Annotated in this window: 49 protein-coding genes, 1 tRNA gene and 2 pseudogenes (2 of these 52 only partly in view); 45 read left to right on the top strand and 7 right to left on the bottom strand. The window is 72.0% G+C overall.

Annotation, left to right across the window (positions count from 1 at the left end; all coding sequences use genetic code 11):
* The 11 genes from ABD954_RS19920 to ABD954_RS19870 form a co-directional block, all read left to right on the top strand.
* Positions 1–373, top strand: the final stretch of a protein-coding gene (locus ABD954_RS19920; RefSeq protein ID WP_345487398.1) for an NAD(P)/FAD-dependent oxidoreductase. 725 nt of this gene lie to the left of the window's left edge; 373 of the gene's 1,098 nt are visible here — the last part of the coding sequence; its start codon lies beyond the left edge, outside the window; the stop codon is at positions 371–373.
* Between the two features lie 241 nt (positions 374–614).
* Positions 615–887 carry an acyl-CoA carboxylase epsilon subunit gene (locus tag ABD954_RS19915; RefSeq protein ID WP_345487397.1) on the top strand — a complete coding sequence of 91 codons (273 nt, stop codon included), beginning with the start codon at positions 615–617 and terminating at the stop codon, positions 885–887.
* Between the two features lie 14 nt (positions 888–901).
* Positions 902–1,060 (top strand): hypothetical protein, encoded by a 159-nt coding sequence (locus ABD954_RS19910; RefSeq protein WP_345487396.1) that lies wholly within the window; start codon positions 902–904, stop codon positions 1,058–1,060.
* 50 nt (positions 1,061–1,110) lie between these two features.
* Positions 1,111–2,040: an alpha/beta hydrolase gene (locus ABD954_RS19905; RefSeq protein WP_345487395.1), complete on the top strand. Its 930-nt coding sequence runs from the start codon at positions 1,111–1,113 to the stop codon at positions 2,038–2,040.
* Positions 2,041–2,116: 76 nt separating this feature from the next.
* The gene (locus ABD954_RS19900) at positions 2,117–2,476 is read left to right on the top strand and encodes a hypothetical protein (protein WP_345487394.1); all 360 of its coding nucleotides are present in this window, start codon (positions 2,117–2,119) and stop codon (positions 2,474–2,476) included.
* A 79-nt stretch (positions 2,477–2,555) separates the two neighbouring features.
* Entirely contained in the window at positions 2,556–3,764 is a 1,209-nt protein-coding gene (gene metK / locus ABD954_RS19895) for a methionine adenosyltransferase (RefSeq protein ID WP_345487393.1), read from the top strand.
* A 134-nt stretch (positions 3,765–3,898) separates the two neighbouring features.
* Positions 3,899–4,945 (top strand): carbohydrate kinase family protein, encoded by a 1,047-nt coding sequence (locus tag ABD954_RS19890; protein WP_345487392.1) that lies wholly within the window; start codon positions 3,899–3,901, stop codon positions 4,943–4,945.
* Positions 4,942–8,397 carry a methionine synthase gene (gene metH, locus ABD954_RS19885; RefSeq protein WP_345487391.1) on the top strand — a complete coding sequence of 1,152 codons (3,456 nt, stop codon included), beginning with the start codon at positions 4,942–4,944 and terminating at the stop codon, positions 8,395–8,397. Before ABD954_RS19890 ends, metH begins: the two co-directional genes overlap by 4 nt.
* Entirely contained in the window at positions 8,394–9,356 is a 963-nt protein-coding gene (gene metF / locus ABD954_RS19880; protein WP_345487390.1) for a methylenetetrahydrofolate reductase [NAD(P)H], read from the top strand. The genes metH and metF overlap by 4 nt, the downstream gene beginning before the upstream one ends.
* Entirely contained in the window at positions 9,334–10,743 is a 1,410-nt protein-coding gene (ahcY, locus tag ABD954_RS19875) for an adenosylhomocysteinase (protein ID WP_345487389.1), read from the top strand. Before metF ends, ahcY begins: the two co-directional genes overlap by 23 nt.
* 116 nt (positions 10,744–10,859) lie before the next feature.
* Positions 10,860–11,843 (top strand): NAD-dependent epimerase/dehydratase family protein, encoded by a 984-nt coding sequence (locus ABD954_RS19870; protein ID WP_345487388.1) that lies wholly within the window; start codon positions 10,860–10,862, stop codon positions 11,841–11,843.
* 205 nt (positions 11,844–12,048) lie between these two features.
* On the opposite strand, the gene ABD954_RS19865 is transcribed toward ABD954_RS19870, so the two are convergent.
* Positions 12,049–13,215 carry an IS701 family transposase gene (locus ABD954_RS19865; RefSeq protein ID WP_345487387.1) on the bottom strand — a complete coding sequence of 389 codons (1,167 nt, stop codon included), beginning with the start codon at positions 13,213–13,215 and terminating at the stop codon, positions 12,049–12,051.
* 174 nt (positions 13,216–13,389) lie between these two features.
* Between ABD954_RS19865 and ABD954_RS19860 the strand changes: the two genes are divergently transcribed.
* Positions 13,390–14,109 (top strand): TetR family transcriptional regulator, encoded by a 720-nt coding sequence (locus tag ABD954_RS19860; RefSeq protein WP_345487386.1) that lies wholly within the window; start codon positions 13,390–13,392, stop codon positions 14,107–14,109.
* A gap of 142 nt (positions 14,110–14,251) precedes the next feature.
* On the opposite strand, the gene ABD954_RS19855 is transcribed toward ABD954_RS19860, so the two are convergent.
* Positions 14,252–14,878, bottom strand: a complete 627-nt coding sequence (locus tag ABD954_RS19855) for a ScbR family autoregulator-binding transcription factor (RefSeq protein ID WP_345487385.1) — start codon at positions 14,876–14,878, stop codon at positions 14,252–14,254.
* Between the two features lie 110 nt (positions 14,879–14,988).
* Here ABD954_RS19855 and ABD954_RS19850 point away from each other — a divergent pair, with 110 nt between their 5' ends.
* The 5 genes from ABD954_RS19850 (at position 14,989) to ABD954_RS19830 (ending at position 20,081) form a co-directional block, all read left to right on the top strand.
* Positions 14,989–15,933 (top strand): ScbA/BarX family gamma-butyrolactone biosynthesis protein, encoded by a 945-nt coding sequence (locus tag ABD954_RS19850; protein ID WP_345487384.1) that lies wholly within the window; start codon positions 14,989–14,991, stop codon positions 15,931–15,933.
* Positions 15,934–16,089: 156 nt separating this feature from the next.
* Entirely contained in the window at positions 16,090–16,758 is a 669-nt protein-coding gene (locus tag ABD954_RS19845; RefSeq protein WP_345487383.1) for a sigma-70 family RNA polymerase sigma factor, read from the top strand.
* 6 nt (positions 16,759–16,764) lie between these two features.
* Complete coding sequence (locus ABD954_RS19840; protein WP_345487382.1) at positions 16,765–17,985, top strand: MFS transporter; 1,221 nt, start codon at positions 16,765–16,767, stop codon at positions 17,983–17,985.
* A 156-nt stretch (positions 17,986–18,141) separates the two neighbouring features.
* Complete coding sequence (locus ABD954_RS19835; protein WP_345487381.1) at positions 18,142–19,404, top strand: IS701 family transposase; 1,263 nt, start codon at positions 18,142–18,144, stop codon at positions 19,402–19,404.
* On the top strand, positions 19,398–20,081 hold the full coding sequence (locus ABD954_RS19830; RefSeq protein ID WP_345487380.1) for a response regulator transcription factor: 684 nt from the start codon (positions 19,398–19,400) through the stop codon (positions 20,079–20,081). The genes ABD954_RS19835 and ABD954_RS19830 overlap by 7 nt, the downstream gene beginning before the upstream one ends.
* A 136-nt stretch (positions 20,082–20,217) precedes the next feature.
* On the opposite strand, the gene ABD954_RS19825 is transcribed toward ABD954_RS19830, so the two are convergent.
* Positions 20,218–20,970 (bottom strand): maleate cis-trans isomerase family protein, encoded by a 753-nt coding sequence (locus ABD954_RS19825; protein ID WP_345487379.1) that lies wholly within the window; start codon positions 20,968–20,970, stop codon positions 20,218–20,220.
* 285 nt (positions 20,971–21,255) lie between these two features.
* Between ABD954_RS19825 and ABD954_RS19820 the strand changes: the two genes are divergently transcribed.
* The 21 genes and pseudogenes from ABD954_RS19820 to ABD954_RS19720 all read left to right on the top strand — a co-directional run bounded on the left by ABD954_RS19820 (position 21,256) and on the right by ABD954_RS19720 (position 46,117).
* The gene (locus tag ABD954_RS19820) at positions 21,256–22,410 is read left to right on the top strand and encodes a LeuA family protein (RefSeq protein WP_345487378.1); all 1,155 of its coding nucleotides are present in this window, start codon (positions 21,256–21,258) and stop codon (positions 22,408–22,410) included.
* Positions 22,411–22,453: 43 nt separating this feature from the next.
* Complete coding sequence (locus ABD954_RS19815) at positions 22,454–22,642, top strand: lysine biosynthesis protein LysW (protein ID WP_345487377.1); 189 nt, start codon at positions 22,454–22,456, stop codon at positions 22,640–22,642.
* 26 nt (positions 22,643–22,668) lie between these two features.
* A complete protein-coding gene (locus tag ABD954_RS19810; RefSeq protein ID WP_345487376.1) occupies positions 22,669–23,520 on the top strand; it encodes an ATP-grasp domain-containing protein in 852 nt (283 codons plus the stop codon).
* A complete protein-coding gene (gene argC, locus ABD954_RS19805) occupies positions 23,517–24,575 on the top strand; it encodes an N-acetyl-gamma-glutamyl-phosphate reductase (RefSeq protein ID WP_345487375.1) in 1,059 nt (352 codons plus the stop codon). The genes ABD954_RS19810 and argC overlap by 4 nt, the downstream gene beginning before the upstream one ends.
* Positions 24,572–25,399, top strand: coding sequence for an amino acid kinase family protein (locus ABD954_RS19800; RefSeq protein WP_345487374.1), 828 nt, complete (start codon positions 24,572–24,574; stop codon positions 25,397–25,399). Before argC ends, ABD954_RS19800 begins: the two co-directional genes overlap by 4 nt.
* 28 nt (positions 25,400–25,427) lie before the next feature.
* The gene (locus ABD954_RS19795) at positions 25,428–25,991 is read left to right on the top strand and encodes a type 1 glutamine amidotransferase (protein WP_345487373.1); all 564 of its coding nucleotides are present in this window, start codon (positions 25,428–25,430) and stop codon (positions 25,989–25,991) included.
* 141 nt (positions 25,992–26,132) lie between these two features.
* On the top strand, positions 26,133–27,269 hold the full coding sequence (locus ABD954_RS19790; protein WP_345487372.1) for a Glu/Leu/Phe/Val dehydrogenase dimerization domain-containing protein: 1,137 nt from the start codon (positions 26,133–26,135) through the stop codon (positions 27,267–27,269).
* Positions 27,266–28,999, top strand: a complete 1,734-nt coding sequence (locus ABD954_RS19785) for an AMP-binding protein (protein WP_345487371.1) — start codon at positions 27,266–27,268, stop codon at positions 28,997–28,999. The genes ABD954_RS19790 and ABD954_RS19785 overlap by 4 nt, the downstream gene beginning before the upstream one ends.
* 5 nt (positions 29,000–29,004) lie before the next feature.
* On the top strand, positions 29,005–30,300 hold the full coding sequence (locus ABD954_RS19780; protein WP_345487370.1) for a pyridoxal phosphate-dependent aminotransferase: 1,296 nt from the start codon (positions 29,005–29,007) through the stop codon (positions 30,298–30,300).
* Between the two features lie 121 nt (positions 30,301–30,421).
* Complete coding sequence (locus ABD954_RS19775; RefSeq protein WP_345487369.1) at positions 30,422–31,342, top strand: fumarylacetoacetate (FAA) hydrolase; 921 nt, start codon at positions 30,422–30,424, stop codon at positions 31,340–31,342.
* Between the two features lie 119 nt (positions 31,343–31,461).
* Positions 31,462–32,448, top strand: a complete 987-nt coding sequence (locus ABD954_RS19770; RefSeq protein ID WP_345487368.1) for a PDR/VanB family oxidoreductase — start codon at positions 31,462–31,464, stop codon at positions 32,446–32,448.
* Between the two features lie 240 nt (positions 32,449–32,688).
* Positions 32,689–34,164 (top strand): acyltransferase family protein, encoded by a 1,476-nt coding sequence (locus ABD954_RS19765; RefSeq protein WP_345487367.1) that lies wholly within the window; start codon positions 32,689–32,691, stop codon positions 34,162–34,164.
* A complete protein-coding gene (gene pdhA / locus ABD954_RS19760) occupies positions 34,161–35,234 on the top strand; it encodes a pyruvate dehydrogenase (acetyl-transferring) E1 component subunit alpha (protein WP_345487366.1) in 1,074 nt (357 codons plus the stop codon). The genes ABD954_RS19765 and pdhA overlap by 4 nt, the downstream gene beginning before the upstream one ends.
* 1 nt (position 35,235) lies before the next feature.
* A complete protein-coding gene (locus tag ABD954_RS19755) occupies positions 35,236–36,258 on the top strand; it encodes an alpha-ketoacid dehydrogenase subunit beta (RefSeq protein ID WP_345487365.1) in 1,023 nt (340 codons plus the stop codon).
* Positions 36,259–36,269: 11 nt separating this feature from the next.
* A complete protein-coding gene (locus tag ABD954_RS19750; RefSeq protein ID WP_345487364.1) occupies positions 36,270–37,724 on the top strand; it encodes a dihydrolipoamide acetyltransferase family protein in 1,455 nt (484 codons plus the stop codon).
* Between the two features lie 56 nt (positions 37,725–37,780).
* A complete protein-coding gene (locus tag ABD954_RS19745) occupies positions 37,781–39,652 on the top strand; it encodes an acetolactate synthase large subunit (RefSeq protein ID WP_345487363.1) in 1,872 nt (623 codons plus the stop codon).
* A 29-nt stretch (positions 39,653–39,681) separates the two neighbouring features.
* Positions 39,682–40,203 (top strand): annotated as a pseudogene (gene ilvN, locus ABD954_RS19740) (acetolactate synthase small subunit); the annotation flags it as partial.
* 62 nt (positions 40,204–40,265) lie between these two features.
* Positions 40,266–41,273 carry a ketol-acid reductoisomerase gene (gene ilvC / locus ABD954_RS19735; RefSeq protein WP_345487362.1) on the top strand — a complete coding sequence of 336 codons (1,008 nt, stop codon included), beginning with the start codon at positions 40,266–40,268 and terminating at the stop codon, positions 41,271–41,273.
* The gene (locus tag ABD954_RS19730) at positions 41,270–43,045 is read left to right on the top strand and encodes an AMP-binding protein (RefSeq protein WP_345487361.1); all 1,776 of its coding nucleotides are present in this window, start codon (positions 41,270–41,272) and stop codon (positions 43,043–43,045) included. The genes ilvC and ABD954_RS19730 overlap by 4 nt, the downstream gene beginning before the upstream one ends.
* 261 nt (positions 43,046–43,306) lie before the next feature.
* Positions 43,307–44,533: a cytochrome P450 gene (locus tag ABD954_RS19725; protein WP_345487360.1), complete on the top strand. Its 1,227-nt coding sequence runs from the start codon at positions 43,307–43,309 to the stop codon at positions 44,531–44,533.
* A 117-nt stretch (positions 44,534–44,650) separates the two neighbouring features.
* On the top strand, positions 44,651–46,117 hold the full coding sequence (locus ABD954_RS19720; protein WP_345487359.1) for an MFS transporter: 1,467 nt from the start codon (positions 44,651–44,653) through the stop codon (positions 46,115–46,117).
* Between the two features lie 154 nt (positions 46,118–46,271).
* On the opposite strand, the gene ABD954_RS19715 is transcribed toward ABD954_RS19720, so the two are convergent.
* Entirely contained in the window at positions 46,272–46,982 is a 711-nt protein-coding gene (locus ABD954_RS19715) for a DsbA family oxidoreductase (RefSeq protein WP_345487357.1), read from the bottom strand.
* A gap of 211 nt (positions 46,983–47,193) precedes the next feature.
* Between ABD954_RS19715 and ABD954_RS19710 the strand changes: the two genes are divergently transcribed.
* The 3 genes and pseudogenes from ABD954_RS19710 (at position 47,194) to ABD954_RS19705 (ending at position 47,842) form a co-directional block, all read left to right on the top strand.
* Positions 47,194–47,269: transfer RNA gene (locus ABD954_RS19710), tRNA-Arg, on the top strand.
* Positions 47,270–47,466: 197 nt separating this feature from the next.
* Positions 47,467–47,578: pseudogene (locus ABD954_RS33645) on the top strand (GntR family transcriptional regulator); the annotation flags it as partial.
* 15 nt (positions 47,579–47,593) lie between these two features.
* Positions 47,594–47,842 carry a hypothetical protein gene (locus ABD954_RS19705; protein WP_345487356.1) on the top strand — a complete coding sequence of 83 codons (249 nt, stop codon included), beginning with the start codon at positions 47,594–47,596 and terminating at the stop codon, positions 47,840–47,842.
* Between the two features lie 157 nt (positions 47,843–47,999).
* Here the strand turns inward: ABD954_RS19705 and ABD954_RS19700 are convergent, their stop codons facing one another.
* Together ABD954_RS19700 and ABD954_RS19695 are read right to left on the bottom strand one after the other, a co-directional pair.
* Positions 48,000–49,817, bottom strand: a complete 1,818-nt coding sequence (locus ABD954_RS19700) for an MFS transporter (RefSeq protein WP_382746024.1) — start codon at positions 49,815–49,817, stop codon at positions 48,000–48,002.
* 163 nt (positions 49,818–49,980) lie between these two features.
* Positions 49,981–52,506, bottom strand: coding sequence for a D-alanyl-D-alanine carboxypeptidase family protein (locus ABD954_RS19695; protein ID WP_345487355.1), 2,526 nt, complete (start codon positions 52,504–52,506; stop codon positions 49,981–49,983).
* 162 nt (positions 52,507–52,668) lie between these two features.
* Between ABD954_RS19695 and ABD954_RS19690 the strand changes: the two genes are divergently transcribed.
* The 4 genes from ABD954_RS19690 to ABD954_RS19675 all read left to right on the top strand — a co-directional run bounded on the left by ABD954_RS19690 (position 52,669) and on the right by ABD954_RS19675 (position 56,796).
* Complete coding sequence (locus tag ABD954_RS19690; protein WP_345487354.1) at positions 52,669–53,373, top strand: GOLPH3/VPS74 family protein; 705 nt, start codon at positions 52,669–52,671, stop codon at positions 53,371–53,373.
* A gap of 304 nt (positions 53,374–53,677) precedes the next feature.
* Entirely contained in the window at positions 53,678–54,541 is an 864-nt protein-coding gene (locus tag ABD954_RS19685) for a helix-turn-helix domain-containing protein (protein ID WP_345487353.1), read from the top strand.
* A gap of 236 nt (positions 54,542–54,777) precedes the next feature.
* The gene (locus ABD954_RS19680; protein WP_345487352.1) at positions 54,778–54,978 is read left to right on the top strand and encodes a DUF397 domain-containing protein; all 201 of its coding nucleotides are present in this window, start codon (positions 54,778–54,780) and stop codon (positions 54,976–54,978) included.
* A 273-nt stretch (positions 54,979–55,251) separates the two neighbouring features.
* Positions 55,252–56,796, top strand: coding sequence for a sodium:solute symporter family protein (locus tag ABD954_RS19675; RefSeq protein ID WP_345487351.1), 1,545 nt, complete (start codon positions 55,252–55,254; stop codon positions 56,794–56,796).
* Between the two features lie 31 nt (positions 56,797–56,827).
* On the opposite strand, the gene ABD954_RS19670 is transcribed toward ABD954_RS19675, so the two are convergent.
* A protein-coding gene (locus ABD954_RS19670) for an ADP-ribosylglycohydrolase family protein (protein ID WP_345487350.1) crosses the window boundary here: on the bottom strand, positions 56,828–57,671 show its 3' portion. 281 nt of this gene lie beyond the right edge of the window; the window shows 844 of its 1,125 coding nt (coding positions 282–1,125); the start codon falls outside the window, past its right edge — the gene reads right to left on this strand; it ends in the stop codon at positions 56,828–56,830.

Genomic DNA, 57,671 nt, shown 5'->3' with positions numbered 1-57,671 from the left:
GCTCACCGCCCTCAACGCGCAGGGCCAGGTCCCCGTCACCGAGAAGCTCAACGTCAAGGGTCACGACCACGTCTACGCGGTCGGCGACATCACCGACGTCGCCGAGGCCAAGATGGCCGGCTACGCGATGCAGCACGCCGAGGTCGTCGCCAAGAACATCATCGCCCAGATCAAGGGCGAGGAGCCGACGGAGACCTACCAGCCGCTGGGCTTCCCGATGATCCTGCTGCCGCTCGGCACCAAGGGCGGCGTCGGCCAGCTCCCCTCGCCCGAGGGCCCGTTCGTCGCCCCGGCCGAGATGGTCTCCCAGTACAAGGGCCAGGACCTCTTCACCGGCCGCTTCGTCGGCACGCTCGGCCCCACGGCCGCCTGACCGCAACGGCGCGACGGAACCGTCACGGCACACCACGGCACCCGCGCCGTGGTGTGCCGTGGCCCGACAACCGCACAACGGCACCACCGCACAACGGCACCACCGCACAACGGCACCACCGCACCACCCGAGCTCGCCGCGCGAGCTCGCCGGTCCTCCTGGATTCCCCCGCCACGGACCGGTGAGCCCGCGCGGCGTTCGCGTTTCCCGATCCGTTCCTACGACCACGGAGACGACGTCCATGCCACCTTCCACGGAGCCGGCCGACACGACGGACACGGCGCACGCCGCGAACACCTTCCTGCGCGTCGAGAAGGGCAACCCCGACGCGGTCGAACTCGCCGCCCTCACCGCCGTGCTGCTCGCCCGCACCGCCGCCCTCGCCGGGACGGCACCGGCCGCGGACGAGCCCGCCGACCACGCCCCCGTCCGCCGCACGGCGCGCTGGCGCCGGCTCGAACGGCGTACCCGCACCGGCACGCCGCGCAGCTGGCGCGACGACGCCCGCCGCTGATGCGGTCGCCCGACGTGAGCGCGCCGCCGGGCGGTGCCCCGGGCGCCTCCGCGTACGACCGGGCCCGCCCGGCGCCGCCGCATCCCGGTGAGCCCGGCGTCCCCGTCCACCACCTGGTGCGCCGCCTGGTGCGCCGCCGTCTCACCTGGTGCCTGGCCACCGTCAGGAAATGAGGGCGGTGACGGCATCCGGAGACCTCCTACCGCCCGGAGTTGTTGATCCCATGTCCCCACAACCGCTGAACGCCGATGCCTCCGGGACCCGCGAGATCACCCTGGACGCCGACGGGATCCCCTTGTCGGGACTGATCGCCGAGCCGTCTTCCGGCCGGCCGAGGGCCGTCGTGGTCGCGGTGCACGGAGGCGGCATGCGGGCGGGCTACTTCGACAGCCGGGCCCGCCCCGGCCTCTCGCTGCTCTCCCTCGGCGCCGACCTCGGCTACACGGTCCTGGCCGTCGACCGCCCCGGCTACGGCAGTTCGGCCACCTGGCTGCCGCGCGGCCAGGCCCTGGCGGAACAGGCGGCCACGCTGCACGACGGCCTGGCCGACTTCGCCGCCCGCCACGACACCGGCGCGGGCCTCTTCGTGGTGGCCCATTCCAACGGCGGCAAGCTCGCCCTGGCCGCCGCCGCCGAGGAACGCGGGCAGGCCCTCCTCGGCCTGGACATTTCCGGCCTCGGCAGCCGCCTCGCCGTCCGCACGGACCAGCTCCCGGGGCAGAACGGGCACGGCGACTGGCGCCGCCACTGGGGCTCGCTGCGGCTCTACCCGCCGGACGCGTTCCGGCAGGGCCGGCACCTGGTCTCGCCCGTGCCGGAACTGGAGGCGCGCGAGGGGCCCTTGTGGCCCGCCATGTACCCGGCGATCGCGCGGCGGGTGCGGATCCCGGTCCGCTTCACCTTCGCCGAGCAGGAGCAGTGGTGGCTGTTCGACGACGACGCGCTGGACGCCCTGCGCCGCCCGCTGGCCGCGCCGAAGACCGTGATCGCCCACCAGCCGGACGCCGGGCACAACCTGAGCCTCGGCTGGGCGGCGCGCACCTACCACCTCAAGGCCCTCGGCTTCCTGGAGGACTGCCTGCTCGCCCGGGACGCGGCACCCGCCCAGCGGCCCGCCGCACGGCCGGTGAGCCCGCCCGTCCCCGTGCCGTGACTCCCGACCGGAGCCACCGCACACGGAAGCCGCCGAAGCCACCGAAGCCACCGAAGCCACCGAGAGACGGGCAGAGATGAGCATCGACACGCTTGAGACGCCACACACCCGCGAGAACACCGAGCACGCCGGGCCGCGGGCCGGCGACGCCGGCGACGGCGCCGGAGCCGAGCACGGCCGGGCCCCGGGCACCGGGGACGCCGGCCTCCCGGGGCACGACCCCGCCCCCGTTCCGGCAGGCGGACACCACCGCGTGCCGTCAGGTGCTTCCCGGGCCGTGGCGTCGTACGGGCACGCGGCCACCCCGGCCGGAGCCGCGCACCCCGTCCCGGCGGCGGACGACCCCGTCCCCGCCCTCGACGTCGTACGGCCCGCGCTGCTCGCCGGGGAGGACCACGAGTCCCCGGACCCGTGCATCTTCCGCGGCACCGACTGAGCCGCGGCCGCACCGCCCGGCTCCCGCGTCCCCCGCGCACCCCACTGATCCGCCGACCCACCCACCTTCCTGGAGAGACATGTCCCGCCGTCTGTTCACCTCGGAGTCCGTGACCGAGGGCCACCCCGACAAGATCGCCGACCAGATCAGCGACACGATCCTGGACGCCCTGCTCGCCCAGGACCCGGCCTCGCGCGTCGCCGTGGAGACCCTGATCACCACCGGTCAGGTCCACATCGCCGGCGAGGTCACCACGGCCGCGTACGCGGACATCGCCACCCTCGTCCGCGAGAAGATCCTCGAGATCGGCTACGACTCCTCGGCGAAGGGCTTCGACGGCGCCTCCTGCGGTGTGTCGGTGTCCATCGGCGCCCAGTCGCCGGACATCGCGCAGGGCGTCGACACCGCGTACGAGTCCCGGGTCGAGGGCGCGGGCGACGAGCTCGCCGCCCAGGGCGCCGGTGACCAGGGCATCATGTTCGGCTACGCCACCGACGAGACGCCCACCCTGATGCCGCTGCCGATCGAGCTCGCGCACCGGCTCTCCCGCCGCCTCACCGAGGTCCGCAAGAACGGCACCGTCCCGTACCTGCGCCCCGACGGCAAGACCCAGGTCACCATCGAGTACCTGGGCAGCCACCCGGTCCGCCTGGACACCGTCGTCGTGTCGTCCCAGCACGCCTCGGGCATCGACCTCGACGGCCTGCTCGTCCCCGACGTCCGCGAGCACGTCGTCGAGCACGTCCTCGCCCAGCTCGCCGAGGACGGCATCAAGCTGGAGACCGAGGGCTACCGCCTGCTCGTGAACCCCACCGGCCGCTTCGAGATCGGCGGCCCGATGGGCGACGCCGGCCTCACCGGCCGCAAGATCATCATCGACACCTACGGCGGTTACGCCCGCCACGGCGGCGGCGCCTTCTCCGGCAAGGACCCGTCGAAGGTCGACCGCTCCGCCGCGTACGCCATGCGCTGGGTGGCCAAGAACGTCGTCGCCGCCGGGCTCGCGAGGCGCTGCGAGGTCCAGGTCGCCTACGCCATCGGCAAGGCCGAGCCGGTCGGCCTCTTCGTCGAGACCTTCGGCACCGGAACCGTCGCCCAGGAACGGATCGAGCAGGCCATCGACCAGGTCTTCGACCTGCGGCCGGCCGCGATCATCCGCGACCTCGACCTCAAGCGCCCCATCTACGCCGCCACCGCCGCCTACGGGCACTTCGGCCGCGAGCTCCCCGACTTCACCTGGGAGCGCACCGACCGCGCCGAAGCCCTCAAGGCCGCCGCGAGCCGCTAGCCGGGCTCCGCCCGCCCGACCGACCGAGGAATCACCCCAGGGTGGCCGGCACCGCCCGGCCGACGCCGTCCGGCCGGTGCCGGCCACCCGACACCGGCCACCCGACACCGGAGTGCAGGAGTTCAGGAGTTCATGTGCGTATCGCGGTGACAGGATCCATTGCCACGGACCATCTGATGGTCTTCCCCGGGCGGTTCGCGGACCAGCTCATCCCCGACCAGCTCGCCCATGTGTCCCTGTCCTTCCTGGTCGACGCGCTGGAGGTGCGCCGGGGCGGGGTCGCGGCCAACATCTCCTTCGGCCTCGGCCGCCTCGGCCTCGACCCGCTGCTCGTGGGCGCGGTCGGCGCCGACTTCGCCGAGTACGAGGTGTGGCTCAAGGAGCACGGCGTGGACACCGGCGCCGTCCACGTCTCCGCCGAGCGCGGCACCGCCCGGTTCATGTGCATCACCGACGAGGACGCCAACCAGATCGCCGCGTTCTACGCCGGTGCCATGCAGGAGGCCCGCGACATCGACCTGGCCGGTGTCCTCTACGGGCGCCCGCGCCCCGACCTCGTCCTGGTCGGCCCGAACGACCCCGAGGCGATGCTCCGCCACACGCGCGAGTGCCGGGACCTCGGCCTGCCCTTCGCCGCCGACCCCTCGCAGCAGCTCGCCCGCCTCGACGGCCCCCAGGTGCGCGACCTGGTGGACGGCGCCCGCTGGCTGTTCACCAACGAGTACGAGGCCGCCCTGCTCCTCGAACGCACCGGCTGGGACCGCGGCGACGTCCTCGCGCGGGTCGGCGCCTGGGTCACCACCCTGGGCGGCGACGGCGTGCGCGTCGAACGCGCCGGTCACGACCCGCTCCACGTCGCCGCCGTCCCCGACGCCACGATCACCGACCCCACCGGGGTGGGCGACGCCTTCCGGGCCGGCTTCCTCGCCGCCCTCAGCCACGGGCTGCCGCTGCCGGCCGCCGCCCGGCTGGGCTGCGTGGTGGCGTCGTCGGCCCTGTCGGCGGTCGGTTCTCAGGCGTACCCGCTCGACCCGCACGAGCTCCTGACGACCGCCGGGCGCGCGTACGGCGCCGCCGCGGCCGACGGCCTCGCCCCGGCGCTGGCCGCCCTGACCGCCCGGGAAGCCCCGGGAGCACCCGACGAGCCCACCTCCCCGAAACCCCTGGACGGCACCTCATGACCGACCTCCGCGAGGCACTCGCCACCCGCGTCGTGGTGGCCGACGGCGCCATGGGCACCATGCTCCAGGCGCAGGACCCCTCCCTGGACGACTTCCAGCAGCTGGAGGGCTGCAACGAGATCCTGAACGTCACCCGCCCGGACATCGTCCGCTCCGTGCACGAGGAGTACTTCTCCGTCGGCGTGGACTGCGTGGAGACCAACACCTTCGGCGCCAACCTCGCCGCCCTCGGCGAGTACGACATCCCGGAGCGGGTCTTCGAACTGTCGGAGGCCGGCGCCCGGATCGCCCGCGAGGTCGCCGACGAGTTCACGCGGAAGACGGGTCAGCAGCGGTGGGTGCTCGGCTCGATGGGCCCCGGCACGAAGCTGCCCACCCTCGGGCACGTCACCTACGAGCCGCTGCGCGACGCCTACCAGCAGAACGCCGAGGGTCTCCTCACCGGTGGCGCCGACGCCCTGCTCGTGGAGACCACCCAGGACCTCCTCCAGACGAAGGCGTCGATCATCGGCGCCCGCCGGGCCCTGGACGCCCTGGGCGTCGACGTCCCCCTCATGTGCTCCGTCACGGTGGAGACGACGGGCACGATGCTGCTCGGTTCGGAGATCGGTGCGGCGCTCACGGCCCTGGAGCCGCTGGGCATCGACATGATCGGTCTGAACTGCGCGACGGGGCCGGCGGAGATGGCCGAGCACCTGCGCTATCTGTCGAAGCACGCGCGGGTCCCGCTGTCGGTGATGCCGAACGCGGGCCTGCCGGTGCTGACGTCCGAGGGCGCGCACTATCCGCTCTCCCCGGCCGAACTGGCCGACGCACAGGAGGCGTTCGTCCGGGACTACGGGCTGTCGTTGGTGGGTGGGTGCTGCGGTACGACGCCGGAGCACCTGCGGCAGGTGGTGGAGCGGGTGCGGGGCCTTGTGCCGCCGGTGCGGGAGCCGCGTCCGGAGCCGGGTGCTGCGTCGTTGTACCAGACGGTGCCGTTCCGGCAGGACACCTCCTACATGGCGATCGGTGAGCGGACGAACGCGAACGGGTCGAAGAAGTTCCGTGAGGCGATGCTGGAGGGCCGCTGGGACGACTGTGTGGAGATGGCCCGGGACCAGATCCGCGAGGGCGCGCACATGCTGGACCTGTGCGTCGATTACGTCGGTCGTGACGGTGTGGCGGACATGGCGGAGCTGGCGGGCCGGTTCGCGACGGCGTCGACGCTGCCGATCGTGCTGGACTCCACCGAGGTCGATGTCATCCAGGCCGGTCTGGAGAAGCTGGGCGGCCGGGCGGTGATCAACTCGGTCAACTACGAGGACGGTGACGGGCCGGAGTCGCGGTTCGCGAAGGTCACCGCGCTGGCCAAGGAGCACGGCGCGGCGCTGATCGCCCTGACGATCGACGAGGAGGGCCAGGCCCGCACGGTCGAGACGAAGGTCGCCATCGCCGAGCGGCTGATCGCCGACCTGACCGGCAACTGGGGCATCAACGAGTCCGACATCCTCATCGACACCCTCACCTTCACCATCTGTACGGGTCAGGAGGAGTCCCGCAGGGACGGCATCGCGACGATCGAGGCGATCCGCGAGCTGAAGCGGCGCCACCCCGACGTGCAGACCACGCTCGGTCTGTCGAACATCTCCTTCGGCCTGAACCCGGCCGCCCGGATCCTGCTGAACTCCGTCTTCCTCGACGAGTGCGTGAAGGCGGGGCTGGACTCGGCGATCGTGCACGCCTCGAAGATCCTGCCGATCGCGCGGTTCGACGAGGAGCAGGTGCAGACCGCGCTGGATCTGATCTACGACCGGCGGCGGGAGGGTTATGACCCGCTGCAGAAGCTGATGGCCCTGTTCGAGGGCGCGACGACGAAGTCGCTGAAGGCCGGCAAGGCCGAGGAGCTGGCCGCGCTGCCGCTGGAGGAGCGGCTGAAGCGGCGGATCATCGACGGCGAGAAGAACGGCCTGGAGGCCGACCTCGACGAGGCCCTGACCACCACGCCCGCCCTCGACATCGTCAACAACACCCTCCTCGACGGGATGAAGGTCGTCGGTGAGCTGTTCGGCTCCGGGCAGATGCAGCTGCCGTTCGTGCTCCAGTCCGCGGAGGTCATGAAGACGGCCGTGGCCTACCTCGAACCCCACATGGAGAAGTCCGACGACGAGGGCAAGGGCACCATCGTCCTCGCCACGGTGCGCGGCGACGTGCACGACATCGGCAAGAACCTCGTCGACATCATCCTCTCCAACAACGGCTACAACGTGGTCAACCTCGGGATCAAGCAGCCCGTCTCCGCGATCCTCGACGCGGCCGAGGGACACCGCGCCGACGTCATCGGCATGTCCGGCCTCCTGGTGAAGTCCACCGTGATCATGAAGGAGAACCTGGAGGAGCTGAACGGCCGGGGGCTTGCGGAGAAGTATCCGGTGATCCTCGGTGGTGCGGCTCTGACCAGGGCGTATGTGGAGCAGGACCTCCACGAGATCTACCAGGGCGAGGTCCGCTACGCCCGCGACGCCTTCGAGGGCCTGCGCCTGATGGACGCGCTGATGGCGGTCAAGCGGGGGGTGCCGGGGGCGAGCCTGCCGGAGCTGAAGCAGCGCCGGGTGCCGAAGCGGGAGACCCCGCTGCTGGAGGTGGTGCGGGAGCCGGAGCCCGGCGGCCGGTCGGATGTGGCGGTGGACAACCCCGTACCCACCCCGCCGTTCCTCGGGACGCGGGTCGTCAAGGGCATCCAGCTGGCGGAGTACGCGTCCTGGCTGGACGAGGGCGCCCTGTTCAAGGGCCAGTGGGGGCTGAAGGACAAGGAGACCATCGAGTCGGAGGGCCGGCCGCGGCTGCGCATGTGGCTGGACCGGCTCCAGACAGGCCACCTCCTGGAAGCGGCCGTGGTCTACGGCTACTTCCCCTGTGTGTCCAAGGGCGAGGATCTGATCGTCCTGGACGAGGACGGAGGCGAGCGGACCCGCTTCACCTTCCCCCGCCAGGAGCGCGGCCGCCGCCTGTGTCTCGCCGACTTCTTCCGCCCCGAGGACTCCGGCGAGACCGATGTCCTGGCCCTGCAGATGGTCACCGTCGGATCCAGGATCGGGGAGGAGACGGCGAAGCTGTTCGCCGCCGACTCCTACCGCGACTACCTCGAACTCCACGGCCTGTCCGTGCAGTTGGCCGAGGCCCTGGCGGAGTACTGGCACGGCCGGGTCCGCGCCGAGTGGGGCATCGCCGGATCCGACCCGTCCGGCATCGAGGGCATGCTGCGCACCGAGTACCAGGGCTGCCGCTACTCCCTCGGCTACCCCGCCTGCCCCGACCTGGAGGACCGCGCCAAGATCGCCGGTCTCCTCAAGCCCGAGCGGATCGGCGTCGTGTTGTCGGAGGAGTACCAGCTGCACCCCGAGCAGTCCACGGACGCCTTCGTCGTCCACCACCCCGAGGCCAGCTACTTCAACGCAGGAGGCCGCCGATGACCACCGTGCGCGACGTCCTCGCGAGCGGGACCCGTTCCTTCTCCTTCGAGTTCTTCCCGCCGAAGACCGACAAGGGCGAACAGACCCTGTGGGACGCGATCCGGCGGATCGAGGCGCTGTCGCCGACGTTCGTCTCGGTGACGTACGGCGCGGGCGGCTCGTCCCGGGACCGTACGGTCGAGGTGACCAAGCGCATCGCGTCCGAGACGACCCTGCGCCCAGTCGCCCACCTCACGGCCGTCGGCCACTCGGTGGCCGAACTGCGCCACATCATCGGCCAGTACGCGGACGCGGGCGTCCGGGACGTGCTCGCCCTGCGCGGTGACCCGCCGGGCGATCCGAACGCCCCCTGGATCCCCCACCCGGAGGGCTTCACCCACGCCCACGAACTGGTGTCCCTGGTCCGTGAGCTGGGCGACTTCGGGATCGGCGTGGCGGCCTTCCCCGAGCGTCATCCCCGCTCCCCCGACTGGGAGAGCGACATCCGGCACTTCATCGCGAAGTGCCGGGCGGGCGCGGACTACGCGATCACGCAGATGTTCTTCGACCCGGAGGACTACCTCCGGCTGCGGGACCGGGTCGACGTGGCCGGCTGCGACACCCCGATCATCCCGGAGATCATGCCCGCCACCGACGTGCGGCAGATCAGCCGGTTCGCCGAACTCAGCGGCGCCAGTTTCCCCGAGGACCTGGCGCACCGGCTGGAAGCGGCCCGCGACAACCCGCGCGACGGGCACCGCATCGGCGTCGAGCACGCCACCCTCATGGCCGAGCGGCTGCTCGCCGAGGGCGCGCCGGGCCTGCACTACATCACGCTCAACAAGTCCCTCGCGACCCTCGAGATCCACCAGAACATCCAGAACGTCCACAGCGCTCTCAGCACGCACAACACCGGCAGCGCCATTCCCACCACCCACAGCACGAGGAGCACCGAGCATGTCCTCTCAGCCGAACGCTGACTTCACCGACTTCAAGGTTGCCGACATCGGTCTGGCGGAGTTCGGCCGTAAGGAGATCACGCTGGCCGAGCACGAGATGCCGGGCCTGATGGCGATCCGCCGCGAGTACGCCGCCTCCCAGCCCCTCGCGGGCGCCCGGATCACCGGCTCCCTCCACATGACCGTCCAGACCGCCGTCCTCATCGAAACCCTCGTCGCCCTGGGCGCACAGGTCCGCTGGGTGTCCTGCAACATCTACTCCACCCAGGACCACGCCGCCGCCGCGATCGCCGCCGCCGGCATCCCCGTCTTCGCCTGGAAAGGCGAAACCCTGGAGGAATACTGGTGGTGCACCGAACAGGCCCTGACCTGGCCCGGCGCCGACGGACCCAACATGATCCTCGACGACGGCGGCGACGCCACCCTCCTCGTCCACAAAGGCGTCGAACACCAGAAGACCGGCGCCCTGCCCGAAGCCGCCAACGAGGAACTCGCCGTCGTCCGCTCCCTCCTCGAAACCACCACCCTGGACTGGACAGCCCTGGCCGCCGGCATCCGCGGCGTCACCGAGGAGACCACCACCGGCGTCCACCGCCTCTACGAAATGCACCGCGACGGCGCACTCCTCTTCCCCGCCATCAACGTCAACGACGCCGTCACCAAGTCCAAGTTCGACAACAAATACGGCTGCCGCCACTCCCTCATCGACGGCATCAACCGCGCCACCGACACCCTCATCGGCGGCAAGACCGCCGTCGTCTGCGGCTACGGCGACGTCGGCAAGGGCTGCGCCGAATCACTGCGCGGCCAGGGCGCCCGCGTCATCGTCACCGAGATCGACCCCATCTGCGCCCTCCAGGCAGCCATGGACGGCTACCAGGTCACCACCCTCGACGAAGTCGTCGAGACCGCCGACATCTTCATCACCACCACCGGCAACAAGGACATCATCATGGCCGCCGACATCGCCAGGATGAAGCACCAGGCCATCGTCGGGAACATCGGCCACTTCGACAACGAGATCGACATGGCCGGCCTCGCCGCCGTCCCCGGCATCGTCAAGGACGAGGTCAAACCCCAGGTCCACACCTGGACCTTCCCCGACGGCAAGACCGTCATCGTCCTGTCCGAAGGCCGCCTGCTCAACCTCGGCAACGCCACCGGCCACCCGTCCTTCGTCATGTCGAACTCCTTCGCCGACCAGACCCTGGCCCAGATCGAGCTCTACACCAAGACCGACCAGTACCCCATCGGCGTCCACACCCTCCCCAAGCACCTCGACGAAAAGGTCGCCCGCCTCCACCTCGACGCCCTCGGCGTCACCCTCACCACCCTCCGCCCCGAACAAGCCGCCTACATCGGCGTCCCCGTCGACGGCCCCTACAAGCCCGACCACTACCGCTACTGAGCGGTCCCCGTTGCGCCCCACCTCATGGTGGGGCGCTTTCGGCGTTTCCGCCTGTCGGTCCAGAGGGCCTTGTAAAATAAGGTCGTTCGTTTTTTTCTGAGAGATCGGGGCGCCCCATGAGACCGAGACGCGTCGCACTGACGGGCGCCACGGGCTTCATCGGCTCGGCGGTACTGCGTGCGCTGGCGCGCGACCGTGACGCGGCGCCGCGCCAGGAGCGTTGCGTGATCCGCGTGCTGGGGCGGCGCCTGCCGGACGAGACCGCGGCGCTCGCCGACGAATGGGTCTCGGCGGACCTCTCGGAGCCGGGCACGCTGGACGGCGCCTGCCGTGACGTCGACGTGCTGCTGCACATGGCCGCCGCGCTCGGGCCCGACGAGGCGCGGTGCGCCCGGGTCAACATCGGGGGAACCGCGGCGCTGGCCGAGGAAGCCGTACGGGGGGGCGTCGGGCGGATCGTCCACCTGTCCACCTCCGCGGTCTACGGCCCGGGGCCCCACCGGGGGATCGCGGTGAACGAGGTGGTGCCCGCCCCCACGTCGGCGGCCAGCCGCACCCGCCTCGCCGCCGAGGAGCACGCCCTCGCGGCCGGCGCGGTGGTGCTCCGGCCCGGCCTGGTGACGGGTGCCGGCGACCGGTGGGTGGTGCCGGCCCTGGCCCGGCTCGTCGAGGTGGCCCCCGCGGTGTGGGAAGGCGGTCGCGGGCTGCTCTCGGTCGTCGACGTGGCCGACCTGGCCCGGCTCGTCGTCCGCCTCGCGCATTCCCCCCGGCCCGCCGGCGGGACCGTCTGGCACGCGAGCCATCCCGAGCCCGTCCGCACCGGTGACCTCCTGGCCTCGCTCGCCGCCGTCGGCGTGCTGCCCGCGGTGGAGGGCCACATGCCCTGGGAGGAGTGCCGTCGGCTGCTGCGGGAGTCGGCGTGCGGCCTGAACGAGCGCCAGTTCGCGCTCTTCGCGCTGGATCACTGGTACGACAGCTCCGCGGTCTGGCGCCTCGCGTCGTGCCCGCCGGGGCCGGGCCCGCTGACCCGCCTGGAGGCGGCGGCCGAGTGGTACCGGGGCGCCGTCCCGGCCCGGCAGGAGGACGCGGCGCACCGCTGACGCCCCGGACGGACGTCACCCCGGCCCTCCCCCATCGCCCCCGCCCGACCTTCACCGCATCCGCGTTCACCGCGTCCCTCCTTCACCCCACCCGCCTTCGCCCCGGCCCGGATCACCTCCGGGCCGGGGCCTTCGGCGTTTCCGCAGGTCCTGCCCCCCGGCGGGAGCCGACGCACCCGCCTCGGCGGCCCGCCTCGTACCTCCGTCACGCCCCGGCGGTCACGCAGGGCCGGTGATGGAGGCGGTGGAGGGCGTACGCGGCGGAGACCAGGGTCATGTGGTGGTGCCAGCCGGGGTACGACCGGCCCTCGAAGTCGAGGAGGCCCAGGTCCTCCTCCAGGCGGCGGGTGGCCTGGCGCGTGAGGGCGAGGAGCCGGGTGAGGGCGAGCAGGTTCTCGGTGCGGGCGTGGCTCATGTTGGTGAGCCACAGCTGGGACGCGGACCGGCCCGCCTCGGGGCGGACCGTGAAGAGGCGGTAGGCGCGGTGCGGGGTGCCCACCGAGGGGCGGTCGACGGGGTGGACGAGGGCCGTCGCCACCGCGGCCCGGTGCTCGCGGCCGGCAGGGCCCGCGTCCTCGGTGCGAAGCGGGTCGGAGCCCTGGTCGAGCGCTCCCCGGGCCGTGTACACCGGGCCGCACTCCTCGCCCCGGGGGCAGGGCGGGTGGCCGGGCGACCGGGCGGCCCTGACCCGCAGTTCGTCGGGGACGGCCAGCACGAAGTCCCGTCCCCGGGCCGCGAGCCCCCGCGCGAGGGAGCCCGCCCGGGGGGTCGCGCCCAGGTGGGCGACGACCGGGACGGGCACGGCACGGCTCACCGCCGCCAGGGAGTCGACGAGTTCGAGCGCGTGCTGCTCGGGCGGCCGGAAGCCCACGTCGTCGGGGATCCGGGCGCGCCGGCGCCGGTGCGGGTCCTTGCCCCAGGCGCCGGGCAGCTGGAGGCGCCAGTCGACGGGGACCGCGTCGGTGGCCGTGGCGAGGAAGGCGCCGACTCCCACCTGGCAGGTGACGACCCGTCCGGCGGCGGAGACGAAGCGGCGGTGCACCCCGCAGGAGTGCTCCCCGCGCTTGGGCAGCACGGCCAGGTCGACGACCCAGGCCCGCGGGTCGAGCCGCCGCTCGGTCCAGCGGACCAGTTCCTCACGCACCGGGGTCCAGTCCCAGGGGCTGACGTTGACGAACTGGTGCAGGGCCTGGGCCGCCGTCGGCGAGGCCGAGACGCCGGCGGCGAGCCGGCGGACGGACTTCTTGCCGGGGGTGGTCAGCAGCGCCCGCAGGTATCTCCGTGCCCAGGCGCGCTGGTCGGCCCGCGTCAGCGGGTCGAAGACCCGCTCGGTGAAGCGGGAGACGGTGTCGTCGGACGGGAGGGTGACCATGCCCAAAGAATAGCGAACGTTCGCTTTCTAGCTGACGCCGCTCCTCGCGGGCTGGCCGGAATCGGCTCCTCGCGGCGAGAAGGAAAATCGCGTTGCATCTTGACCAACTCGGCGTTGCCAACCCTCGCGGGGCCCGCCGAGGATGCACTCTCCAGGAGCCCATTCGGAGTCAGCATGGTGAAACAGGAGAGGGCCGTACGCACCCGCGCGGGACTCGTTCGGTCGGCCGCGGTGGAGTTCGACCGCGACGGATACGCGGGCACTTCGCTGTCCCGGATCAGCAAGGCCGCGGGTGTGTCCATCGGGGCGGTCACCTTCCACTTCGCCTCCAAGGCCGAGTTGGCCGAAGCCGTACGGGAGGAAGGGCGCGCGGTCACGCGGGCCGCGCTGAAGCGGGTCACCGCGGAGCGGACCTCGGCGCTGAGCGCGGTGGTCGACTTCACCTTCGAGCTCGCGCGGCTGATGGAGCGTGAGGTGCTGGTGCGGGCGAGCATCCGGCTCGCCCGGGAGCTCCCGGAGAGCACCTCCTGGTCGGGCATCTGGCTGCCGACGGTCCGTGAGCTGCTCGACGAGGCCGACCGGGCGGGCCAGCTCCGGGACGGCGCGCCGCCGGAGGACGTGACGACCCTGGTGGAGTACCTGGCCGGCGGGGCCGAGCGCTCGGTGCGCTGCGGGCTGGGCGCGAAGGGCGGATCGGAGGGCGCCGCCGATCAGCTGAACCGGGTCTGGCGGCTGGCCCTCGCCGGCGTCTCGGCGACGGGCGACGCCGGTGAGGTGTGCGCCGTCCCGGAAGCCCGGCGGGCCGAGGAAGACCGATCGGCCCCGGGGACGACTTCGAACGGCCTGGACGGCTCCGAGCGGCCGAGGAGGGCTGAGCGGCCGGAACGGCGCTGAGCGGCCGGGGAAGGCCGGGGGGGCAGGTGCGCCCGGCCGGCGAGAGCGCCCCGGTGGACGGCGGGGCCGGTCCCCGCCCGCGACCGTCACCGCGTCGACGGCCTCGACCGCCGCGGTCGCGGCGGTCGTCGTCGGGGCACCGTCAGACGGGCAGGCCGCTCTTGCCCGGGTGGATGCGGAGCCGCTCGCGGGCCTCGGGGGTCGCGACGGCCGGCAGCGTGAACCGCCACAGCAGGGAGACGCGCCGCGGAAGGTCCTTCCGCTCGCTCGCGATGTTCGAGTAGAGCTGGGTCCCGGTGTAGGCGCCCACGAGGGTCATGGCGAACTCGGCCTCGTCGACGTCCGGCAGGAGTTCGCCCAGCTCGCGCGCCACCCGCAGGTGCTTCAGGAAGTGGTCCACCCACTCCTGGTAGGCCGTGTCGCTCCGGACCCCGAACTCGCCCTGCTCGACCGCGAGCCGCACACTCGCGCGGAAGAGCACGTTCCGTTGGAGCTCGCGGGCCAGGTGGAACGTGAGGTCGATCAGCGCCTGGAGGCCCTCGGAGCGCTTGGGCGGGTCCACGAAGTCCTGCTGGCTCGCCATGACGGCCATGGCGAGGCCCCGCTTGGACTTGAAGTGGAAGTACATGCCGCCCTGGGTCACCCCGGCCCGGTTCATGATCTTGCTGATGCTGGCTCCGCTGAAGCCGCACTCGTCGAACACCTCGGCGGCCGCGTGGAGGATGCCGTCCCGCGTCTTCACCGCCCGTTCCTGCTTCGGCTCGTCCATGGATCCGCGCTATCCCCTCGACAAAAAAAACGAACGCCCTTATTTTACAGGCAAGCCCGTGCGATCGGTAGATCCCCGCGGGCTCCACATGTGTATGCAGGGGGAGAAGCATGCTCACCAAGGAACGCTCTGAGGTTTTACGTACCCCGCTCACCACCACGGTCCCCCGGGAGTACGTCCACCGGGCGGCACTGTCGGAGGTCTTCCTGACAGGCTGGCACAGGAACGGCCCCGACTCCTTCACCGTCACCGCGCAGTGGCCGCGCGACCACTGTTTCTACGTCTCCGAGCACGGGATGTACGACCCCCTGATGCTGTGCGAGACGGCCCGGCAGACGTTTCCGCTGCTCGCCCACGCCGCGTACGACATGCCCTTCGGCTATCAGCTCAGCTGGCGGGACCTGCGGTACGAGGTCGATCCCTCGGGTCTGCGCATCACGGGCACGCCGGCCGAGATCGAGCTGCGCGTCACGTGCTCCGACGTGCGCTACCGCCGGGCCCTGCCTGCCTCGATCAGGATGCGCATCGAAGTCGTCCGCGACGGCGTGCCGTTCGCCGCGGTCGAGACCGAGTTCGGCTGCCACTCCCCCGAGGTCTACCGCAGGCTGCGGGCGGGCCGCGGTGACGCGGCCGGGATGTTCCTCGGCGCACCCGCGCCGACCTCACCGCTGCCGCCGGGCCTGGCCGGCCGCAGCCGGGACCACGACGTCGTGCTCTCCCCGTCGGGGGAGATCGGGCGCTGGCGCCTGCGGGTGAACACCGCGCACCCGGTGCTCTTCGACCACCCCGTGGACCACGTGCCGGGCATGGTGCTGCTGGAGTCCGTACGGCAGGCGTCCCACGCCCTGAACCCGTCCCGGGGACCGGCGCTGCCGCTCTCCATGGACGTGCGCTTCCACCGGTACGTGGAGTTCGACGCGCCCTGCTGGATCGAGGCCGAGGCACTGCCCGGGGAGTCCGCTCCCGGCCGCCACCGGCTGCGCGTGGACTGCCTCCAGGGCGACGGCGCCGCCTTCTCGGCCGTCGCCGAGGTGGCGGACGCCTCCGCCTTCTGATCCACCCCGGCCCCCGGCCCGCCGCGTCCTCCAGCGCGGCGGGCCGGACGCGTTCGCGGGGCCGACGTCACACCCCTGAAGGGAAGTTGCCAAGGTCGTCGCGGATCCTCCGACCCAAAAAGAAAACCGAACGTTTTCTATGTAATGCTCCCCGCCATGACGGACACCACCCCCGCCCCCGCCCTCGCCCCCGAGACGGACGAGCAGCGGACGGCCCGCTTCGCGCGGGATGCCGTCGGCTACCGTCCGCAGCTGTACGCGCAGGCCATGCGGCTCACCGGGAACCCCGCGGACGCGGAGGACCTGGTGCAGGAGACGTACACCCGGGCCTACCGCGGCTTCCACCAGTTCCGGCCCGGCACCAATCTGCGGGCCTGGCTCCACCGGATCCTCACCAACGTCCACCTGACGGCCTGCCGGAAGCGGCGGGTGGAGCAGATGTACGCGACCGGCGCGGACATCGAGGACCGGCAGCTCGCCCGCGCGGCCTCGCACACGGCCGAGGGCCTGCCCTCGGTGGAGGCCCAGGTGATGGCCCGGGTGCCGGATCCGGTGATCAGCGAGGCACTGCGGTCGATTCCCGGCGACTTCCGCACCGTCGTCTACCTCGCCGATGTCGAGGGGCTGCCGTACGAGGAGATCGCCTCGCTCGTCGGCGTCCCCTGCGGCACCGTCAACTCCCGTCTGCACCGCGGCCGCAGACGACTGCGGTCGCTGCTGGACGGACAGTTCGGCTACCGGGCGGACCGGGCTTCCGCCGTCGGGGCCGAAGCCCACCCCTCACCCCACGACACCCGGACCCGGACGGGCCGAGATGCGAGCTGATATCCCATGACCACATACGCACCCACCGATGTACGGACGAAGGAGGCCGAGCCGCAACGGCTGCCGCTGCTCGCCCTGCTGGCCCTCGCGACGGCGGTCTTCATCACCAGCCTCACCGAGACCCTGCCGGCCGGTCTGCTGCCCGCCATGAGCGCCGACCTCGCCGTCAGCGAGTCCGCGGCGGGGCAGACCGTCACCATCTACGCGATCGGCACCGCGCTGACCGCGATCCCGCTGACCGCGGCCACCGCCGCCTGGCGGCGCAAGCGGCTGCTGCTCACCGCGATGGCCGGCTTCGCGGTCGCCAACACGGTGACGGCGGTCTCCACCTCGTACCTGCTGACCATGGGCGCCCGGTTCGTCGCCGGTGTCGCCGCGGGTCTCGCCTGGGCGCTGCTCGCCGGCTACGCGCGTCGCATGGCGCCGCCGCGTCTCCAGGGCAAGGCGATCGCGATCGCCATGGCGGGCATCCCGGTCGCCCTCTCGCTGGGCGTTCCGGCCGGCACCTTCCTCGGCAAGGCCGTGAGCTGGCAGGTGGCCTTCCTGACCATGACCGGGCTCACGGTGATCCTGCTCGGCTGGATCGCCGCGGCCGTGCCGGACTACCCGGGGCAGAAGCCGGAGGGCAAGGGGGCCCCGATGCTGAGCGCGCTGAAGGTGCCGGGCGTGACGCCCGTGCTCTTCGTGACGCTCGTCCTCGTGCTCGCGCACACCATCCTCTACACCTTCATCTCGATCTTCCTCGAGCAGGTCGGTCTGGGCGACTCGATCGACCTGGTGCTGCTCGTCTTCGGCGCCGCGTCCCTGCTGAGCATCTGGGCGGTCGGCGCCCTGATCAACCGCAGGCTGCGGGTGCTGACGATCGTGAGCGTGCTGCTGATGGCTCTGGCGGCGGCCGCGCTCGCCGTCCTGTCGGGCAACACCGTCGTCATCTACGCGGCGGTGACGCTGTGGGGCCTCGGCTGGGGCGGCGTGCCGACGCTGCTGCAGACGGCGGCGGGCGACGCCGGCGGTGAGGAGGCCGCCGACGCGGCCCAGGCCATGCTCGTGACGCTGTGGAACGTGGCCATGGCCGGCGGCGGGCTGGTCGGCGGGCTGCTGCTCGACCGGTTCGGCTCCGGGTCGTTCCCGTGGAGCGTCCTGATCCTGATCGTGCCGGTGCTGGCCGTGGTGGTCGGGGCGCGCACGCACGGCTTCCCGGCCAAGCGGGCGGGCACGGGCGCGTAACCAGGGGGCAGGCCGCGCCGGGGCCGTCCCAGCTCCGGCGCGGCGTACTCCTGTTCGACTTGGCTAAGTCGCGGAGGCGTCCCCCCTCCCCCTCGCGAAAAATAGAGGATGTTCGTTATTATATTTGGGTCGCATGACGGGGGAGGGGAACGCACCATGGCGGACTACCGCTTGGCCCAGGCAGTCGATCCGGGCCACGACACACGGATCTTTCACTTCGCGGACTCGGTCTTCGCCCACCTGCCCAGGGCGGATCAGCGCCGCTGGGCCCAGCTCTACCTCCAGGGGCTGCTGACCACTCCGGGCCGGAAGTCGATCCGCCGGCTCGCCGCCGCCGTCTCCGCCGCCCCGGCCACCGCCTCCCAGTCGCTGCACCAGTTCATCAGCGCCAGCCCCTGGGACTGGATGCCGGCCCGGCAGGAGCTGATCCGGCTGACGGGGGACCACCTGCCCTTACGGGCGCTGACCATCGGCACCGTCGTCCTGCCCAAGCGGGGCGAGCACACCTGCGGGGTGCACCGGCGCTTCGTCCCCGCCGCCGGGCGCACCATCAGCTGTCAGGTCGGACTCGGGGCCTTCCTCGCCACCGGCGAGGAGGACCTGCCGGTGGACTGGCGGCTGCTGCTGCCCGAGCAGTGGAACGAGGACGCCAAGCTGCGCGAACGCGCCCGGGTCCCCGAATCGGTCCGGCACCGGCCGGTGTGGGAGCACGTCCTGGACCTGGTGGACTCCGTCTCGACGGCCCTGCCCCGCCGGCTGACGGACCGGTTGCCGGTGGTGGCCGACCTGAGCGAGCACCTCGACGCCGGGCGGCTCCTCGCGGGCCTCGAACGGCGCGGACTCGACTTCGTGGTGGCCGTGCCCGGCGCCCTGCCGGTGCTCCCCGCCGACCCGCGCGTCTCGCGGACCGTACCGGGCGCCGCCGCCACCCCCTTCGGCCCGGTCGGAGCCCGGCAGTTCCTCCGGCACCACCACGTCCTGCCGCCGCGCGCGGTGACCCTCGCCGCGCCGGGCGGCCGGGGCCGGCAGCTGCGGGTGGTCTCCGAGCTGGTGCGGCTGCCCGGCTCCTGCCGGACGTACCGGCTCTTCACCGAGTGGCACCCGGCGGAGTCCCGCACCCCCCGGGTGTGGATCACCAGCCTGACCGGGCGGCGGGTGGAGCAGCTGACGACCCTCGCCCAGGCCCAGGCCGGGACCGGCCTGACGGTGTCCCTGCTCGAACGGGACTACGGGCTCCTCGACTTCGAGGGCCGCTCCTTTCCCGGCTGGCACCACCACATGACCCTGGTATCCGCCGCTCACGTCTACGACCGGCTCCTCCACGCGGGCGCTTTCGGCACAAGACCGCCGCAGAATGCCTGCGATTCTCGGGACCGATATTTCTCAGCCAGACCAAAGGAGTTGACAGCCAGATGGTGAATGCACTCGTGGTGGAGGATTCGGAATCGATCGAGTCCACCGTCCAGAATCTGCGACGCCAGGGATACCAAGCGAAAGGAGTGGGCACCGGATCGGGCGCGCTGACGCACCTGCCGCAGGCGGACATCGTGCTGCTCGATCTGGAACTCCCGGATATGGACGGCCTCGAGGTGTGCCGGGCGATAAGAGCTGCCGGCGACACCCCGGTCATCGCCTTCAGCCGTCGCGACACGGAACTGGACCGGGTCCTCGCGCTCCAGGCCGGGGCGGACGACTGCGTGGTGAAGACCTGCGGATCCCGTGAGGTCATCGCCCGGATGGGCGCGGTGCTGCGCCGGGTGAACCCGCAGACCGCCGACGGCCCGCAGTCGATCTCGCTGCGACCGCTGCACATCGACGGGCGGTCACGGGAGGTGCGCCTGAGCGGCCGGCCGGTGGCCATGACGTCGAAGGAATTCGAACTCCTGTACGTTCTGGCCTCCACCCCCGAGCGGGTCGTGTCCCGGAAGGAACTGATGGCGAAGGTATGGGAGACCGACCGCGCGGCATCCAGCCGCACCATCGACACCCACGTCAGCAGCCTCCGGGCCAAGCTCGGCTCCAGCAAGTGGATCGTCACGGTGCGCGGCGTCGGCTACAAGATCGGCACGCCCCAGCGGCACCCCGTCGGGGTCTGAACGGGTACGGCGGCGGCGTCGCCGACGAGGGCGCGGACGGTTCCGGCGACCGGCCGCGCCCTTCTCGTACGCCGGCACCGGGTCGTACGCCCGTACCGGCCCCGGCGACGGGTCGTACGCCCGCACCGGCGCCGCCTCAGGCCGCCACCGCGGCCGCGCGCCGCTCGAGCCGGGCCAGCAGCGGGTGGCCGCCGGCCGGGTCCGCCGGGGCGGCCGCCGTGCGCAGGGCCCACCAGGCACTGACCAGGTTCGAGGTGAGCATCACCCGGTCGCTGTCCCGGCCCAGCTCCGTCAGGGCGGCGAGGGTGCCCATGCCGGTGCCGGTGAACAGCAGCGCGGTGTCCTCGGCGGGGCGGGCCTCGCGGACCCGCTCGAGTATCGCCTCGGTCGTCACCTCGTACGGGTCGAAGCGGCCCGGCCGGGCCGGGACGAGGAGCGCCTCGTCCACCGTCAGCCCGGCCGCGCGCCAGAAGCCGACGGAGGTCTCGGTCAGCCACGGCTCGTACGGGGAGACCAGGGTCAGCCGGTCCACGCCGAGCCACGCGCAGGCGGTCAGGATGGCCTGGGTCGACGAGCACACGGGATGGCCGGCGCGTTCGCCGAGCTCCTCGCAGAAGGCCCGGTCGCCCTCGGGTCCGAGCAGGTAGTGGGAGGCGCTGCAGGCCACGACGGCGGCGTCCAGGCCCATGGTGCCGAAGCCGCCCAGGGTGTCGGGCAGTGCCTCGTTCCACGCCTCCAGCATCTCCAGGAGCCCCTTGCCGGGCGTCACCGGGAAGCGGCTCGTGTACACGTTCATGCGCTCGCCGACCAGCCGGTTGAACTCCGGCTCCGCCGTGGGGTTCTCCGGCGGGACGACGACGCCGAGTCGCGGGGTCGCGCGAAGGTCCATCTTGAATTTCCCGTCTGCTGACACGATTTCCTGTTTCTCCGATTGCTTGCCCCGATGGAATGCCGTGCACACCGGAAAACTTCCCGCCCCGCGCCGCCCGGCTTTCTACTGACGTTTTCCGCAGGCGGGTTCACGTCCGGTTTGCATTCCTTGACAGCCCTCACACGACCTGAGAAAAGTCGAGGAAGCCTGACACGGATCTCCTTGACCCCCGTTCCGCCGGCGGCTGATTCTTGATGTCAGCACCAGCCGCATTCCAACGGCCTCGACCAAGGAGTAAAGGCAATGGCGGAATCACAGAACGGTGGCAGTGTCCCGGAGGTGCTGCCCCACATATCCGACGCGACCCTGCGGGATTCGGCCCATATGGCCGGAGTCGAATTCCGTCCCCAGGACGCCTCGGTCATCGCGGACCTGCTCGTGCGGACCGGCGTGTCCCTCGTCGAGGTCGGCATGGTCTCCGGGCCCTCCTCGAAGGACGCCGACCTGGTCCACGCCACGCACGAGGCGGTGGGCCCCGAGCGCAGCCTCACCCTCGTCGTGGTCCGCGACCGCCGGCAGGTGGAGGAGGCACTCGACGAGGCGCTGCGCCTGGGCGTGCGGAACGTGATGTTCTCCATCCCCACCTCGCAGGAGCACGCCGCCCTCAAGCTCGCCTCGCCGAGCGCCAAGTACCTGATCAACGTGGCGCGCGCCGCGATCGAGGGGGCCAAGGAACGCGGCTTCCACGTCACCTTCAGCGGTGAGGACGGCGCCCGCACCCCCAAGGAGCGGTTGGTCCCGTACGTGGAGGCGGGCTTCGCGGCCGGCGCCGACCGGTTCCGGCTCGCGGAGACCGTCGCCTACCTCTCGCCGTGGCAGATGGAGGAGAAGATCGCGGACCTGACCGCGATCGACGGCTCCGAGATCGAGATCCACTCGCACAACATGCTGGGCATGGCGGTGGCCAACTCCCTGGCCGCGGTCCGGGCCGGCGCCCGGTGGATCTCCACCACCGTCGGCGGCATCGGCGAGCGCGGCGGCAACGCGCCGCTGGCCGAGCTGCTGACCTCGCTGCGGATCATCCACGGCGACACCCGCTTCGACCTCTCCCACCTCACCGAGCTGTCCGAGGTGGCGCTGAAGGGCGCGGGCCTCGGCGAGGCCTTCCAGTCCGGCCCCACCACGCCGCACGCCTTCGCCTACGAACTGCCCGGCCAGCTCACCCACCCCGAGGCGTACGAGACGCTGCCGCCCGAGCTCGTCGGCAACAGCCGCGAGCTGCGCGTGCGCAGCCGCCTCACCACGGCCCTCGTCGACTGGGCGCTGGCCGAGGAGGGCGCGGACCTCGACACCGCCGCCTTCACCGCCTGGCTCACCGAGCGTCAGGAAGCCGCCGGTTCCGAGCTGCTGGACCGCGACGGCATCCGCAAGGCCGCCGTCGACTTCCGGTCGCTCTGAGCCCCCGCCCCATCCCCTTCTCACCCTTCGAATGGAGTCATCCATGTCCACCCCGCTCATCAGCGCCGTCTGCCCCGAGTGCGAGACCGACCTCTCCACCCCGCCGATGGTGCAGGGCGAAACCCTCGTCTGCCCCGAGTGCATGCTCACGCTGCGCGTCGAGAACGTCGAGGCCGACGGCACCCTCTCCCTCGCCATGATCGAAGTGACGCTGCGCGACTGGGGCCAGTGAGCCGCGCACCGGATAGGAGTCCCTCAATGAGCGGCAGCAGTATCGCCATCGTCGCGGACCGGATCGGCTGGGAGGAACGCCGGCTGATCGAGACCGCCCCCGCCTTCGGGCACCGCATCGAGTGGGTCAACGACGAGTCCCTGGCGCTGGGCGCCGAGGACTCCTCCCTCAGCGGATACGACGTGGTCCTCATCCGCAGCCGGAGCTACACGCGCGGCGGCCTCCTGGCCGTCCAGGCCGAGGCGTCCGGGATCAGGACCCTCAACACGGCCCACGCCATCCAGGCCTGCGAGAACAAGCTGGCCCTGCGCACCCTGCTGCGCACGGCCGGCATCCCCGTCGCGGACTACCGGCTCGTCCTGTCCCGCAAGGACTTCGAGAAGACGCTGAAGGAGCTTCCGCTCCCCCTGGTGCTGAAGCCCGTCTTCGGCGGCATGGGCAAGCGGGTCACCCTGATCCGCGACGCCGACACCGCCCAGTCCGTCTACGACTACATCGAGGACCTCGGCCACGGCTTCGAACAGGCCTCCCTGGTCGAGCCGTTCCTCGACGGCGGCAGCTCCGTGCGCTGCTTCGTCGTCGGCCGCGAGCTGATCGCCGCCGCCGAGTTCGCCAGCGCCGGCGAGGACTGGCGCAGCAACGCGGCCCTCGGCAACCGCCACCAGGCCATGGACCACGACCCCGAGGTCCAGAAGATCGTCGACGGGGTGGTGAACGAACTCGGCGAGGGCATCTACGGCATCGACCTGTTCAAGACGGCCGACGGCTACGTCGTCAACGAAGTCAACCACGCCCCGGCGTTCCGGGCGATCACCTCGGCGACCGGCGTGGACATCCCCTCCGCCGTCAGCCGCTACGTGCAGGAGATCCTCGCATGATCCGTGTCGGAATCGTCGGCGCCTCCGGGCTCGCCGGCGGTGAACTGATCCGCCTGATCACCCAGCATCCCGAGCTGGAGCTGACCTTCCTCGGCGGCTCGTCCAACGTCGGCAGGCGCCCCTCGGAGCTCCACCCGGGCCTCCGCCTGGACCTCGGCCTGACCGTCGAGTCCACCGCCGACACCGACCTGTCGGACCGCTGCGACGTCGTCTTCCTGGCCACCCCGGCCCCGGTGTCGGCCGTGCTGGCCGCGCGCCTGGCCGACCAGGTGCCCTGCGTCATCGACCTGAGCGGCGCCTTCCGCATCCGCACCCCGGAGCTGCACGAGCGCTGGTACCCCTCCGTCGAGCGGACGGTCGAGCTGGCCGACCGCTTCGTCTACGGCGTCCCGGAGCTGGTCGGCGACCAGCTCGCCGGCGCCTCGCTGATCTCGCTCCCCGGCTGCTACGCGACCGCCATCACCCTCGGCCTCGCCCCGCTCACGCTCGGGCTGGGCCTGGACCTGAAGACGGTCATGATCGACGGCAAGAGCGGGTCCAGCGGCGGCGGTCTGTCGCTGCGCACCGCGGACCTCCACCCGCTGCGCAACGGCGCCATCGCCCCGTACGCCCCGACCGGGCACCGGCACGCGGCGGAGGTGCGCGACTTCTTCGAGCGGGCCAAGCCCGGCAAGATCGGCTCCCTGTCGATGTCGGCGTACGGCGTCTCGCACGTCCGCGGGCTGCTCGCCAGCTCGTACGTGCTCACCGACGACGAGGTCGACGCCCGCGGGCTCCAGCGCGCCTACCTCCGCTTCTACAAGAACAAGCAGTTCGTCCGGGTCCGCCGCAACACCGAGACCCTGATCCCGGTGCCGGACCCGCAGGCGGTCCTCGGCTCCAACTACTGCGACGTGACCGTCCTGCACGACCCCGAGGGCGGCCGGATCGTGGTCCTGTCGGCCCTCGACAACATGGTCAAGGGCGCGGCCGGGCAGGGCGTCCAGGCGCTGAACCTGCGGTTCGGCCTGGCCGAGGAGACGGGTCTGACGGCTCAGCCGGTGATGCCGGCATGACCGAGACCCTGACCGCGGACACCGCGTACGCCGCGACCGCGTACACCCCCACCGTCGTCAAGCTCGGCGGCAGCTGCCTGGACGACATGTCCGAGAGCTGGTGGGACGACCTGGCCGAGCACGGCCGGGAGAACCCGCTGGTCCTCGTGCACGGCTGGTCCAAGCCGCTGCGCGAGCTCAACCCCCGCTACACGGAGCCGTCCGCGATCCTCCGCGACCGCTACGGAAACCAGTCCCGCTGGACGACGCCCGAGGTGATCGCCGACATCAAGACGGTCAGCGCCGACGTCGGCCGGATCGTCACCGAGCGGCTGACCCGGCGCGGCATCACCGTCGAGCGGGTCATCGGCAGCGACGGCCTGGTCCGGGCCGGCGAGGGCGAGCGCTGGTGGTGGCAGGGCAAGCAGCTCGTCGAGCTGGAGAACCTGGTCGGCCCCATCACCGAGGTGGACCCGGCCCGGCTTTCGGGCCTGCGGCCCGGCCACTGCTACCTCGTCACCCCGCTCGCCCGCAACGCGGCCGGGCAGGAGGTCAACACGGACGCCGACCGGGCCGCGGCCGCCATCGCGGGTGCCTCGGCCGCCGCCTCGCTGACCCTCGTCACCGACGTGGAGCACCTGCTGATCGACGGCGAGCCGGTCCGCCGGATCAGCGCCGAGGCCGCCGCCGACTTCCGCGACCGCGGCGCCACCGGCGGCATGCGCAAGAAGCTGCGGGCGGCCGGCGAGGCCCTGGACCGCGGCGTCCAGCGGGTCGTCATCGGCAGCGCGCCGGTGAGCCGGCTGCTCGCCGAGCAGACCGGAACCGTCATCACGAGCTCGTGATCCCCGACCACCGAGAGGAGCAGAACTCGTGGCGACTTCCCGGGTTCTCGTAGTCAACAACGGAACGCTCTCCCTGCCGCAGCTGCGCAAGCGCTTCGAGGACCTGGGCTCCGAGACCGACGTGGTGAACGCCGCCTCGGTCCCCGCCCGCCTGGACGCCAAATACCAGGCCGTCGTCCTGAGCGGCACGAAGGTCCGCGCCTTCGACGGCGACTTCTACAAGCCGCTGATCGACCTGGTGATGAACGCGAAGGTGCCCGTCTTCGGCATCTGCGGCGGCATGCAGATCATCGCGGTCGCCAACGGCGGGGAGCTCAAGGAGGGCACCCAGCGCGTCGGCGGCTACGAGGTGCAGGTGGACAAGGAGGAGCCGGTCTTCTCCTACGTCAAGCCGACCGTGACGGTCTTCCACCGCCACACCCTCTACCTCCAGGCGGCGCCGGCCGGCTTCCGGTCCATCGGCCGCTCCGAGCACGCCCCCGTCGAGTTCCTGCGCTCCGACGACGGCCGCATCTACGGCGCCCAGGCCCACCTGGAGTTCCGCAGCGACGGCATGGAGATCCTCCGCGGCTTCGCGGAGACGTACCGGTGACCGGCCCGACCGGCTGATCACCACCCCAGACACGTGCCGCGGGGCCGTCCGACGTCCCCCGCGCCCGGCCCCGCGGCACGTCCCCGACATCGCTTCAGTCCAGTCAGAAGCCCTACCGAATCGATTATGAGGTCCTCGGTCATGAGTTCCCTGAACGGCAATCCCCTCACGGACGAACCCCAAGATCCGGCTTTCGTCGTTTCGCTGAACGGCAGCCAGGGATCCCTCAAGGGCTGGGTCGTCGTCGACTCGCTCCACGACGGTCTGGCCATGGGGGGCACCCGGATGACCCCCGGCGTCACGCAGGAGGAGGTGGCCGGCCTCGCCCGGGACATGACGCACAAGTTCACCCTGGCCGGCCTGCCCATCGGCGGCGCCAAGGCCGGAATCGTCTCCGACGGCAGCGACCGCGAGCAGACCTTCCGCACCTTCGGCCGCACCGTCAAGCCGCTGCTGCACGGCGGCATCCACCTCGGCATCGACATGGGCGTCACGCCCGCCGACCGTGCCGTCTTCTTCGACGAGGCCGGGTACGACCCGCGCTACCGGCTCGGCGCCCCCGACATGCCGATCGACTGGCGCACCTACTACGAGCCGCTGATCGACTGCACCGGCCACGGCGTCGGCGTCGCCGCGATCACCGCCCTGGAGGCCCGCGGTCACCAGGGGCCGGCCCGGGTCGTGGTGCAGGGGTTCGGTGCCGTGGGCCGCGCGGTCGCGCACTTCCTGGAGGAGCGCGGGCACGTCGTCGTCGGCGTGGCCGACGTCGAGGGCACCATCAGCGCATCCCGGCTGCCCGTGGCCGACCTCGTCGCGATCACCGACGAGTTCGGCAGGATCGACCGCTCCCGGCTGCCCCAGGACGTCACCGTCTCCCAGGAGCAGGACGCCTGGCTGGACGTGGAGGCCGACCTGCTGATCCTCGCGGCGCAGAAGCACGCGATCAACGCCGAGAACGCGCACCGGGTCCGGGCCGGCCTGGTGGTCGAGGGCGGCAACCTCAGCTCCAGCGGCGAGGCGAAGGAGAAGGTCCGCGCCTCGGGCACCGTCCTCGTCCCCGGTGTGATCGCCAACATCGGCGGGGCCGCCTCGGCCGCCCTGGCCGTCACCCGCGTCGTCCCCTTCGACCTGTCGGCGGACGCCCGCAAGGCATGGGTCTTCGACTGGGTCGGCGACCGGGTGCGCCGCAACACCCGGGACCTCCTGGAGATCGCCGCGGCGCACGCGGGCGACCCCCTGCCCACCCTGCTCACCGCCCGCCGGAAGGACCGTTCGTGACCACCGAGGTCAAGGAAGCGCCCCAGACGCCGGCGCCCCGCGTCGTCGACGGAGTCGTCCTCACCCGGGAGACGATGCCGGTCATCGAGATCACCAGCCCCATGCCCGACGGCCGCGAGGCCCGCGAGGCCCTCTACTACCAGCGCGGCTGGTGGCGCAAGGAGACCTTCCTCGACGACCTGCGCCGCCAGGCCCGGCTGCGTCCGCACAAGCTGGCCGTCGCCGCCCGCCGCATCAAGGAGGCCCGCACCGACACCCTCGACTACATCGAGCTGAAGCAGCTCACCGACCGGTTCGCCGGCGGACTGGTCGAACTGGGCGTCAAGCCGGGTGACTTCGTCGCCGTCCAGCTCCCCAACCGGTGGGAGATGGTGCCGCTGCTGTACGCGTGCCTCCGCGTCGGCGCCGTCATCTGCCCCATCGACCCGACCACGCCCGAGGAGCCGCTGCGCCACCGGCTGTCCCTCACCGAGGCGCGGGTGATCGTGACCATGTCGGACTGGGAGGGCAACCCGCTCGGCGAGACCGCGAACCGGCTGCGGCAGGAACTGCCCGGCCTGGAGCACGTGGTGATCGTCGACGGCACCGCCCCTGAGGGGTGCCTCGACTTCCGCAGCCACTTCATCGACACCGTCTGGGAGGACGTGCACCACGACCTCGCCGGGCGCGAGCGCGGCCCCGACGACCCGTTCGTGGTGCTCTTCACCTCCGGCACCACCGGCGAGTCCAAGGGCGTGCTGCACAGCCAGAACACCGTCCACTCGGCCATCCGCGGCTACGTCGACACCTTCCTCCTCGACGAGCACCTGGTCGCCGCCGTCACCACCCCGCTGGTCCACTACTCGGGCTTCGGCCAGGGCATCCTGGCCAGCGTCATGCTCGGCGGCACCATCGCCTTCCAGGACCGCCGCAAGAACGAGGTGCTGCTCGACCTCGTGCAGAAGTACGGGGCGACGCTCCTCTACGGTCCGCCGCCGACGCTCACCGACATCGCCCAGTCCCAGCGGGTGGAGCCGCGCGACGTGCACACCCTGCGGCACGTCGTCACCGGATCGGCGCAGGTCCTCCAGCCCCTGGTCGACGAGCTCCGCGAGATGCTCGGCGCCCGCACGTACTCGCTGTGGGGCATGTCCGAGAACGGCCCGGTCACCATCACCAAGCTCGACTACAACCAGGACTGGGCCGCGCACAGCAACGGCCGTCCGATCGACGCGATGGAGATCCGGATCGACAAGTGCATCAACCCGACCGAGCGGGCCCCCGTCGGCCGGCTCCGGGTGCGCGGCGCCTCCCAGGCGCTGGGCTACTACAAGCGGGACGCCGAGTACGACGCGCTGATCCTGGACGACGGCTGGTTCGACACCGGCGACGTGGCCCGCGACGACGGCCGCGGCGGCATCCGCATCCTGTGCCGGGCGAGCGACGCCATCAAGCGCGACGGCATGGTCGTCCCGCTGGCCGAGATCGAGTCGACGATCAACCGGCACCCGAAGGTCGTCGAGACCACCCTCGTCGGCCCCACCGGCCGGGTCGAGGACCCGATCCTGGCGGTGGTCGTCCCCTCCGGCGACGAGCACCCGACCCTCGACGAGATCCGCGCCTACCTGCGCGAGACGGAGCTCGACGAGCGGTTCCTGCCGGACCGGCTGGAGGTCGTCGACGCCCTGCCGAAGACCCTCACCGGCAAGGTCCGCAAGAAGGTCCTGCGCGAACTGTTCGGCGAGGCGTGAGCACCATGTCCCAGACCCACCAGGTCACCATGTCGGCGACGCTCGCCGCCGACGAGGCCATCGCCCGCCGCCGCGCGGCCGGCGAGTCCGTGCTCTCCATGGCCAGCGGTGAGATCGGCCTGCCGGTCCACCCCGGCCTGCGGGCCCGGCTCGCCGAGTCCGCGGACCTCGGCTCGTACGGCCCCGTCGCCGGCAGCCCCGAACTGCGCGAGGCCGCCGCCGGCTACTGGGGCCGGCGCGGCCTCGCCACCACCGCCGACCAGGTCGTGTGCGGCCCCGGGAGCAAGCCGATGCTCTTCGCCCTGCTCCTGGCGGTCGGCGGCGACGTCGTCATCCCCATGCCGAGCTGGGTCAGCTACGCGGCGCAGGCCGGTCTCATCGGCGTCCGCCACTTCCCCGTCCCGACCCTGCCGGGTCAGGGCGGGGTGCCCGACCCCGACCGGCTGCGCGAGACGGTCACCGCCGCCCGCGCCGCCGGACACGACCCGCGGTCCGTCATCGTCACCCTGCCGGACAACCCGACCGGGACGATCGCCGCTCCCGAGACCGTGCGACGGCTCGCGGAAACGGCGCGGGAGCTGGACCTCGTCGTCATCTCCGACGAGATCTACTGCGACCTCGTGTACGACCCGGTGGCGACGCCCGCGGTCTCCCCGGCGGTCTTCGCCCCGGAGCGGACCGTCGTCACCACCGGCCTCACCAAGAACCTCGCCATCGGCGGCTGGCGGACCGGCGTGGCCCGGCTGCCGGCCGGTGAGACCGGGCAGCGGCTGCGGGAGCGGCTCGTGGGCGTGGCCAGCCAGATCTGGTCGAGCCCCGCCGCCCCCGTCCAGGCCGCCGCCGCGTACGCCTTCGACGAGCCCGACGAGATCGTGGAGCACATCGCCGCGAGCCGCCGCCTCCACGAGACGGTCGCGCGGGCGATGGCCGAGCGGTTCGCCGCCGCCGGAGCGATCCTGGAGCCGGTCGTGGCCACGTGCTACCTCTACCCGGACTTCGAGCCGCTGCGCGCGCACCTGGCCGAGGTCCACGGGGTGCGCACCGGCGCCGGCCTCGCCCACCTGCTCGTCGAGCGGTACGGCGTGGGGCTGCTGCCCGCGAGCGCCTTCGGCGAGGCGGAGGAGTCGCTGCGGCTGCGGGTGGCGACCAGCCGCCTCTACGGCGACACCGAGGAGCGGTGCCGGGCGGCGCTGCGCGCCGAGGACCCGCTCGCGCTCGACTGGATCCGCGCCTCGCTCGACCGGATCGAGGAGGTCCTGGCGGACCTCACGGCGGGCGCCGCCGTACCGGACGCCGCCTGACCCCCACCGGACCCTTCGTCCAGCGTTTCCCGCTTCCGGGCGCCGGCCCCCCAGCCGGCGCCCGGGACCCCCTTCCCCGGCGGCCCAGCCGCCGCCCCCGGCCTGAGGAGGGCCGACCGACATGTCCATCTCCATCCTGTTCGAAGCCGAGTACAAGGGCGAGCGGTACGCGGGGTTCGAGAAGCCCGAGGCCGGCGAGCCGCTGACGCTCTACCCGGTCGCCGACGGCCAGCTCCAGGCGGAGTTCATCGCCGCCTCCTCCCCCGAGGCCGTCATCGCCTCCGTCACCGGCGAGGGCGGGCAGATCACCGTCGCCGCCGACGACCCCGGCCTGCGCTTCCTGCCGCCGCTGCTCCCCGGCTCCGGGAACGCGCTGCTCAGCGGCTTCATGCGGACCCACAAGTCCAAGTACGAGGACGAGCCCACCGACGAGACCGAGTTCGTCGCCCCCAACTGGTTCTTCAAGGGCTTCGGCTCCTGGATCCGGATGCCCGGAGAGGCCCTCGTCGTCCCGGAGAAGGCCGTCGCCCTGATCGAGGAGCCCGAGGTCGCCCTCGTGTACGTCAACGACGACAACGGCGACCCGCACTACGTCGGTTACACCTTCGGCAACGACCTGTGCGACATCGGCCTGCACCGGCTGAACCCGGGCTGGAACCCGTACTGCAAGCTCAGCGACACCTCCCTGTCGCCCTTCGTCTTCCTCGGCACCCCGCCGACCACGGTCACCGGCCGCGTCACCATCGAGCGCGACGGCGTCTCCGCCTGGGAGGGCAGCTTCGACTGCGGCGAGAGCGCCCTCTACTTCAAGGTCGCGGACATGATGGACAACCTCTTCACCTACCCGGCGATCCGCCGCCCGGGGATGGTCAACTACGTCCTCCTCGGCGCCGACGAGGCCAGCTTCCACGACGGCTTCCGCATCGCCGACGGCGACCGCGTCGTCATCGACGTCAAGAGCCACGGCGTGGGCTTCGCCAACACCATCCAGTTCGGCCGCGACGCCGACCGCACCGCCGGCGCTGCCGGGGCCGCGGCCTAGGCCGTGCGATCCGGGCCCCCTCGCGAGGGGGCCCGTGCCCCGGCCCCGCACAGCCGGTCCCGCACAGCCCGGCCCCGCCCCGACGACCCCGGCCCCCGACGCCGGTGAGGAGGACGAGCATGAGCACCACCGAGGAGAACCCGTTCGACCTGCTGGTACGCCGGATGACGTGGGAGGCCGACGACGTCCTGTCCGTCGAGCTGGTCAGCCCCGACGGCAAACCGCTCCCGGACTGGGCGGCGGGCGCGCACATCGACCTGTACGCCGGCGACCAGGTCCGGCAGTACAGCCTCTGCGGAGACCCCGCGGAGACCAGTGCCTACCGCGTCGCCGTCCTCAAGGCCCCCGACTCGCGCGGCGGTTCGGCCTTCGTCCACGACCGGCTGCGCCCCGGCGCCACCGTCACCGTGCGCGGCCCCCGCAACCACTTCGCGCTCGCCGACGCCGCCTCGTACGTCTTCCTCGCGGGCGGGATCGGCGTCACCCCGCTGCTCGCCCAGGCCCGCGAGGCCCAGCTGCGCGGCAAGCCCTGGCAGCTCTGGTACGCGGGCCGGTCCCGCGCGTCGATGGCCTTCGGCGACGAACTCGCCGCCCTCGCCGCGCACACCGGCTCCGGCACCGGCACCGGCACCGTCGAACTGCACCCCAAGGACGAGCGCGGCCGGATGGACCTCCGCCAGGTCCTCGGCCGGCTCCCCGAGGGCGCGCACGTCTACTGCTGCGGCCCGCAGGCCCTGATGGACGGCGCCCTGGAGGTGTGCCGGGAGCTCGGGATCGCCGACCGGCTGCACGTCGAACGGTTCAGCGGCGTCGCCGCCCCGGCCCCCGAGGGCGGCGAGACCTCCTTCGAGGTCGAGTGCGTCCGCTCCGGGCAGACGGTGACCGTCGGCCCCGACGAGTCGATCGTCGACGTCCTCGACGACGCGGGGATCTACGTCGACGCATCCTGCCGCGAGGGCGTGTGCGGCACCTGCGAGACCGGTGTCCTCGACGGTGTCCCGGACCACCGGGACTCCCTGCTCAGCCCGGCCGAGCAGGAGGCCGGCGACGTCATGATGATCTGCGTCTCGCGGTGCGCCTCGAAGCGCCTGGTCCTGGACATCTGAGGCCCGCGCGCCCGCGCGCCCCGTGCCTCCCGCACCCCCGGCGCCGCCCCGCGGCGTCCGCACCACCAGCACCCCCCACCGTTCCGCACCCCCCGTGCCCGCACAGCCCGGCAGTACAGCCATGCGCCATCTCGCACCCCCCGTACGGCCCGTACCTCCCGTACGCCCCCGCACCCCTCACCAGCACCCCCTCCCCCCGCGCCCCCCTCCCCGCGCATCCATCCAAGGAGAGAGAGTTCCGTGAGCATCGAGAGCCTCACCAGACCCACCGGCCCGGCCACCGGGATCGGAAGCGGCGCCTCCGGCGGCACCTCGGCCGACGGCGCCCGTCCCGCGGAGGCGTCCGCGCCCCGCGTGGGCCGGCTGCCCACGCTGACCGGCCTGCGCTTCCCCGCCGCGCTGCTGGTGTTCCTCTTCCACGCCGTCCTGCCGTTCGCCAGCATCCGGATCTTCGCCGACCCGGGCGTGGAGCGGGGCATCTACCACGCGCTCGCCATGGTCGCCGGCCTCACCATGCCGTTCTGGTTCATGCTGAGCGGCTTCATCCTGATCTGGTCCGCCCGCGAGGGCGACACCGCCACGTCGTTCTGGCGCCGCCGCTTCGCGAAGATCGTGCCGCCGTACGTCGTGGCCTGGGTCCTCGCCCTGGTCCTCGTCGACGGCGTCGACGGCGCTCCCACCACGCCGCTCCAGGGCTTCCTGAGCCTGTTCATGCTGCAGTCCTGGGTGCCGGACATCCCCACCAACTTCGCCGTGAACAACGTGGGCTGGTCGCTGTCCGCCGAGGCGTTCTTCTACCTCGCCTTCCCGGCGCTGTTCCTGGTCCTCAAGCGGATCCCCGCCCACCGGCTCAAGTACTGGATCGGCGGCGTCATCGCCCTCATCGCCGCGACCCCGCTCGTCACGTACGCGATCATCCCCGTCGGCACCGAGGTCGTCCCCAACGAGCCCGGCCAGTCCGCCAACTACTTCTGGTTCGCCTACGTCCTGCCCGCGGGCCGGCTCCTCGACTTCGCCCTCGGCATGCTGGTCGGCCGCGCCGTCGTCCTCGGCCGCTGGCGCAACATCGGCATGGCCTGGTCGGGCCTGCTGCTCGTCGTCACCTACGTCGCCGGCCTGTACGTGCCGTGGCTGTGGGGCATCCGCCTCATCTGTGTCGTCCCGGCCGCCCTGCTGATCGCCGCCGGCGCCCTCGCCGACAACGAGAACCGCTTCACGATCTTCCGCAACCGGCCGATGGTCTGGCTCGGCGAGATCTCCTTCGCCTTCTACCTGGTGCACTTCACGGTCCTGGAGTACACCCGCCACCTCCTGGGCGACCGGCTCTTCGGCACCCCGGCCGCCCTCGGCGTCCTCCTCGGCGAGCTCGTCGTCTCCGTCCTCCTCGCCTGGGCGCTCTACTCCTGGGTCGAGGTCCCGCTCACCCGCCGCTGGTCCCGCTCCCGCAAGGACCGGGAGGCCGCCGAGGCCGCGAAGGCCGCCCGGGCCGCGGCCGCCGCGAAGGTCGCGGCCTCCCGCGCCGCCGCGGAGACCGCGACCGGAACCGGGGCCACCACCGCGACCGCGACCGAGACGGTGACGGCGACCGGGCAGGCTCCCGCCGCGACCGCGCCGCTCATGGCCGCCGCGACCGCCTCCGCTGCCGCCACGACCGCCCCCGCTGCCGCCACGACCGCCCCGGCCTCCGCCGGTGCCGACGGAGGGAAGGGGCTGTGAGCACCGACGCCGTCCAGCTGCTCACCCCCGACGGCCGGCGCGTCCGGCACCCCGACTACGACATCGACCTCAGCCACGAGGAACTGCGCGGCCTCTACCGCGACATGGTCCTCGCCCGCCGGGTCGACGGGGAGGGCGTCACCCTCCAGCGCCAGGGAGAGCTCGGCCTGTGGCCGTCCCTGCTCGGCCAGGAGGCCGCCCAGGTCGGCTCCGCCCGCGCCCTGCGCCCCGCCGACCACGTCTTCCCCAGCTACCGCGACCACGCCGTCGCCCTGTGCCGGGACGTCGATCCGCTGAACCTGCTCGCCATGTTCCGCGGCGTCAACAACGGCGGCTGGGACCCCACCGACCACGGCTTCCACCTCTACACCCTGGTCATCGGCTCCCAGACCCTGCACGCCACCGGCTACGCCATGGGCGTCGCCAAGGACGGCGCCGAGACCGCCGTGATCGCGTACTTCGGCGACGGCGCCACCAGCCAGGGCGACGTCAGCGAGGCGTTCAACTTCGCCGCCGTCTACGACGCCCCCGTCGTGTTCTTCTGCCAGAACAACCAGTGGGCCATCTCCGAGCCCACCGAGCGGCAGACCCGCGTCCCGATCCACCGGCGGGCCGACGGCTTCGGCTTCCCCGGCGTCCGCGTCGACGGCAACGACGTCCTCGCCTGCCTCGCCGTGACGAAGGCGGCCCTGGAGCGCGCCCGCCGCGGCGAGGGACCCATGCTCGTCGAGGCGTACACGTACCGCATGGGCGCCCACACCACCTCCGACGACCCCACCAAGTACCGGGACTCCGCCGAGGTCGAGGAGTGGGCGGGCCGCGACCCGATCGCCCGCCTCAAGGCCCATCTGCTCGACCTCGGCGCCGCCGACCCGTCGTACTTCGACGCCGTCGACCAGGAGGCCGGCGAACTGGCGCAGCACCTGCGCGCACGGGTGCGCTCCATGCCCGCCCCCGACGCCGAGGCGATCTTCCGGCACGTCTACGCCGACCCGCACGCGCTGGTCGACGAGGAGCGCGAGGCGTTCCGCCGCTACGAGGCGAACTTCGCCGTGACAGGAGGGAACTGAGATGACGACCGTCACGGTCGCGCCCGCGGCGGACGGGGTGCGGCCCGCGACACGGACCCTGCCGCTCGGCCGGGCCCTCAACGAGGCGCTGCGCGCCGCGATGGAGCAGGACCCCAAGGTCCTGATCATGGGCGAGGACGTCGGCAGGCTCGGCGGAGTCTTCCGGATCACCGACGGCCTGCAGAAGGACTTCGGCGAGAGCCGGGTGATGGACACCCCGCTCGCCGAGTCCGGCATCGTGGGCACCGCCATCGGTCTCGCGCTGCGCGGCTACCGCCCGGTCGTGGAGATCCAGTTCGACGGCTTCGTCTTCCCCGGCTACGACCAGATCGTCACCCAGCTCGCGAAGATGCACGCCCGCTCCCTGGGCCGGATCAAGCTCCCCGTCGTCATCCGGATCCCCTACGGCGGCGGCATCGGCGCCGTCGAGCACCACTCGGAGTCCCCCGAGGCCCTCTTCGCGCACGTCGCCGGGCTGCGGATCGTTTCCCCGTCGAACGCCTCCGACGCGTACTGGATGCTGCGGCAGGCGATCGCCTCCGACGACCCGGTCATCTTCTTCGAGCCCAAGCGCCGCTACTACGAGAAGGGTGCCGTCGACACGGAGACCGCCCCCGGCGACCCGCACCGCGCCCACGTGGTCCGCGAGGGCCGGGACGCCACGCTCCTCGCGTACGGGCCGGCCGTGCGGACCTGTCTGGACAGCGCCGCCGAGGCGGAGCGCGAGGGCCGCAGCCTGGAGGTGGTCGACCTGCGGTCGGTCTCCCCGATCGACTTCGACACCATCCAGACCTCGGTGGAGAAGACCGGCCGGCTCGTCGTCGTCCACGAGGCCCCGGTCTTCTTCGGCTCCGGCGCGGAGATCGCCGCCCGCATCACCGAGCGCTGCTTCCACCACCTGGAGGCCCCGGTGCTCCGGGTGGGCGGCTACCACGCGCCGTATCCGCCGGCCCGCCTGGAGGAGCGGTACCTGCCCGATCTCGACCGTGTGCTCGACGCCGTCGACCGCTCGCTGGCGTACTGAGGAGAGCACCCGTGACCGAACAGCACGTCCGCGAGTTCACGATGCCCGACGTGGGCGAGGGCCTCACCGAGGCCGAGATCCTGACCTGGTACGTCCGGCCCGGCGACACCGTCACCGACGGCCAGGTCGTGTGCGAGGTCGAGACGGCGAAGGCGGCCGTGGAGCTGCCGATCCCGTTCGACGGCACCGTCCACGAGCTGCGGTTCCCCGAGGGGACGACGGTCGACGTCGGCGCGGTCATCATCACCGTGGCGACGGCCGCCGCGGCTCCCGCGCCCGCCCCGGCCCCGACGGCCGCCGCGGCTCCCGCAGGAGCCGCGCCCCCCGCCGCTCCCGCACGGCAGCCGGTCCTCGTCGGCTACGGCGTCTCCGAGGGCCCGACCCGCCGCCGCCCGCGCGCCCAGGTCGGCGCCACCGGCGCGGCCGTCTCCGCCGCCGCACCGGCGCCGGCACCGGTACCAGTGCTGGTGTCAGCGTCGATACCGGTGCCGGTGCCGGTGCCGGTCCCGCAGGCGCGGCCGCTGGCCAAGCCGCCCGTACGCAAGCTGGCCAAGGACCTCGGCGTCGACCTGGCGTCGGTGACTCCGTCCGGCGCGGGCGGGATCATCAGCCGCGAGGACGTCCACCGCGCGGCGGCCCCGGAGCCGGAGTTCACCGCCCCGGAGCCCGCCCCGGTCGCGGCCCCCTCCCCGGCCCCGGCAACCCCGGCACCGGGATCCGGCCCGGCTCCCGGCCCGGCTCCCGGCCCGCAGCCCTCCGGTGACGCCCGGGTGACCCGTGTCCCCGTGAAGGGCGTTCGGCGGGCCACGGCCCGGGCCATGGTGGCGAGCGCCTTCTCCGCCCCGCACGTCACCGAGTTCGTGACGGTCGACGTGACGCGCACGATGAAGCTCGTCGAGGAGCTGAAGGCCGACCCCGACATGGCCGGTCTCCGCGTGACCCCGCTCCTCCTCGTCGCGAGGGCCCTGCTCGTCGCGATCAAGCGCCACCCCGAGATCAACGCGTCCTGGGACGAGGTCAACCAGGAGATCGTGCTCAAGCACTACGTCAACCTGGGCATCGCCGCGGCCACCCCGCGCGGCCTCGTCGTGCCGAACATCAAGGACGCCCACCTCAAGACGCTCCCCCGCCTCGCCGGCGACCTCGGCGAGCTCGTGGCGGCCGCCAAGGCGGGCAGGACCCCGCCCTCGGCCATGGCCGACGGCACCGTGACCATCACCAACGTCGGCGTCTTCGGCGTCGACACCGGCACCCCGATCCTCAACCCCGGGGAGGCGGCGATCCTCGCCGTCGGCGCCATCGGGCCCCGGCCCTGGGCGCACCGGGGAAAGGTGAGGCTCCGCCAGGTCACGACCCTCGCCCTGTCCTTCGACCACCGTCTGGTGGACGGCGAGCTGGGATCCCGGGTCCTCGCCGACGTGGCCGCGCTCCTCGAACGGCCCAAGCGGTTTCTGACCTGGAGCTGAGGGCCTTGCGCCGACATGCCAGCAACTCTTCCACCGGCAGTGGGGATTCGATTCACATGACGAACGCCGTGCACCACAGCACGAGGGCCGAGCGGTTGCCCACCGCCTCCGCGCCCCGGCCGCAAGGACGATCGACCGCTCCCGTCCCCGTCGAGCACGTGACGGGTGCGCAGTCCCTCATCCGTTCTCTGGAGGAGGTGGGGGCGGACACCGTCTTCGGTATTCCGGGTGGGGCGATCCTTCCGGCGTACGACCCGATGATGGACTCGAAGCGGGTGCGGCACATCCTGGTGCGCCATGAGCAGGGTGCGGGGCATGCCGCGACGGGTTATGCGCAGGCCACCGGCAGGGTGGGTGTGTGTATGGCGACGTCGGGTCCGGGTGCGACGAACCTGGTGACGCCGATCGCGGACGCGCACATGGACTCCGTGCCGCTGGTCGCGATCACCGGCCAGGTCGCCTCCAAGGCGATCGGCACGGACGCCTTCCAGGAGGCGGACATCTGCGGCATCACCATGCCGATCACCAAGCACAACTTCCTGGTCACCAAGGCCGAGGACATCCCGCGGACGATCGCCGAGGCGTTCCACATCGCCTCCACCGGCCGCCCCGGCCCGGTCCTGGTCGACATCGCCAAGGACGCGTTGCAGGCGAAGACCACCTTCAGCTGGCCGCCGCAGACCGACCTGCCCGGCTACCGCCCGGTCACCAAGCCGCACGCCAAGCAGATCCGCGAGGCGGCCAAGCTGATCACCGCCGCCAAGCGGCCCGTCCTGTACGTCGGCGGCGGCGTCCTGAAGGCCGGCGCCACCGCCGAGCTGAAGGTGCTGGCGGAGCTCACCGGCGCTCCGGTCACCACCACTCTGATGGCCCTGGGCGCGTTCCCGGACAGTCATCCGCTGCATGTGGGGATGCCGGGTATGCACGGTGCGGTCACGGCTGTCACCGCGCTGCAGAAGGCCGACCTGATCGTCGCCCTCGGAGCCCGCTTCGACGACCGCGTCACCGGCAAGCTGGACAGCTTCGCCCCGTACGCCAAGATCGTCCACGCGGACATCGACCCGGCGGAGATCGGCAAGAACCGCGCCGCAGACGTTCCGATCGTGGGTGACGCGCGTGAGGTGATCGCCGACCTGGTGCAGGCGGTCCAGGCCGAGCACACCGAGGGCAACACGGGCGACTACACCGCCTGGTGGAGCGACCTCAACCGGTGGCGGGAGACCTACCCGCTCGGCTACGACCTGCCGGAGGACGGCAGCCTCTCGCCGCAGCAGGTCATCCAGCGCATCGGCAAGCTCGCGCCCGAGGGCACGATCTTCGCCGCCGGCGTCGGCCAGCACCAGATGTGGGCCGCCCACTTCATCGACTACGAGCAGCCCGCCACCTGGCTCAACTCCGGCGGCGCCGGAACCATGGGCTACGCGGTCCCGGCCGCCATGGGCGCCAAGGCCGGCATGCCCGACCGCACGGTCTGGGCGATCGACGGCGACGGCTGCTTCCAGATGACCAACCAGGAGCTGGTCACCTGCGCGCTGAACAACATCCCGATCAAGGTCGCCATCATCAACAACGGCGCCCTCGGCATGGTCCGCCAGTGGCAGACCCTGTTCTACAACCAGCGCTACTCCAACACCGTGCTGCACTCCGGCCCGGACGACGTCAACCCGCAGGCGCGGGGCACCCGCATCCCGGACTTCGTGAAGCTGTCCGAGGCCATGGGGTGTGTCGCCCTGCGGTGTGAGGACCCGGCGGACCTGGACAAGGTCATCGCCGAGGCCAACGCGATCAACGACCGTCCGGTCGTGATCGATTTCATCGTCCACGAGGACGCCCAGGTCTGGCCGATGGCCGCCGCCGGCACCTCCAACGACGAGGTCATGGCCGCCCGGGGCGTCCGCCCCGACTTCGGCGACGGCGAAGACGACTGACCCGAAGACGGAGAGAAAGGGAAACCATCATGACCACGCACACGCTCTCGGTCCTCGTCGAGAACAAGCCGGGCGTCCTCGCCCGCACCACGTCCCTCTTCGCCCGCCGCGGCTTCACCATCGACTCGGTCTCCGAGGGGACGACGCAGGACCCCGCCGTCTCCCGCATCACGATCGTCGTGGACGCGGACGTCTGCCCGCTGACCCAGGTCGTCCGGCAGATCGGCAAGCTGGTCAACGTCCTGAAGGTCGCCGAACTCGAGCCCGCCGCCGCGATCCGCCGCGAGCTCGTCCTGGTGAAGGTGCGTGCCTGCCACGACACCCGTTCCCAGGTCGTCGACCTCGTGAAGCTCTTCCGCGCCCGGATCGTGGACGTCTCGCCGCAGGCGGTCACCATCGAGGCCACCGGCACCCGCGACAAGCTCGACGCGCTGCTCGCCATGCTCGGCCCGTTCGGCATCACCGAGCTCGTCCAGTCCGGCACCGTCGCCATCGGCCGCGGCCCCGACACCCTGAGCGCCCCCTCGCACGCGGCCCCCTCCCCCGCCGCCTCGTACCCCTCCCCCGCTCCGTCCCGTCCGCCCGTCCCCTTCCCGAACCAAGGAGAATCCCCATGGCCGACCTCTTCTACGACGACGACGCCGACCTTTCCGTCATCCAGGGCCGCAAGGTCGCGGTGATCGGTTACGGCAGCCAGGGCCACGCCCACGCGCTGTCGCTGCGTGACTCGGGTGTCGACGTCCGCGTCGGTCTGCACGAGGGCTCCACGTCCAAGGCCAAGGCCGAGGAGCAGGGCCTGCGCGTGGTCACCCCGGCGGAGGCCGCCGCCGAGGCCGACGTCATCATGATCCTGATCCCGGACCCGATCCAGGCCGAGGTCTACGAGGAGTCCATCGCGCCGAACCTGAAGGACGGCGACGCGCTGTTCTTCGCGCACGGCTTCAACGTCCGCTTCGGCTTCATCAAGCCCCCGGCCGGCGTGGACGTCGCCCTGGTCGCCCCCAAGGGCCCGGGCCACCTGGTGCGCCGCCAGTACGAGGAGGGCCGCGGCGTCCCCGCGATCGCCGCGGTCGAGCAGGACGCCACCGGCAACGCCTTCGCGCTCGCCCTGTCCTACGCCAAGGCCATCGGCGGCACCCGCGCCGGCGTCATCAAGACCACCTTCACCGAGGAGACCGAGACCGACCTGTTCGGCGAGCAGGCCGTCCTGTGCGGTGGCGCCTCCGCGCTGGTGAAGGCGGGCTTCGAGACCCTGGTCGAGGCCGGGTACCAGCCGGAGATCGCCTACTTCGAGTGCCTGCACGAGCTGAAGCTGATCGTGGACCTCATGTACGAGGGCGGCCTGGAGAAGATGCGCTGGTCCGTCTCGGAGACGGCCGAGTGGGGCGACTACGTCACCGGCCCGCGGATCATCACCGACGCCACCAAGGCCGAGATGAAGAAGGTCCTCACCGACATCCAGGACGGCACCTTCGCCAAGAACTGGATGGACGAGTACCACGGCGGCCTGAAGAAGTACAACGAGTACAAGACCCAGGACGAGCAGCACCTCCTGGAGACCACCGGCAAGGAGCTCCGCAAGCTCATGAGCTGGGTGAACGACGAGGAGACGGCCGCATGACCGGCTCCGCCACGGCGCTCGGGTCCACCCCCGACACGGCCGGCGCCCCCGCCACGCCCACCGCCCCCGCCACGCCCGCCGCCCGGCCCGTGTCCGACGCCACCGCCGCCTTCCGGGCCGCCCGCGACTTCCTCCTCGCCCACCGCGGCGACTACGAAGCCGCGTACGAGGGTTTCGTCTGGCCCCGGCCCGAGCACTTCAACTGGGCGCTCGACTGGTTCGACGTGATGGCCGCGGGCAACGAGCGCACCGCCCTGCACGTCGTGGAGGAGGACGGCCGCGAGTCCCGGCACTCCTTCGCCCGCCTCTCCGAGCGTTCCTCGCGGCTCGCCGGCTGGCTGCGCGCCCGGGGGGTCCGGGCCGGTGACCGGATCCTCGTCATGCTCGGCAACCAGGTGGAGCTGTGGGAGACCGCCCTCGCGGCGATGAAGCTGGGGGCCGTCCTCACCCCGGCGCCCCCGCAGCTCGGGCCGGTGGACCTGCGCGACCGGATCGAGCGGGCCCGGGTGAAGCACGTCGTCGTCCGGGCCGCGGAGCGGGCGAAGTTCGACGCGGTGCCGGGCGCGTACACCCGGATCCTGGCCGGCGGGACCCCGGCCGACGCGGCCGCGGGCTGGATCCCGTACGAGCGCTTCGAGACGCACGAGGGCGGGTTCGAGCCCGAGGGGCCGACCCGCGCCGACGACCTGCTGATGCTCTACTTCACCTCCGGGACCACCTCGGCGCCCAAGCTGGTGGAGCACACCCACCTCTCGTACCCCGTCGGCCACCTGTCGACCATGTACTGGATCGGGCTGCGCCCCGGCGACGTCCACCTGAACATCTCCTCGCCGGGCTGGGCCAAGCACGCCTGGTCCAGCCTCTTCGCGCCGTGGAACGCGGAGGCGACCGTCTTCGTGTTCAACTACGAGCGGTTCGACGCGACGCGGCTGATGTTCGAGATGGACCGGGTGGGGGTCACCTCCTTCTGCGCCCCGCCCACCGTGTGGCGGATGCTCATCCAGTCCGACCTCGGCCGCCTGGGCACGCCGCCGCGCGAGGCGGTGGGCGCCGGGGAGCCGCTCAACCCCGAGGTGATCGAGCGGGTCAGGGACGCCTGGGGAGTGACCGTCCGGGACGGCTTCGGGCAGACCGAGATGAGCCTGGCCATCGGCAACTTCCCCGGCCAGGACCTCGTCCCCGGCTCCATGGGCCACCCCGCGCCCGGCTTCACGGTGACGCTGCTCGACCCGTCGGGCCTGCCCGCCGACGAGGGCGAGATCTGCCTCGACCTGTCGGGCCCGACCCGGCCGGTGGGCCTGACGACCGGCTACCACGGCGACTGGGAGCGTACGGGCGAAGCCCTGGCGGGCGGCTTCTTCCACACCGGTGACATCGGCCGCCGCGAGGCGGACGGCCGGATCACCTACGTCGGCCGGTCGGACGACGTCTTCAAGGCGTCCGACTACAAGATCAGCCCGTTCGAGCTGGAGAGCGTGCTCCTGGAGCACGAGGCGGTCGCGGAGGCGGCCGTCGTCCCGGCGCCGGACCCGTTGCGGCTCGCCGTCCCGAAGGCGTACGTGGTCCTCGCCGACGGCTTCGAGCCGGGCCCCGGCACGGCCGCGAGCCTCTTCGCGTACACGCGGGAGGCCCTGGCCCCGTACAAGCGGATCCGGCGCATCGAGTTCGCCCCGCTGCCGAAGACGGTGTCGGGCAAGATCCGCCGGGTCGAGCTGCGGGCGGCGACCCTGGACGGCTCCTCGGCGGAGTACCGCGACAGCGACTTCCGCTGAGGGAACCGGGGCCGGAGCGGCGCGCGCCGCACCCCCGCCGATCGCCGGTTCGAGCGTGCCCGGACCGGCGCGGCGGGGCGCCGCGCAAGCCAAGTCACCGAATCCGGTGAGGTCTTGGCAAGTTGCCAAACCCGTTCCCCGGTCCCCCGCCCAACAAAGAATACCGAACGGTAGCTATGTAATGTCGCGATAAGCGAGCCGCGAGTTCCGAGTTCCCTCCTCCTTCTCCTTCTTCTGATCCCTCTCAAGGACGGTCAAGACATGTCAGCGGAAACCCTGTCCGTGCCGGAGTCCTCCGAGGTCCCGTTCATCAACGTCATCGACCCCGACTTCCGCTTCGACCTGCCCGAGGTCGTCCGGGCCCAGGCCGCGGGCTGGTACGCCGAGACCCCGCTCGGCATGCTCGTCCTGCGCCACGCGGAGGCGTCGGAACTGGTCCGGGACGGCCGGCTCACCCACAACGGCACCGGCTTCATGGAGCAGAACGGCATCACCGGCGGCCCCGTCTACGACTGGTTCGTCAACGGCCTGGTGAACCAGGACGGCGACAGCCACCGCCGGCTGCGCGGCCTCGTCGGCCGCGCGTTCACCCCGCGCATGCTGGAGAACCTGCGCCCGGTCATCAAGCAGGCCGCCGAGCGCCTCGCCGACGACATCGCCGCCAAGGGCGAGGTCGACTTCTTCGAGGCGTTCGCCGACGCGCTGCCGCTGACCGTCATGTCCGAGCTGCTCGGCGTGCCGGCCGAGGACTACCCGCGCTTCAGCAACTGGAGCTCCGAGATCGGCCTCGTCTTCAGCCTCGCCCTCGGCGGCGACATACCGGGCCGCGTCGAGGCCGCCGTCGTCGGCCTGTACGAGTACGTCGACGCCCTCATGGCCCAGAAGGCCGAGGCGCCGACCCAGGACCTCATCTCCGCCCTCGTCACCGCCCAGAAGGAGGACGTCGACGGCAACAGGGTCACCCTGGAGGAGCTGCGCAACCTCGTCGTCACCATGGTGTTCGCCGCGCACGACACCACGCGCCTGCAGCTGGCCAACGCCATGGTCACCTTCTCCGAGCACCCCGACCAGTGGACCCTGCTCCGCGAGCGCCCCGAGCTCGCCCCGCGGGCGGTCGAGGAGGTCATGCGCTGGCGCCCCTCCTCCAACGCCGTGTACCGGTACGCGGCCGAGGACATCGAGTTCCGCGGGCAGCACATCCCCGAGGGCACGATGTTCATGATCGGCGTGCAGGCGGTGCAGCGCGACCCGCTCGCGTACCCCGGCGGCGAGGTCTTCGACATCACGGCGGAGCGCAAGACGGCCGTGATGCAGTTCGGCGGCGGCCCGCACTACTGCCTGGGCGCCCCCCTCGCCCGGATGGAGATCACCGAGGCGCTGCCCGCGCTCGCCCGCCGCCTCGACGCCCCGAAGGTCGTCGGCGACATCACCTGGCGCCCGGCGATCGGCATCACCGGCCCCAACGAACTTCAGCTGCGCTTCGGCTGAGCCCCCGCCACGGACGCGCCGGGCGCCTCCGCGCAGACCGCTCGACTGCACGGCGGCGCCCCGCGCGCCGTGGACGAACCCCCCGGAAAACACGTCCATGAAGACCATGGAGGTCTTGTGACCACGTCGACACCAGCCAAGAAGACAGGACTCGTCCTCTTCCTGCTGGCCTTCTCCCAGTTCATCATCAGCGTCGACCTCAACATCGTCTACGTCGCGCTGCCCGACATCGGCACCGCCCTCGGCTTCTCGGCCCAGTCGCTGCAATGGGTCGTCTCCGCCTACGCGGTGGCCTTCGGCGGTCTGCTGCTCTTCGGCGGCCGCGCGGTCGACCGCATCGGCGCCCGCCGGCTCTTCATGACCGGCCTCGCCTTCTACGCGGTCTCCTCGCTCGTCGGCGGCCTCGCCACCACCCAGGGCGTCCTCATCGGCGCCCGCCTCTTCCAGGGTGTCGGCGGCGCGCTGCTCTTCCCGGCGGTCCTCGCCCTGATCGCCACCTCCTTCGAGGGCTCCCAGCGCAACAAGGCGTTCGCCGCCTGGGGTGCCGCCGGCTCCCTCGGCCTCGCGGCCGGCGCGCTGCTCGGCGGCGTGCTGACCGACCTGGTCTCGTGGCGCTGGATCTTCTTCATCAACATCCCGCTGGCGCTGATCGCCCTGCTCCCGGCCCCCGGCGCGATCCGTCCGGACGGCCCGGCGAACCTCTCCAAGGGCTTCGACATCCCGGCCGCGCTGCTCTCCACGATCGGCGTCTCCGCGATCGTCACCGGCCTGGTGACCGGCCCCGAGGAGGGCTGGGGCTCCCCGCTCGCCCTCGGCTCGCTGATCGTCGGCGCCGTCCTGCTCGTCGCCTTCTTCATCACCGAGGCGAAGACCGCGAACCCGCTCATGCCGCTCCGGCTCCTGAAGAACCGGCCGCTGGTCGTCGCCATGGCCGTCCTCTTCGTCTTCCAGACGGCGCTGGCCGGCGCGTACTACACCTTCACCACCTACGTGCAGCCGATCCTGGAGTACACCGCGATCCAGGCCGGCCTCGCCTTCCTGCCGCTCACGCTGGTCTCGATCATCGGCTCGGGCAAGCTCGCGCCGAAGTTCATGGAGCGGTACGGCATGCGCGCCACGCTGTCGACCGGCATGGTCGTCAACGGCATCGGCATCGCGGCGACCATCCTCGGCATGTCCGTCGGCGGCTCGTTCTACGCCCTGCTGCCGGGCTCGATCATCTGGGGCATCGGCGGCGGTCTCGTCTTCGTCTCCGTCTTCGCCTCCGCCAGCTCGGGCGTCGGCCCGGAGGAGCAGGGCGTGGCGAGCGCCATGGCCTCGACCTCGCAGCAGGTCGGCGGCGCGGTGGGCCTCGCGTTCCTGGTCGCCATCGCCAACTCCACCTTCTCCGGCACCTACGCGGAGGCCGCGAAGGCGGACATCCTGTCGGGCCTGCACCTGGCCGGCTACGTCGGCGCCGGCCTCCTGGTCCTGGGCGGCATCCTCGCCCTGGCCCTGAAGAAGGACTCGCCGTCGGCCACCGTCAAGGTCGAGGGCAGCGACCTGTCCGAGTCCGAGAAGACGCCGCAGCACGTGATCGGCTGAGCGGGGGCCGCCCCGTGCGTCGCAGACGGCGCCGTGCTCTTCCCTTCCGGAGCACGGCGCCGTCCGGCGTCTCCCCCCCACGAACAGACGGACGCCATGGGCGGTCCTCCCGGAGGAGGACCGCCCATGGCGTCCGTGTTCCGTCCCGTCCGTATCAGTGGGGGACGGGGCACCCGTCCGGCCCGCACGCGTGGGCGTCCTCGGCGCCGGCGACGGTCAGGAGCGGGGGACGGTCGCCCCAGGCCTGGGTGAGGGCCCGGGTGAACGCCTCGGCGGACTGGGCGCCGGAGACGCCGTACTGCCGGTCGAAGACGAAGAACGGCACGCCGGAGACGCCGAGTTGCGCCGCCTCGCGCTCGTCGGCGCGGACGTCGTCGGCGTAGGCGTTCGGGGCGGCGAGCACGGCGCGGGCGGCGTCGGCGTCGAGGCCGACCTCGACGGCCAGCGCGACGAGCCGCTCGTCGTCGACGAAGATCGACTCCTCCTCGGCGAAGTTGGCCCGGTAGAGCGCCTTCACGAGCTCGTGCTGCTTGCCGCGGGCCTTGGCGAAGTGCAGCAGCCGGTGGATGTGGAAGGTGCTCCCGTGGTCGCGCCCGGCGACGTACGGCAGCCCCTCGCCGGCGGACTGGGCGGTGAGGTTCCGCTCGTTGGCGAGCGCCTGCGCCTCGCTCCACCCCTTCCCCTTCATGAGCACCTTGATGATGGGCTCCACATCCCCCTTGGCCCGTCCCGGCTCCAACTCGTACGACTTGTGCACCACTTCGACACCCGCGCGGTGCGGGAAGGCGTCCAGCGCCTTCTCGAACCGGGCCTGGGCGACGTAGCACCAGGGGCACGTGATGTCCGACCAGATCTCTACCTTCACGGCGGTTGCCTCTCTGCCTGAACGACGGCCGTCGACCACGGACGGCTCTGCCGAATCAAACGGGGAGAACCACCCCATCCTTCCGCCCGGCCCACCCCAAAATCCCCGCGCCGTCGAGCCCGGCCGCGTGAGCCCACCACCCCCGGCGACGCCCCACACTCCCGCCCTCCCGCCCCCACGAGCGCCACCCGCTACACTGACGACACGCCTTGCCTTCGTAGCTCAGGGGATAGAGCACCGCTCTCCTAAAGCGGGTGTCGCAGGTTCGAATCCTGCCGGGGGCACCAGCGCAGAGGCCCCCTGCCGATCTCGGTGGGGGGCCTTTGACATCCACGACTGACGTCCACGGCTGACATCAACGGCGGCCACTCCATGATCGGGCTCCACGGCGCCCCGCACGACGCCGGTCGCGCTACTGTCCGTAGTCGACGCTGCCCCCGGTAGTGGTGGAGAGGAGACCGCCATTCAGGTCGAGGTCGACGAGCTGACTGGCGTCCGGCGGACGTACTAAAGCGACCACGGGCGCCCCGTCGAGACGGCGGACATCGTCGTCCCCGCCGCCCTGTGCGAGATCCTCTACGATTCCGATCAACCGTCAGCGGGGGGGCGACATGCACAACCAACGGCACGACGAGCGGCTGTCTGACGAGGAGCTTGAGCTCTTCATCCAGTATCTGCACCGGTTCGCGAACCACGACGTGGACATCTTCGCCATGATGGAAGCCGGCGACCCCGAGCACCCCGTCTACGTGGTGTTCGGCCGGGACTACCCCCCGATCGGGGAGGCGTCGGACTATCACCGGCCGTTCGCAGGCCGCCGACCGCCGACATCCACGACCGACATCAACGACGGTGGATGACAGCAGTCCACCACGGCTCCTCGCAGCAGCCGCGAGCAGCAGCCCAACGGCACCCCGACCGAACTCCTGGAGCAGATGTCCCGCAGGTTCGAATCCTGCCGGGGGCACCGTCGCAGAGGCCCCTACCGAGCCCGGTAGCGGGCCTTCGCGCAGGGGGTCAGCGCAGCTCGTCCGGGCAGGTCGTGCCGCGGGGGAAGAGTTTGTAGGGGGCCGCCAGGCGGTAGGTGCCGGGTTTCGGGGCGAGGAGTTCGGTCCACTCGTCGCCCTCCGCGTCCGGCTCGGCCTTCAGCAGGCAGCCGTGCTCGTTGGCGAAGACCTTCGGAAGCTCCGTCTCGGACTCCTCGCGGGCCTTCTTCGACGCCTCCGTCTCCTGCGGCGGTTCGATCTTGGCACCCTGCTCGTCGAGGAGGGCCAGCCACGGGGAGTAGGGGACGCGGATCCGTACGCGGCCCGGGGCGTCCAGGCGGATGACGACCTCGTTGGCCTCGGCGCGCTGCACCTCGGCCGGCGGGTCGGCCAGCGGCGTCGGGTTCGTCACCTCGTACAGGCGCCAGTTGGCGTCCGACCACACCTGCTTCAGGTAGGGCAGCCCGCGGCCGACCAGCTCCGCCTCCCGCTCCGCGCCCGAGTCGGGCGCGCCGGTCGGCAGGACGACGTAGTGGACGGCCCAGCGGCCGAGCCAGTCGTGGTAGTTCGTGGCGTTGAGGGTGTCGTCGTAGAAGAGCGGGTTGCGCTCCATGTCCGCCTGCCGGTTCCAGCCCCGCGCCAGGTTGATGTACGGCGCCAGGGCCGAGGACTCGCGGTGGCTGGAGGCCGGGACGACCTCGACCCGGGCCTTCTCGGCGCCGCGCACCTGGAGCTGGTTGATCAGCGGCGCGACCTCCCGGGTCCACGAGGCGTCCGGCGCCGTACGGATCACGTCGTCGACGCCCTTGAAGCCGATCCAGACGTTCAGGCCGACGAAGGCCAGCACGACCGCGTACCAGCGGCGTGAGCGGGGGCGGGCGTAGGGCAGGGCGGCCAGCAGGACCACGCCCGCGAAGAGCATCACCAGCCGGCTCACGTTCGAACCGATCTGGGAGTCGACCATCCACGTGAGCAGCGTGCCCGCCGCGTAGACGGCCGCCGCCGTCCGCACCGTGCGCCACTCCCGCGGCACGAGGACGAGGACGAGGACGCCGAAGAGGAAGGGCAGCGACGTCGACATCAGGCTCATCGGCTGGGTGCCCGAGAAGGGGAACAGCCACGCCGACAGCGCCACCACCGCGACCGGCGCGAGGCCGAGGGCGTACGCGCCCGGGCGGCGTTTGTTGAGGAAGAGCGCCGCGGCCACCACGCCCAGGAAGAGCCCGGCGACCGGGCTGCACGCCGTCGCGAGGCCGGCCAGCGGGGCCGCGACGGCGGCCTTCGCCCAGCGCCGGTAGCGCCAGCGGTACGGCCAGCAGAACACCGCCGCGACCGCCCCGAGCGCGAACATCATGCCGAGGCCGAAGGTGACCCGCCCCGACAGGGCGTTGCACAGGAACGCGAAGACGCCGGCGAGCCCGCACGCCATCGGATTGCGCACCGCGCGCACCCGCACCAGGATCAGCGCCGTCAGACCGGCCGAGACCGTCCCGGCGATCATCATCGTCGAGCGGACCCCGATCAGGGACATCACGTACGGGGACACCACGCTGTACGAGACCGGGTGCATCCCCCCGTACCACGCCAGGTTGTACGCCGAGTCCGGGTGCCGTCCGACGAACTCCGCCCACGCGTCCTGCGCCGCCAGATCGCCGCCGCTGTTGGCGAAGAAGAAGAACCACAGGACGTGGGTGAGCGCGGCCACGCCGGTGGCGACGATCACCGGATAACGCCGCCTCCGCCGCCGGGGACGGGCGGGCGGGGCCTGTTCCGCCGAGAGGCGGGGGGCCGGGAGTTCTATTCGCGAAGGCGAAGAGGAGGACGACGAAGAGGGTGAGGAAGAGTCCATGGGTGCGGCCTCGGGTGCGGGCTCCGGTGGAGACACGGCGGCGCGTGTCGGCTCGGCGGTGGTCAACTGCGGCCCTTTCCCGTGCGCCCTCGACTGGCCTTCCTCGTCCCCGTCGGAACGCTAACAGCTGGGCGCCCGGGGAGCCCCCGGGCGCCCGTCCGGATCAGCCCAGTCGGGTCAGCTTCTTGTCGATACCGGGCTCCGCGAGGTCCTTCTGCAGCGCCACCGGGGCGCTGACCCGTCCGGTGCCGGAGCCGATCGAGACCTGGCCGACGACGTCCCCGGCCTTGCCGGTGTGCGGGACGGCCTTGCCGCTGCCGCCGAGGCGGAGGTCCACCTTCAGGCCCGGCCAGCCGACGGCCTTGAGGTCCTTGGTCGCCACGACCGGCGTGCGGCCCCCGAGCCCGTCGTCGACGTAGCCGACGACCTCGCCCTTCTTGACCACGGCGGCGGAGGTCACGTCCGCTTGCGCCTTCTGGATGAGCTTGAGGCTGTTCTGTATGGCCAGCTCCAGCTTCTGCCACAGCTCGGGCGCGTCCTTGGCGCCCATCACGATGCCGAGGATGCGGCGCTTCTCGCCGTCGACGACCGTGTTCGCCGCCCACAGCAGGTTGCCGCCGGCCGGGGTGGAGGAGCCGGTCTTGATGCCGGTCACGCCCGGCTGCAGCAGGATCGAGTTGTTGTTGATGATCTTCTTCGGGATGCCGTCGATGACGATGTCCGGCGTGTCGACGATCTCGCGGAACACGTCGTACTGCATGACCGCCCTCGCCAGCTTCAGCTGGTCGAGCGGGGTCGACACGGTCGTCGACTGGAGGCCGGACGGGTCCGTGTACGTGGAGGCCGTCATGCCCAGGTCCTTGGCGGCGGCGTTCATCTTCTCGACGAACGCGGCCTCCGAACCGGCGTCCCAGCGGGCGAGCAGCCGTGCCACGTTGTTGCCCGACGGGATCATCAGGAGCTGGAGGAGCTCCTTCTGCGAGTAGGTCTGCCCCTCCTTGATCTGCGCGGTCGACTCGTCCTTCGCCTTGGCCTGCTCGCCGGCGGTCTTGTCGACCGGGATCTGCGGGCCCTTCTGCTTCCCCTTGATGGGGTGGTCGCGGAGGATCACGTACGCCGTCATGGTCTTCGCGACGCTCGCGATCGGGGCGGGCTTCTGCGGCCCGTACGTGCCGAGCGAACCGACGCCCTCGACCTCGGCGGCGCCCTGCCCCTCGGACGGCCACGGCATCCGCAGTTCGCCGCCCTCGAAGGTGTACGTGGGTGAGGCGGACAGCACGAGCTTGGGCTCCGGGAGCGGCCGCACGAACTGTACGACCGCAAAGACGATCAGGAGCAGCAGGACCAGCGGGGTCCAGATCTTCAGCCGGCGGACCGTGTTGCGCAGCGGCGTCTCCGGCGGCGGCGGGGTGTTCGTGAGCTCCGCGAGTATCTCCAGCGGCGGGCGGGGCGGCAGCGGCTGCTGCCGGGTCCGCTCGGGCTCGCTGAGGGACGGCGGTACGGCCGCGGCCGCGGCGGCGGCCGCGGGCTGCGGAGCCGTCGCGGGCGCGGCCGCGGGCACGGGCTTCGGCTGCTCCTGGGTGATGTCGTCCCGGAGCGGGCGGAAGGTGGACTGCGGCAGCTTGAGGGCGGTCGTCGGCTGGTCGACGGGCGGCCCGACGGGCGCGGCCGGCTCGGCGGGCTTGGCCGGGGTGGCGGGGGCGGCAGCGGAGTCGGCGGGCTTGGCCGGGGTGACGGGCCCGGCGGACTTGGCCGAGGCGGCGGAGTCGGCGGGCTCGGCCGGGGCGGCGGACTCCGCGGGCGGCTTGAACTTGAAGACCGCGGTCGGCTGGTCGACGGGACGGGGCTCGGACTCACGTCCGGACTCACGACCGGACTCGGGCTCGGCTGCCGCGGACGGCGCCGCCTCCCGCTCCTCGGCGCCGGATCGCTTCACCTGGGGCTCGTCGGCCGACGCGGGCGCGGAGCCCGACTCCCGCCCCGGCTCCGACTTCGGCCTCGACTCCTGCTCCGGCTCGGACTGCGACTCCTGCTTCGGCTCCACCATGGCCTCGGCCGGCTTGCGCGCGGCGAACCAGGACGTGCCGCGGCCGTCACCGGCGTCGGCGTCGGCCGCACCGGCGTCGTCCGACGCGGGCTCCGTGACGGTCTCCGCCTCGGGCGCCTCGGCCTCAGCTGCCTCGGCCTCGGGCGCCTTCGCCTCGGGTCGGCCCGTCGCCGGCTCCTCGGCGTCCCCGGCCGTCGACACCCACGCCGCGACGGCGTCGCGCAGTCGCTCGCCCTCACCGTCGCCGTCGGCCTCGCCCTCGCCGTCGGCCTCGGCCGCACCGGCAACCGCCGGCTTCGGCTCCGACTTCGGCTCCGGCCGCGCCTCCGGCTCCGGACGCTTCGTGGCCTGCGCGGCCTGCGCGGCCTCCGCGGTCTCGCCGGCGTCGTCGCCCGCGCCTTCCTGAGCGCCTTCCTGCGCGTCCTCCGTCGCCGAAGGCTTCGTCACCGAAGGCTCGGACGCCGAAGGCGCGTCCTCCGGGGCCGTGCGCGGGGCCAGGGCCTTGAAGACGGCCGTCGGCTCGTCCACGCGGCCCTGGAGAACGGACAGCCGCGGGTCCTTGCCGTCTCCGCCGACCGCGCTCTCCCGCTGCTCCGACTTGTCGGGGGACTCGCCCGCCACCGTGCCTCCTCCATCGCTCATGCGTACGTCCGAACCGTCTACCAGTGTCCTGTGTGAACCCCTCGGCTCCCGTGCTAGACGAGAACGACATACCTGCCGGTTCCCGTACGAACCGACCAGGCACTCTCGACAGATGAATGTGAGAGGGGTCACCCTGTCATTCATCCACGCGGGGAGGCATGGATGGGCAGGAGCCGCAGAACACTTCCGGAGGAGCTTCTGTTGCTCGCTCTGGACCCGGCCACGGGTACCACAGCGCAGCCGCAGTCGCTCGACCTGGGCCTCGCCGGAGCACAGCTAGTGGAGCTGGCTCTGGCGGGACGGATAGCCCCTGACGGGGATCGTATCGCCGTGGTGATGCCACGGCCGACCGGAGATCCGACTCTGGACTCCGCACTGGAACTGCTGCGCAGGCGCGGCAGCCCGGTTCGGGCCGTCCACTGGATCGGCGGGCCCCGACTGGGGCTCCGCCAGACGTACCTCTCGCATCTGGAGCGCTGCGGCATGGTGCATGCCGTGGAGGGCCAGATGTGCGGGGTGCTGCCGACGACTCGCTACCAGGCGACGGACACGGCGATCAGCCGGGAGATCAGGGCCCGGCTGGACAGTGCGATCCGCACCGGCGTACCGCCGGACCCGCGGACCGCGGCGCTCGCCGCGCTGGCCCACGCGGTCGGTCTCGGCAAGCACCTGTACCCGGGCAACGAAGGACGGTCGTCGCGGTCGCGACTGCGCGACCTGATCCGGCACGACCCGATGGGCGGCCTCGTGGCGCACGCCGTGATGGACGTCCAGAACGGCGTGGGCGCCCAGCCCCGTCGTAACGCGGCGGCGGGCGGCGTGCCGTCCCAGCCGCGCCGCGGGACCATGGCGCGCGCCGCCATGTGACGGCCCGCACCGACCGCACCGCGCACCACCCCCGGTACGCACCACCCGCACAGTCCGCACCACCTCAGCAGCGCACCACCCGCACGTCCCCAGCACCTGAGCACCGCACACCCGCACCAGCACCACCCGCACCACCACACCCGGACCACCGGGAGCCGCATGCGTGTGCGGGACGGCCGACGTCACGGCCGTCCCGCACACGTGCGTTGTGCCGATTTCCCAGCGCACACCGCACCTTTGGTGGCAGTCTGCCAAGCAGTAGATACTCACAGCTACGCAGCCGACAGCCGGAGGTGCAGTTTCCGTGGCGTCCAGTGTCAACCCCACCGTCAGGCGACGCCGATTGGGTCAGGAGCTGCGCCGGCTCCGGGAGGCGAAGGGCATGACGGCCGAGCAGGTCGCCGACCGTCTGCTCGTCTCCCAGTCCAAGATCAGTCGCCTCGAGAACGGCCGCCGTTCGATCAGCCAGCGTGACGTCCGCGATCTGTGCGGGGTGTACGAGGTCGAGGACGACCGGGTGGTCGACTCCCTCATGCAGATGGCCAAGGACTCGCGCCAGCAGGGCTGGTGGCACGCCTTCGGCGACATCCCGTACAGCGTCTACATCGGCCTGGAGACGGACGCCGAGAGCCTGCGGGTGTACGAGCCGCAGATCATCCCGGGCCTGCTGCAGACGCACGCGTACGCGGAGGCGGTGATCAGCGGCGCGCTGCCGGAGTCGACGCCCGCCGACATCGACAAGCGGGTGACCGTGCGGACCCGCCGCCAGGACCGCATCAAGGACGGGGAGCGTCCGCTGCGGCTGTGGGCGGTCATCGACGAGGGCGCGCTGCGCCGGGTGGTCGGCAGCCGGCAGTTGATGGTGGAGCAGCTGGAGCACCTGATCGAGCAGTCGCACCTGCCGCACGTGACCGTGCAGGTGCTGCCGTTCCACATGGGGGCGCATCCGGGCATCAGCGGGCATTACGCGATTCTGGAATTCCCGGACGCCTCCGACTCCTCGGTGGTCTACATCGAGGGCGTGACGAGCGACCTCTATCTGGAGAAGGCGCAGGATGTCGCGAAGTACAGCGTGATGTACGAGCACCTGCGGGCACAGGCGCTGAATGCGGAGGACACCCGGGTTTTCCTGACGGACATCGCGAAGGAGTACGCGGGCGGAAAATAGGGGCGGGCCGGTCCGAATGCCGTCATTTCGCGGGAGGGCAGGGGAAGAGGCCGGTACGGTACACCCCCGACTCGCTCCGGCGGAAGCGCGGATGGAATATGCCATCCGGTCGGGTGAACGACGGTCCCGCGCGACGGGGCCGGGCGAGTAGCGTCGATCACGCCACACAGCAAGAACGTTTGGCGTGACATCCACTGGCAGCTACTGGCAGCACTGGCAGAACCGGAGTGAGAAGCATGGCCATTCTTCAGGGCGGTACGGACACGTGGACGAAGTCGTCGTATTCCGGCGGCAACGGGGCCTGTGTCGAAGTGAAGTCCCCCGTCGTGAACGCCATCGCGGTGCGCGACTCGAAGGCCCCCGAGGGGCCGTCCCTCTCTTTCGGACCCGGTTCGTGGAACGCGTTCGTGGGCGAGGTGAGTGCCGGGGCCCTGTGAGCCCCGCGCCCGCCTCTGCGCGCGACAAGGAGTGAGCCCTCTCGACCGGTCCGCCGTCCTGGCCGAGGGGGCTCGGCCTTGCCCGGGGGAAGATCGCACCCAGTCCCGTCCACGGGTCTCCGGTCCGCCCAACGGTTCATGAATATGAACGAGGGTCAGTAAACCGAACGATTTTACCTCCCCTTGACCTTTCCTCGGCTTGTCGCTGCCTTCCAACTCCCCACACCATGAACCGCGTTCACAAGGCGGACCGGATCTCATGGAGGGGGCGCAATGAACAGTCTCGACTGGGCCGTGCTCATCGGCTACTTCGGCGTCATGGTCGCGATCGGCGTCTGGTCCCACAAGCGGGTGGACGACGTCTCCGACTTCTTCACCGCCGGCGGCCGCATGCCCTGGTGGCTCTCCGGCATCTCCCACCACATGTCCGGCTACAGCGCCGTGATGTTCACCGGATACGCCGGCATCGCCTACACCTACGGCGTCACCTCCTACGTCACCTGGTCCTTCCCCATCGCGATCGGCATCGCCGTCGGCGCCCACCTCTTCGCGCCCCGCCTCAACCGGCTCCGCTCCCGGCTGCACGTCGCCTCGCCCCTGGAGTACCTGAAGAACCGCTACGACCTGCCCACCCAGCAGGCCCTCGCCTGGTCCGGCGTACTGCTGAAGATCGTGGACGTGGGCGCCAAGTGGGCCGCGATCGCCACCCTGCTGTCCGTCTTCACCGGAATCTCCCTCAACCAGGGCATCCTCATCACCGGGGTCATCACCGGCATCTACTGCACGGTCGGCGGCCTGTGGGCCGACGCGCTCACCGAACTCGGGCAGTTCGTCATCCAGTTCTTCGCCGGCATCGCCATGCTCGTCGCCGTCCTCGCCGAGCTGGGCGGGGTCAGCGCGCTGTGGACCGTGTGGGACCGGCCCGAGCTCCAGGGGCACACGGCGCCGACCGCCGGCCCGTACACGCTGACCTTCCTCCTGGCCTATCTCTTCATCAAGACCTTCGAGTACAGCGGCGGCATGTGGAACCAGGCCCAGCGCTACATGGCCACCCCGACCGCCCGCGAGGCCACCCGGTCCGGCCGGCTCTCCGCCGTCCTGTGGTTCGTGTGGCCGCTGGTCCTCTTCTTCCCCATGTGGGTCGCGCCGCTGCTCGTCGACCCGAAGAAGCCCGACGCCTCCGACTCCTACGCCCTGATGACCGAACAGCTCCTGCCGCACGGCCTGCTGGGCCTCGTCATCGTCGGCTTCTTCTCGCACACCATGGCCATGTGCTCCTCCGACGCCAACGCCATCGCGGCCGTCTTCACCCGGGACATCGCGCCCGTCCTCAGCAAGTCGGCCCGCTCCTGGTCGCAGGCGGCCGGGCTGCTCGCCGCCCGCTGGTCGACGATCGCCTTCCTCGCCCTGTCGATGGCGGTCGCCACCCAGGTCAACTCCCCCACCTTCAAGGACATCATCACCGTCGTCATCAAGTGGGTCGCCGGACTCATGGGGCCCATCGCCATCCCGTTCATGCTCGGTCTGCTGCGTGCCTTCCGGAAGTCGGGCCCGACGGCGGCGCTCGTGTCGTGGGCGGCCGGGCTCTTCGCCTTCTGGCTCACCAACTACGGCCTCGACGGCGTCGAGCTCCAGGTCCAGATCGTCTCGCCGCTCGCCACCTCGCTGGTCCTCTACGTCCTCATCGGATACGTGAAGCCCGAGGCCACCCCGGAGCGGGACGCGCTCCTCGACCGGCTGCACAGCGACGACGGCAGCCCGGCCGCCGCGATCCCCGGTCAGTCGGCGGACGAGCGGACCGGTCAGCCGCTGGGCTGATCAAGCCGGCCCCGGCCGGTCACCGCGCCGGTCAGACCCGCGGGTAGCGGGCCAGCCAGCCCGAGGCCGACTCCGCGACACCCGGCCCGTGCAGGGCGCCCCCCTGGGTCATCTCCATCGCGAAGTCGTCCGCGAGCTCCAGGACGGTGCCACGGCCCTCCAGCTCGGCCACCCAGGCCGGCGGGAGGGCCGTCTCGCCGTGCAGGACGCCGAGCAGCGCCCCGGTGAGGGTGCCGGTCGCCGCCGACGGGCCGTCGTGGTTGACCGCGAGGCGCAATCCGTGCCGGACGTCCTCGCCGACCAGGGCGCAGTAGACGGCCGCCGCCAGCTGCCCGTCGGCCCGGTCCTCCCCCGCGCCGAGCGCGGTCACCCGCTCCGCGTCCGGCGTTCCCTGCCGTACGGCGGCCAGCGCGGCCGCAAGGGCATCGGTGACCGGCTGGTGGCCGGAGCGGGGGGCGAGCTGTTCCAGGGCCGTGCGGACGGCGCCCTCCACGCTGTCGCCGCGGGCGACACCGTGCACCACGACCGCGAGGGCGCCCGCCGACAGGTAGGCGGCCGGGTCCCCGTGGGTCTGGGCGGCGCACTCCACGGCGAGCTGGCACACCAGCTGCGGCTCCCAGCCGACGAGCAGACCGAAGGGCGCCGAGCGGACCAGGGCGCCGCTGTCGGCGGCACCCGGGTTCTTGGGCCGGTCGACCGTGCCGAGGACCTCGTCCCCGAGCCCGGTCAGACAGGACCGCGCCGGGTCCCGCCGCGCGTACAGCCACTCCTCGCGGGCCAGCCAGCCGAGGTCGGGCCGCCGCTCGTCCGGGCCCCAGTCGCGCTGGGTCGCCGCCCAGCGCAGATGCGCCCGGTGGACGTCGGTGGGCGGGTGC

This window comes from Streptomyces roseoviridis (genome assembly GCF_039535235.1).
GTDB classification, from domain to species: domain Bacteria; phylum Actinomycetota; class Actinomycetes; order Streptomycetales; family Streptomycetaceae; genus Streptomyces; species Streptomyces roseoviridis.
This window is presented reverse-complemented; position numbering and strand designations above follow the sequence as displayed.

Excerpts from the sequence above, each read along its gene's own strand:
- ilvC (WP_345487362.1), top strand. The coding sequence starts at position 40,266 with ATGGCCGACCTCTTCTACGACGACGACGCCGACCTTTCCGTCATCCAG.
- ABD954_RS19775 (WP_345487369.1), top strand. The coding sequence starts at position 30,422 with ATGTCCATCTCCATCCTGTTCGAAGCCGAGTACAAGGGCGAGCGGTAC.
- ABD954_RS19845 (WP_345487383.1), top strand. The coding sequence starts at position 16,090 with ATGACGGACACCACCCCCGCCCCCGCCCTCGCCCCCGAGACGGACGAG.
- ABD954_RS19840 (WP_345487382.1), top strand. The coding sequence starts at position 16,765 with ATGACCACATACGCACCCACCGATGTACGGACGAAGGAGGCCGAGCCG.
- ABD954_RS19830 (WP_345487380.1), top strand. The coding sequence starts at position 19,398 with ATGGTGAATGCACTCGTGGTGGAGGATTCGGAATCGATCGAGTCCACC.
- ABD954_RS19705 (WP_345487356.1), top strand. The coding sequence starts at position 47,594 with ATGCACAACCAACGGCACGACGAGCGGCTGTCTGACGAGGAGCTTGAG.
- ABD954_RS19810 (WP_345487376.1), top strand. The coding sequence starts at position 22,669 with ATGAGCGGCAGCAGTATCGCCATCGTCGCGGACCGGATCGGCTGGGAG.
- ABD954_RS19915 (WP_345487397.1), top strand. The coding sequence starts at position 615 with ATGCCACCTTCCACGGAGCCGGCCGACACGACGGACACGGCGCACGCC.
- ABD954_RS19680 (WP_345487352.1), top strand. The coding sequence starts at position 54,778 with ATGGCCATTCTTCAGGGCGGTACGGACACGTGGACGAAGTCGTCGTAT.
- ABD954_RS19855 (WP_345487385.1), bottom strand. The coding sequence starts at position 14,878 with ATGGACGAGCCGAAGCAGGAACGGGCGGTGAAGACGCGGGACGGCATC.
- ABD954_RS19725 (WP_345487360.1), top strand. The coding sequence starts at position 43,307 with ATGTCAGCGGAAACCCTGTCCGTGCCGGAGTCCTCCGAGGTCCCGTTC.
- ABD954_RS19800 (WP_345487374.1), top strand. The coding sequence starts at position 24,572 with ATGACCGAGACCCTGACCGCGGACACCGCGTACGCCGCGACCGCGTAC.
- argC (WP_345487375.1), top strand. The coding sequence starts at position 23,517 with ATGATCCGTGTCGGAATCGTCGGCGCCTCCGGGCTCGCCGGCGGTGAA.
- metK (WP_345487393.1), top strand. The coding sequence starts at position 2,556 with ATGTCCCGCCGTCTGTTCACCTCGGAGTCCGTGACCGAGGGCCACCCC.
- ABD954_RS19675 (WP_345487351.1), top strand. The coding sequence starts at position 55,252 with ATGAACAGTCTCGACTGGGCCGTGCTCATCGGCTACTTCGGCGTCATG.
- ABD954_RS19730 (WP_345487361.1), top strand. The coding sequence starts at position 41,270 with ATGACCGGCTCCGCCACGGCGCTCGGGTCCACCCCCGACACGGCCGGC.
- ABD954_RS19850 (WP_345487384.1), top strand. The coding sequence starts at position 14,989 with ATGCTCACCAAGGAACGCTCTGAGGTTTTACGTACCCCGCTCACCACC.
- ABD954_RS19865 (WP_345487387.1), bottom strand. The coding sequence starts at position 13,215 with ATGGTCACCCTCCCGTCCGACGACACCGTCTCCCGCTTCACCGAGCGG.
- ABD954_RS19790 (WP_345487372.1), top strand. The coding sequence starts at position 26,133 with ATGAGTTCCCTGAACGGCAATCCCCTCACGGACGAACCCCAAGATCCG.
- ABD954_RS19770 (WP_345487368.1), top strand. The coding sequence starts at position 31,462 with ATGAGCACCACCGAGGAGAACCCGTTCGACCTGCTGGTACGCCGGATG.
- ABD954_RS19695 (WP_345487355.1), bottom strand. The coding sequence starts at position 52,506 with ATGAGCGATGGAGGAGGCACGGTGGCGGGCGAGTCCCCCGACAAGTCG.
- ABD954_RS19900 (WP_345487394.1), top strand. The coding sequence starts at position 2,117 with ATGAGCATCGACACGCTTGAGACGCCACACACCCGCGAGAACACCGAG.
- ABD954_RS19755 (WP_345487365.1), top strand. The coding sequence starts at position 35,236 with ATGACGACCGTCACGGTCGCGCCCGCGGCGGACGGGGTGCGGCCCGCG.
- ABD954_RS19820 (WP_345487378.1), top strand. The coding sequence starts at position 21,256 with ATGGCGGAATCACAGAACGGTGGCAGTGTCCCGGAGGTGCTGCCCCAC.
- ahcY (WP_345487389.1), top strand. The coding sequence starts at position 9,334 with ATGTCCTCTCAGCCGAACGCTGACTTCACCGACTTCAAGGTTGCCGAC.
- ABD954_RS19835 (WP_345487381.1), top strand. The coding sequence starts at position 18,142 with ATGGCGGACTACCGCTTGGCCCAGGCAGTCGATCCGGGCCACGACACA.
- ABD954_RS19745 (WP_345487363.1), top strand. The coding sequence starts at position 37,781 with ATGACGAACGCCGTGCACCACAGCACGAGGGCCGAGCGGTTGCCCACC.
- metF (WP_345487390.1), top strand. The coding sequence starts at position 8,394 with ATGACCACCGTGCGCGACGTCCTCGCGAGCGGGACCCGTTCCTTCTCC.
- ABD954_RS19815 (WP_345487377.1), top strand. The coding sequence starts at position 22,454 with ATGTCCACCCCGCTCATCAGCGCCGTCTGCCCCGAGTGCGAGACCGAC.
- ABD954_RS19700 (WP_382746024.1), bottom strand. The coding sequence starts at position 49,817 with ATGGACTCTTCCTCACCCTCTTCGTCGTCCTCCTCTTCGCCTTCGCGA.
- metH (WP_345487391.1), top strand. The coding sequence starts at position 4,942 with ATGACCGACCTCCGCGAGGCACTCGCCACCCGCGTCGTGGTGGCCGAC.
- ABD954_RS19780 (WP_345487370.1), top strand. The coding sequence starts at position 29,005 with ATGTCCCAGACCCACCAGGTCACCATGTCGGCGACGCTCGCCGCCGAC.
- ABD954_RS19860 (WP_345487386.1), top strand. The coding sequence starts at position 13,390 with ATGGTGAAACAGGAGAGGGCCGTACGCACCCGCGCGGGACTCGTTCGG.
- ABD954_RS19690 (WP_345487354.1), top strand. The coding sequence starts at position 52,669 with ATGGGCAGGAGCCGCAGAACACTTCCGGAGGAGCTTCTGTTGCTCGCT.
- ABD954_RS19905 (WP_345487395.1), top strand. The coding sequence starts at position 1,111 with ATGTCCCCACAACCGCTGAACGCCGATGCCTCCGGGACCCGCGAGATC.
- ABD954_RS19870 (WP_345487388.1), top strand. The coding sequence starts at position 10,860 with ATGAGACCGAGACGCGTCGCACTGACGGGCGCCACGGGCTTCATCGGC.
- ABD954_RS19825 (WP_345487379.1), bottom strand. The coding sequence starts at position 20,970 with ATGGACCTTCGCGCGACCCCGCGACTCGGCGTCGTCGTCCCGCCGGAG.